Source organism: Planctomycetota bacterium, assembly GCA_016872555.1.
Taxonomy (GTDB): Bacteria; Planctomycetota; Planctomycetia; order Pirellulales; family UBA1268; genus F1-20-MAGs016.
Genome location: VGZO01000036.1, coordinates 1 through 41,851, shown reverse-complemented (window position 1 = coordinate 41,851; position 41,851 = coordinate 1). Strand labels below are relative to the sequence as shown.

Below are 41,851 nucleotides of genomic sequence, written 5' to 3'. Positions count from 1 at the left end.
GCCCCGGCGGTGATCCAGGAGGGCTTCATCGGGAGCGGCTCAGGGACGGCTGTTCCCGAGGAGCTTGTCCTCCTCCTCTTCCTGGATGATGATCCGCGGCGTCACCATCAGCATCAGGCTGTCGGTCGTGCGGCCGAGGCCGACGTTGCGGAACAACCGGTTGATGTAGGGGATCTTCGAGAGGATCGGCACGCCGTACTCGTTGCGCCCCTCGCGCTGCCGCTTGATGCCGCCGAGGAGCACCGTGCCGCCGTCGGGCACGCTGACCGTGGTGGTCACGGTGGTGAACAGGAACTCCGGCAGCTGGATCGTGGTGCCGCTGGAGCGGAGCGTCTGCTCACGGTCGCTCTTGGCCTGGACGCCGAGGGCGGCGCCGAGCGGCGGAACCCCCTCGAGGCCCGCCGCGCCGTCGAGCCCGGTCTTCTCGTCGCTGCTCTTGGTGCTCGTCGAACGCGAGCCCTCGAACTGGAACTCCTCGACCTTGCCGATCGTCGAGAAGAAGGGGACGAGCGTGAGGCGGACGAAGCGCCGATCGCTGGAGACGACCGCCTGGACGTTGACCGCCGTCCCCTCGGAGAGGACGGTGATCACCGGCTGCTGGGCGGCGGCGAAGTCGCCGACGACGGGCACCACGCTGGTCACGAACGGCCGCTGGCGGGTGTCGGAGACGCTCGCCGTCTGGCCGTTGAACAGCGTCACCTTCGGAGCCTGCATGACGTTGGAGCGGGTGTTGCCCTGGGCGGCCTGGATGAGGAAGTAGGCCTCGATGTCGGAGAGGATCGCGAACCCGAAGTTCGCCGCCGACGAAGCCGGGTCGGGGAGGCCGGGGAGTTGCGGCACGCTGCCGGGGCCGAAGCTGTTCTGCCGGAACGGGATCGAGAAGAAGTTCTGCTGGCCGAACCCCGGATTGGGCGCCAGTGCCACGCCGGGATTCCCGGTCGGGTCGAGGCCGATCGTCTGCGACGGGCCACCGGGACCCGGGATGAGGCCCAGCGAGTAGGGCGACGTCGACGAATTGCTTGCCGTCGGCAGGGCCGTCATGTTGAGCGGCTCACGGACGTTCGACTGGATGTTGAAGTCGAAGTCGACGCCGATCCGCTCGAAGAACGTGTCGTTGAGCGAGATGAAGCGGACCTCGATCGTCACCTGGAGATCCTGGAGACGGCGGAGCTGCTCGAGGAGGTCGGCGATCTGCTCGTGGACCTCCTGCGTCTGGCTGACGACGATGCTGAGGTTGGTGGGAAACTGCTGGATCGCCCCCGGGCCGCCGGTGTTGATCCAGCTCTGCGGGGCGACGGTCTGCTGGATGAGGTCGATCAGCGACTCAAAGTCGGCCATGTTGCCGCCTGGCACTCCCTGCGGGCCGAAGGGGATCGACGGTGTCGACCCGGTCGCCGGGGGAATGACCGGCCCCTGCATCTGCGCCAGCGACATCGGATCGACGGCGCCGGCCGGCCCGCGGGCGGCGGCGGCATTGATCCCCGCCGGAGGTGGGCCGGTCTGGACGACCGGGGCTTCCTGCGTGGCGATGCGCGCGTAGCCGTCGCGGAGGGCCGCCGAGATCCCCAGGCCGTCGGTCGAGAAGCTCGGCACCGGGATCACGAGGTCGGCGACCTGGTAGGAGACGCTGTACACGTCCCCCTTGAGGAGGCGTGGGCTGGTGATCTTCAGCACCTCGTCCTTGATCACGTAGTCGAGATGGAGCGGCTCGAGGAGCAGCTTGAGGGCGCTCTTCAGGGAGATCTTCTGGTCCAGCGCGATCGTCACCGGCGTGTCGCTGAGGACCTGCTCCCCCTCGAGGCCGACCATGTCGAGGTGGATCGGCACGTCCGCCTGCCGGGCCAGCGAGTCGAGGACGACGGCGAGCGGCTCGTTGCGGTGGGAGGCGAGGACGGGGGTCGAGAGCTTGCGCTGGATCTGCACCTCGGCAGGGTTGAGACGCCCCTTGCCGTCGGCCTCGCGGCGCGTGCGGTTCTTGGTGAGCGTTTCCCATTCCTTGGTCGCGGGGAACTCGATCGGGCCGAGGAACGGCGTCGTCGAGCGCTCGACGTCCTCGGCGACGTCGAGGACCGCCGCCTGCTTGTCCGACTCGATCGACTTCTGCGCGTCGATCCGCCGGATCATCCGGCTCTGTGAGAGGAGCTGCCGGACGACGGGATTCTCGGGGGCCAGCTGGCCGGCCTTCTTGGCCAACGCCTCGGCCTCGGCGTAGCGGCGGTCGTCGATCAGGGCGTTGTATTCCTCGACGAGCATCGCCAGGCGCTGATCGACCTCGACGCGCTGGGCGCGCTCGCGCTGGACCTCGGCCTCGACGCGGGCCGTCTTCCGCTCCATCTCCAGCTCGGAACGGCGCTTCCCGGTGGCTTCCTCGATCTCGCGGCGCGAGCGGTCGATCCGCCGCTGGAGCTGCTCACGCGTCTCGGGGGGGATGTCGCGGGCGCCGATGTCGGCGGTGACGGCATCGAGCAGTTCGAGAGCCTCGATCGGCGCGGTCGTCGCCAGCCGGCGGGCCTCGAGCTGCCGGGCGGCGACCTCGGCCGACGCCTTGGCGATCGCCAGGTCGCGGGGGAGCCGTTCGGTGCCCGGTGCGCCCCCTGCCGCCTGCGGTGCGGCCGTCGGCTGCCGCGGGGGACCGACGGGCGCGCCCGCTTCGGCGCCCGCCAGCGCCCGGCGTGCGGCGGCGGCGTCATCGGCCGGCGCGGGGAGCGGCTCGGCAGCCGGCAAGGCGCCCAGTGGCCCGGCGAGAGCCAGCGAGAGCGCGGCTGCAGTGAGCCGCAGGCCGGCGAACGGTCCGGCATCGGTCTGGCGAACCGAGCGTCGCGCGGCGGAATCGTGGAGGCATGCCATGGGCCGGATCCCTGTGGTCTGGGGACAGCAAGGGCGGGATAGGTAGCGGCCCGCCGGGGAACGGGTCAAGGCCAGCCACCGTTGGGTGAGCGTGCCTGGAAAACAGGGAAGAAGGCGTCCGATCCCGGGCCAGCGGGTCGGGGGCGACGCTCGACTGGGCAACCTGGGGCGAACTCGCTGCGAGGTCGCCCCGGTGGCGATGCCACTTCCGCAGGGGGCGGGTGTCGTGGCCGGCTGATCGGTCAGTCGGCGAGCGCCCGCTCGATCGTGTCGAGCAGCTGATCGACACGGAACGGCTTGAAGAGCTGGAGACGGCTGCCGGCCTGCCGCGCCTTGACGATCGAGTGGCCGGGGTCCCAGCCGAATTCCTGCATCAGGATGAACCGTCCCGGAGACATCCCCTCGAGCAGCCTGACGAGCAGCTCGTAGCCGGTCATGTCGGGGAGGCGGATGTCGGAAAGCACGATGTCGTAGCTGTCGCGGGCGTTGCGGACCATCGAGATCGCCTCGCCGCCGTCGCGTGCCGTCTCGACGATGCAGCCGCAGCGCTCGAGGTGCGAGTGGGCTGCCGCCCGGACCTGCTCGTCGGCGTCGACGACGAGGATCCGCCGGCGCACGAGCCGCGGCCGCTGGGGCTGGCGCGACTGGGTGTGGGCCGAGCTCGGGGTCATCGTCTCGCCGACCTTCTGGATCACGAGCTTGATGTCGCGCGCATTGCGGAGGATCTTCTGGAGGCGCTCGACCACGTCGGCATCGTGGCCGATGTAGCGCTCCATGACGTTGACGGCCTCGTTGAGGATGTCGTCGACGGGCAGGGCGACTGCCCCGTGGATCGCCTCGATGCTCGCCGCCGCCGTCGTCGCCTTCTCCGCGACGAGCAGCTCGAGCGTGTTGATGGCGACGGCGACGTCGCGGGCGAAGATCTCGAGGAACTGCAGGTCGGTCGGGGAAAAGCCGCCCGGCTCGGGGCTCTCGACGTTGAACGTGCCGATCACCCGGTCGTGGTAGGTCAGCGGCACGGTGAGCGACGTCTTCGCCCCCTTGCAGCCCTCGAGGTAGTGGGGGTCGTGCGTCGTGTCGGTGCAGTGGTAGCTCCGGCCCGTGGCGGCGACGAAGCCGGTGACGCCGTTGTTCTCGGTGCGGGCGAACAGCACCCGGGCCTCGGCCTCGGGCTCCATCCCCTCGGCCAGCAGCGGCTCGAGCCGACCGGTGCGCGCGTCGAGGAGGCGGATCTCGATGACGTCGAACTGCAGCAGATCGCGCGAGTAATGGAGGATGTTGCTCTTGAGGAGGTCGATGCGCTCCGTGACGCTCATGCTCGCCAGCTCGGCCGGGGTGAGGTCGGCGAGCTGCTGGCCGGCGTGGTGGATGGCGGCGCGTTTCTGTTGCTCGAGGATCGTGTGGGTCACCTCGCGGACACTGACGACGGCGGCGGCCGCCCCGGGGGCGGTGGTGTCGGTGAACGGGGCGGCGCGGAGGTGGAAGTAGCGGTTGTCGGCCGTGCGCACGGTGGCCGCGGCGGCCGTCGCTCCCGCGACCACGGCCGCCACCGGATCCCCCTCGTCGCCGACGATCTCCGGGGCGTTGAGGGCGTCGCCGATGCGGCGATCGGCCACCGACTCACAGCCACACCACTCTCGGAACCGGGCGTTGCCCCAGAGGATCGTGCCGCCGGCGGAGACGACGGCAACGCCGTCGGGAAGGTCGGCGAGTACGCGGCTGTCGCGTTCGAGCGCACGCAGCTCGCCGACCGCGCCGCGGCCGACGAGGACGGCCGCAGCCGTGCTGCCGTCGGTGGCGACGCGCTCGGCAGCGTCGCGGACGTCGCTGCAGGGAATGACGTGCGACGAGCCCGAAACACCGGTGTCGACGGTGAGCCTGCCGTCGTCGATCGACACCGCAGGGCGGATCGAGGGCTCCGATACGACCAGCACGTTCCGGACTTCCGACACCCTGCTATCCCTCCGTGCCGGACCGGGCGACACCGCACGGAGTATAAAAAAGAGGGAACGAAGCCGCCAATTCACGCCACCGGCGTTGCCCGGGCGTGACGCGGTCCTATACTCCCCGTGGTCGTGATGCGGGATCGCGAGCGGTCCGCTGCCGTGTCGGGGCAGGGTCGGGACCGGCGCGGTTAATGCCCGGGGCCGAGGCCTGCGGAGGGCCTGGCAGGCACAGGCGACGAGGAGCGGACCGTGAAGCCGGTCCGGGCGTCGTTGCCACGGCCGCGTCGGTCCGCGTGTATCGCATGACGACGGGCCGAGATTCCGGTCCAACGCGGTGCCGGCCGGCACGCTCGGCCGGGCAGGTCAACAACGAGCAGGTTCATCGTGACGCGCGACGATACCGCCGCAGACTCGTTCTTCACCCGCCACCAGTTTCTCATCTACAGGCTGTTCTCGCTGGCGGGTCTGCTGCCGGTGGGGGCCTTTCTGGTGGTCCACCTGCTGACCAACTCGTCGATCCTCGGCGGGGCGGAGAGCTTCCAGGACCGTGTCGACACGATCCACGGCCTCGGTCCCCTGCTGGTGCCGGTGGAGATCGCCTTCATCTTCCTGCCGATCCTGTTCCACGCGGTGGTGGGATTCGTGATCATCGCCGGCGGGATGCCGAACGTCGGTTCCTATCCCTACTCGGGCAACATCCGCTACACGTTGCAACGGGCCACGGGGATGATCGCTTTCGCGTTCATCGTCTGGCACCTTGTCCATCTCCACTGGCTCGGGGCGCCGTTCCGCGGCACGGCCCTGCCGGGATTCGATCCGCACCATGCCTCGAGCACCCTCGCGGTGGCGATGGCCTCCCTGGGGATGAATCTGCTGTATGCCATCGGGATGCTGGCCGCGGTCTACCATTTCGCAAACGGCCTGTGGTCGTTGGGAATCACCTGGGGTGTGTGGACGAGCCCCGCGGCGATGCGGCGGGCGAATTGGGTGAGCGTCGGCGTCGGCGCTGTGTTGGCGTTTGCAGGTCTGGGGTCGCTGGTCGGCATCCGGAGGATCGACGTCGACTCGGCACGGGCCCTCGAGGAGCGGCGCGGCGAGGCGCGGCGGATGCTCGAAGGGGGACTGCCGGCGAGCCCGGCTGCCGCCTCCGCGGACGTGGGAACCTGAGTGCCGGGTACGGAAGCCGGCCCGAGACGACTTTTCACCGGGGATCGACCCGCACGCACCCCGGACGGGACTTTCCCGGCCTCGGCGTGCGGGAGCGAAGGGGTTGATCCATGGCACAGCCGAGGGTGTTGGTCGTCGGTGGCGGGCTGGCAGGGCTGTCGGCGACGATGCGGCTGGCCGAACTGGGCGTCGCCGTCGACCTGATCAGCCTCGTGCCGGTGAAACGGTCGCACAGTGTCTGTGCCCAGGGGGGCATCAACAGCGTCAACGCGCTGACGCGCCAGCAGGGGGACTCGGAGTGGAAGCACTTCGACGACACCGTCTACGGCGGCGACTTCCTCCAGCACCAACCGCCGGTCAAGGAAATGGCCGACTGGGGGCCACGGATCATCGACCTGATGGACCGCCTCGGCGTCCCCTTCAACCGCACCCCTGAGGGGTTCCGCGACCAGCGCCGCTTCGGTGGCACGCTCTACAAGCGGACGGCCTTCGCCGGGGCGACGACCGGTCAGCAATTGCTCTACGCGCTTGACGAGCAGGTGCGCCGGCATGAGGTCGCCGGGCGGGTGAAGAAGTGGGAGTTCTGGGACTTCCTCGCCCCCGTCCTCGACGGCCACGGCCGTTGCCGCGGCGCGATCTGCCAGGATCTGGTGTCGATGCAGTTCCGGTCGTTCGCCGCCGACGCGGTGATCCTCGCCTCGGGGGGATGCGGTCTCGTCTTCGGCCGTTCGACGATGTCGATGGCCTGCACGGGCAGCGCCATCAGCCGTGCCTACCAGCACGGCGCCGCCTACGGCAACGGCGAGTTCATCCAGGTTCACCCGACGGCGATCCCGGGCGCCGACAAGCTGCGGCTGATGAGCGAAAGCGCCCGCGGTGAAGGGGGCCGCGTCTGGGTGCCGCGCACTCCGCAGGATCCACGCGACCCGACGACGATCCCCGAGTCGGAACGCTTCTACTTCCTCGAGGATCGCTATCCCAAATACAAGAATCTCGTGCCGCGCGACATCGCCACGCGGGAGATCTTCGACATCTGCGTCAACGAGGGCTTGTCGGTCGAGCGCGACCGGCCGTGCGTGTACCTCGACCTGACCCACATCCCCCGCCAGGAACTCGACCGCAAGCTCCACGGGATCCTGGAGATCTACGAGAAGTTCCAGGGGGTCGACCCGAGGTCGGCGCCGATGAAGATCTTCCCCGCCGTCCATTACTCGATGGGCGGGCTGTGGGTCGACTACCGGCGCAGTGCCGGCGGCGGGATGGAGGAGGGGTCGCCGCGCAACCACCAGACCACGATCCCCGGCCTGTACGCGATCGGCGAATGCGACTACCAGTACCACGGTGCCAACCGGCTCGGCGCCAATTCGCTGCTGTCGTGCATCTTCAGCGGGCTGTTCTGCGCCAGTGGGGTGATCGCCGGGGGTGAAGGCGCGTCGCGGACGGCCGCCGAGGAGCCGGCCCGGCTGTTCGATTCCGCCCTGCGGCGCGAGCAGGATCGCCACGAGGCGCTGCTCGGCCGGCGCGGCGGCGGCGACAACCCCTACGCCATCCACCAGGATCTCGGGGCGCTGATGACGCGCGTGGCGACCGTCGTGCGGCGCAACGACCAGCTCGCCGCCGCTTACGACGAGGTCTGCACGCTCGAGGAGCGGTGGACCCGCAGCGCCGTCAGCGACACCGGCAACTGGACCAACCAAAACGTCACGTTCACCAAGTCGCTCGGCGACATGTTTCCGCTGGCGAAGATCATCCTCAAGGGGGCGCTGCTCCGCGACGAGTGCCGCGGGGCCCACTTCAAGCCGGCGTTTTCCGTGCCCGGCCTGTCCGCGACCGATCCGGTAGGCCGGCGCCGCGAGGCGGAGGCGTGGTGCGATCGGTTTGCCGCCAACACCGAGCGGTGGCTGAAGAGCACGGTCGCCCGCCCCGGTGCCGACGGCCATCCCCAGATCACCTTCGAGGACATCGACACTTCGTTGATCCCGCCGCGCCCCCGGTTGTACGGCCTGGTCGGCGCCGACCTGATCGAGGAGGTGTGGCGCGAACGCCAGGCGACGGTCGCGGAGGGTGCCTCCCGGCCGACGGTCGCGGCGGCCGCCACCTGAAGGCCGACGTCCGTTCCCCAGCCATCCTGTCCCACCGTCCGACACGCCGCCGTGGAGATCTCCCGATGATCGCCCCCGCCCATTCTTCGGACCCCTCGTCGTCCGGCTCGGCAGAAGAGCAACGCGCGATCCGCGTCCGCATTCTCCGCCAGGACGCTCCCGCGCAGGAGAGCTACTGGGAGCGGCACGTGGTTCCCTACGAGCCGAACATGAACGTGATCAGCGTCCTCCAGCGGATCGCGGCCGGCGCGCGGGCCGCCGATGGACGGCCCGTGGCCCCGGTGGCATGGGATTGCAACTGCCTCGAGGAGGTGTGCGGATCCTGCACGATGCTGATCAACGGTGCGACGCGGATGGCCTGCTCGGCGCTCGTCGACCGCCTGCTCGAGGACGGCGACGAGATCGAGCTGCGTCCGATGTCGAAGTTTCCCGTCGTCCGCGACCTCGTCGTCGATCGCCGACGGTTGTTCCGGGGTCTCGAGAAGGTCAAGGCCTGGGTGCCCGTCGACGATTCCTACGACCACGGCGCCGGGCCGCGGATCTCCCCCGAGGAGCAGGAAGACGCCTACCCGCTCTCGACCTGCATGAGCTGCGGGTGCTGTCTCGAGGCGTGCCCGCAGTACGTCAAGATCGAGCCGGTTCGCCGTGACGGCGAGACACCCGAGGCGTTCGCGGAGCGCCGCCAGGGAGCCTTCGACCGGGGCTTCGTCGGGGCCCACGCGATCAGCCAGGCGATGCTGTTCAACTCGCATCCGACCGGAAAGATGATCGCCGACGAGCGTTTGGAGACGCTGACCGCCCCCGGCGGGATCCAGATGTGCGGAAACGCGCAGAATTGCGTCGCCGTCTGCCCGAAGGGCATCCCGCTCACCAGATCGATCGCCCGCGCAGGACGGTCCGCCACCCTGTGGGCGATCAAGCGTCTCTTCGACCGCTGAGGTCCCTGAACCGCCTTCGTCGTCGCCAGGTGGACCAGACCGCCGGGGAGATCCATACCCGCGCCTCGCCTCCGGATTGCCCCCGACCCGTTCACCGTGGTACCCTGCCGGGTGAACGGATCAACACGCGGCGGGGTACGCCGCGCGTCCGCGGACCAACGGTGACTGTGAAGGACACGTGACAGGCGACAAGAGGGCTGGTGGCGGGGGATCGGACCGGGGCGGCCGGGGACGCGGAGGCCGACGCCGGGGGCCTCCCGGTGGTGGACGGCGCGACGATCCGCGGCCGCGCGGGCGGCGCGAAGACGCCGATGCGTGGCTGTCGAGCGGTGCCGACCGTCGGATCGCGACCGTGGCAGCGGTGCCCGCCGTCGAGGGCGAGGTGGCCAAACGGTTCGCCGACCTCGGGCTCTCGGCAGCTTCGTTGGCTGCCGTTGAGCAGGCCGGCTACACGACCCCGACTCCCGTCCAGGCGGGGTTCATTCCCCGGGCCCTGACTGGCAGCGACGTGATGGGGCAGGCCCGGACCGGCACGGGGAAGACGGCGGCATTCGTGCTGCCGATCCTCGAGGCGATGGCCCGGCCGGGGCGCGGAGCGGGCCCCCGGGCGATCGTGCTGGTGCCGACGCGCGAGTTGGCCGTGCAGGTGCGCGACGAGTTCGAGAAACTCGCCGCCGGCACCAAGATCCACTGCGTCGCCGTCTATGGCGGCAAGCCGATCCGCGGGCAGATCGACAAGCTGGCCCGCCATCCGGCCGTCGTCGTCGGCACACCGGGACGGGTCCTCGACCACCTCAGCCGGGGCACGATCTCGCTGGCCGACGTCGAGATCGTGACCCTCGACGAGGCCGATCGGATGCTCGACATCGGCTTCCGTCCCGACATCGAGAAGATCTTCCGGCGCTGTCCCGACAGCCGGCAGACGTTGCTGTTGTCGGCGACGGTGCCGCCGCCGGTGGCGCGGCTCGCGTCGCGTTACATGCGCGATCCCGAGATCCTCGACTTCTCGACGCGCGACATCGCCGTCGAGACGATCGAGCAGTACTACTTCACGGTCGATCCGACGAGGAAGTTCGATCTGCTCGACAAGCTTCTCGAGCGCGAGCAACCCCGGCAGGCGATCGTCTTCTGCCGGACGAAGCGTGGCACCGACAAGGTGTTTGAAAAACTCGCGCGGCGCCGTGGCGGAGACGAGGCGGAAGTCGCCTGCATCCACGGCGACCTGGCGCAGAACGTGCGCGACCGGGTGATGCGGCAGTTCCGCGAGGGGAGCGTGCGGGTCCTCGTCGCCACCGACGTCGTCGGGCGCGGGATCGACGTCTCGGGCGTGTCCCATATCGTCAACTACGACGTCCCGGAGTTCTGTGACGATTACGTCCATCGCGTCGGCCGGACCGGCCGGATGGGGAGGGAGGGAGTGGCCTACACGTTCGTCGCCCCGGACGAAGGGCCGCAGCTGACCCGGATCGAGATGCGGATCGAGAAACTGCTCGAACGCGACGAGATTCCCGGTTTCCAGGCGTTCGACCGTCGAGCGGCTCCCAGCCCCGTCGTCCAGGTGCCGACCGCCTACGGCACTGCCCCGACGCCGCCGGCCCCGGCTGCGGCCGCGCGGCCGGTGCCAGCCGCTGCGGAGCCACCGCCGCCCGCAGCCCCGCCGGCCGCGACGCGGCTGGGCAAGGGGCGTGGGGCGAAGCGTTTCCGCCGCGCGTTGTGAAACCCGCCGCGTGTCGCGGCCCGGGAACCGGCCATGGACGGCAGTCGTGCAGGGGCGGGGGACGATGGGCAGGCACGCCGCCGGCGGGCTCTCGGCCAGCGTCTCGAGAGCCTCGCCGCCGCCGGGGTCGAAGCGCTGCCGAAGCGGCGGGTTAGTCGGGAGCCGACGGTGGTTCCCGAGCGGGTGACCGCGGCCCTCCAGACTCAGACCGCATACGCTCCGGCCGATCGTGGATCCCGCCTGGCCGTGATCCGCGCCGAGGTCGAGGCGTGCACGCTCTGCGTGGACTTGGCCGCGGCCCGGACGCGGACGGTGTTCGGCACCGGGTCGGCGACGGCGCGGATCTGCTTTTTCGGTGAAGCGCCTGGCGCGGACGAGGATGCCAGCGGGGAGCCGTTCGTCGGCCGCGCGGGCCAACTCCTCACCCGGATCATCTCCTCGATCGGGCTGTCGCGCGACGAGGTCTATATCCTCAACGTCCTCAAGTGCCGGCCGCCGGGAAACCGGACGCCGCTACCCGACGAGGTCGCCAATTGCCGCGGCTACTTCGAGCGCCAGTTCGCGACGATCGCACCAGAATTCGTCTGCTGCCTCGGCACGTCGGCGTCCCACGCGCTGCTCCGCACCGACGAGCCGATCGGCAAGCTCCGCGGACGGTGGTTCGCGCACCGTGGTGCCCAGGTTCTCTGTACCTACCACCCTTCGTATCTTCTCCGCAATCCGAGTGCGAAGCGGCAGGTGTGGGAGGACATGCAGCTGCTTGCCGCCCGTGCCGGCCTCGAACTGCCGCCCCGCGGCGACTGAACCCGTTTGCCTCAAGCCGCCGCGGCACCACGACCGATTCCGACGACGGGTCGCGGGGAGGGACAGCCGCCGAAGAGCCACGGGCACGGGAGCCCGCGGCTACCGGGGTCACGGGGGTTGGCGATGAGCGCTGCGAACGAGGGCCCGATGATCCCGCGGGCGGCCTGGGTGATCGCGCTTGCCCTGGTGGCGACGGGCTGCACGATGTGCCCCGATCCGTTCGACTACTCGGGGCCGGTTCCCAACGGCTCGGCGCCCCAAAACGACTTCATGGCGCGGAGCAACGGTATCCTTCCGCTCCGCGCCAAGCCTGCCCCCTGGCCGCCGCTGGTCGAAGCGGAGACGGGCGCGGCCGAGACAGCCGTCGCCGCCGACTCCCCGGAGAGCGCGGCCGACGAAACGGCCGTGATCGTCACCGCCGACGCCCCGGACGCTGACGGGGACGCGACCGTGATCCGCTGACCGCGGCGCGGCCACCCCGTGGTCACGAAGCCACGACCGGCTCCGGTACCCAGCCATCGGGGATGACTGCGTCCTTCGGGACCACGGCGACACCGTCGCGGACGGTGAACCGGTCGCTGTCGGGGCTGGCATCCCAGCCGTGGTCGTTGACGATCCGCGCCCGGCGGCCGATGCGGACGTTCTTGTCGATGATCGCCCCCTCGATCACCGAGCCCTCGCCGATGCCGATCGGCGGCACGCCCTTGGTGGTGTTGGCGGCGAGATCGTCGGCGGTCTCGTAGAGGTCGTTGCCGAGGATCACCGAGTTGCGGATCACGACGTTGCGCCCGATCCGGCAGCGGAGTCCGATCACGCTGTTCTCGATCACCGCTCCCTGCTCGATCAGGCAGCCGTCGGAAACCAGGCTCGCGCGGATGCTCGCACCGTCGATCCGCGACGGCGGCAGGAACCGCCCACGGGAGTAGATCGGCGCCTCGGCACAGGCCAACTCGAACGGCGGCCGCGCGCCGGCGAGGTCGAGGTTGCACTGGTAGTAGGAGCGGATCGTGCCGATGTCCTCCCAATAGCCGTCGAACGGATGGAGATGGACGCGCTTGGCACGGATCGCCGCGGGAAACACCTCGCGGCCGAAGTCCTGGTAGTCGGTCTGACGGAGGAGATCCACGAGACAATCACGGTCGAACAGGTAGATCCCCATGCTCGCCATCAGCGACCGGCCGTGGGCGGGGATCCCCTGGCGCTCGATCCACGACGGCGAGGTGCGGACCAGCTCCAGTTCGTTGGCCGTTTGGGGCTTCTCGAGGAAACCGGCCACCCGCCCCTCGTCGTCGAACCGCATGATCCCCAGCGCGCTGGCGGCCGACTCGTGCACCGGGATCCCGGCGATCGTGACGTCGGCCCGCTGGGCGAGGTGGGTGGCCATCATGTCGGCATAGTTCATCCGGTACAGCTGGTCACCGGACAGGATCAGCACGTGTTTGATGTCGGGCTGCTGGAGGTAGCGGATGTTCTGCCGGACGGCATCGGCCGTGCCCTGGTACCAGCCGGGGTTGTCGAGCGTCTGCTGGGCGGCGAGGATCTCGACGAACCCGCCGCTGAACGGGTCGAACGTGTAGGTCCGGCGGATGTGGCGGTGGAGGCTGACGGAGTTGAACTGCGTCAGCACGTAGATCCGCTGGACGCCGCTGTTGATGCAGTTCGACAGCGGGACGTCGATGATCCGGTACTTGCCCGCCAGCGGCACCGCCGGCTTGGAGCGATCGCGGGTCAGGGGGTAGAGGCGCGTGCCCCGTCCGCCACCGAGGACCAGGGCCAGCACGCGACGCACCACGCTCATGGAAGGCTCCCCGGGATCGCGGCACAGGCGCCGATGCCGCCGCGAGGGCCCCATGCTATGCCAGTCCGCCGCGGTCCGGCAATCACAGCCGGCCCTGCCATCGCGCGACTGTCAGCGGCCGCGTCGCCGTCAGCGGACGACGAAGTTGACCATCCGACCCGGGACGGCGACGACCTTCACGACCTGCTTCCCGTCGAGCAGGTCGGCGATCCGTGGGTCGGCCTGGGCCGCGGCCTCGAGCGCCGCCGGATCGGCATCGGCGGCCACCGTGACACGCCCGCGCAGCTTGCCGTTGACCTGCACCGGGACCTCGACGGTGTCGTCGCGGAGCCAGCGCTCGACGACCGTGGGCCAGGGAGCAGTCGAGACCGGTGCCGGGCGCCCGAGCACCTCCCACAGTTCCTCGGCGAGATGGGGGGCGAACGGCGCCAGGATCGTGACGAACAGCTCGAGCACCGCGCGCGGCCGTCGGTCGAGCGGCGTGAACACGTTGACGAACTCCATCATCCGGGCGATCGCGGTATTGAACGACAGCGACTCGATGTCGGTCGTGACCTTGTGGACGGTGCGGTGGAGTTCGCGGAGCTGGTCGAGCGTCGGGGGATCGTCGACGACCTGGGCCGCGAGGGTCACGTCATCGGCACGTTCGTCGACCACCAGCCGCCAGCAGCGGTCGAGGAAGCCACGGACGCCGCTCACCCCGGTGGTGCTCCACGGCTTGGTCGCCTCGAGCGGCCCCATGAACATCTCGTAGAGACGCAGCGAATCGGCGCCGAACTCGGTGACGACCGTGTCGGGATTGACGACGTTGCCACGGGCCTTCGACATCTTGTAGGCCCGGCTCTCGACGCGGATCTTGGGAGCGTCGCGGAGGACGAAATGCTCGCCCTGCTTCTCGACCTGGTCGGCCGGGACCTTCGCCCCCACGTCCTCCGCGGAACGCTTCTCGGCCGAGACCCAGCCCCCCTTGGGGCTGCGGTATCCGGTGAACTCCATCTCGCCGAGGATCATCCCCTGGTTGACCAGCCGGTGGAACGGCTCCAGCGACGAGACGTGGCCGCGGTCGTGGAGCACCTTGTGCCAGAACCGCGCGTAGAGGAGGTGGAGGACGGCGTGCTCGGCGCCGCCGATGTAGAGATCGACCGGCATCCAGGCGCGCTCGACGTCGGGATCGACGAACCGCTCGGTGTTGTGGGGGTCGAGGAAGCGGAGGTAGTACCAACACGACCCCGCCCACTGCGGCATCGTGTTGGTCTCGCGGCGGTAGCGTTTGCCGTCGCGCTCGACGAACAGCCAGTCGGCGGGTGAGCGCGACAGGGGCGGATCGGGGGTGTTCCCCGGCTTGAAGTCGGTGAGGTGGGGGAGGTGGACCGGCAGGTCCGTCGGATCGAGGGCCCGGATCGCGCCGGTCGGTACGCCCGCGCCGTCGACCTCGTGGAGGATCGGAAACGGCTCACCCCAGAACCGCTGCCGGCTGAACAGCCAGTCGCGGAGCTTGTAATTGACCGCCGGCCGGCCGATCCCGGCGGCGCGCAGGTCGGCGCCGATCCGGGCGATGAACGCGGCCGTTTCCAGCCCCGTGTACGGCCCCGACGCCACCGCCCGCCCGGCGCCGGTGAACAGCGTGCCGTCGTGGCCATGGCCGTCGCTCGGCTCGACGACGGTGACGATCGGCAGGCCGAACGCCTTGGCGAAATCCCAGTCACGGTCGTCGTGGGCCGGGACGGCCATGATCGCGCCGGTCCCGTAGCTCGCCAGCACGTAGTCGGCCACCCACACCGGCACCGGTCGGCCGGTGAGCGGATGGACGCAGGAGGACCCGGTGAACACGCCGGTCTTCTCCTTGGCGAGATCGGTGCGATCAAGGTCGCTCTTCCGGGTCGCCGCGTCACGGTAGGCGGCGATCGCCTCGCGCTGTGCCGCGGTCGTGAGCCGCTCGACGAGCGGATGCTCGGGCGCCACGACGAGGTAGGTGACGCCGTACAACGTGTCGGGGCGCGTGGTGTAGACGCGGATCGCGTCGACGCCGGGCCCGGCGGGGAAGCCCGCCGTGGCACGGGCGCTCTGCCAGGCGGCGAAGGAGGATCCGGCGTCGCCCGGCGGGCAGACGAAGAAATCGACCTCCGCGCCGGTGCTGCGGCCGATCCAGTCGGACTGCAGCTTCTTGATGCTCGCCGGCCAGTCGAGGCCGTCGAGCTCGCGTTCGAGCCGGTCGGCGTAGGCGGTGATCCGCAGCATCCACTGGCGCAGCGGGATCCGCACCACCGGGTGGCCGCCGCGCTCGCTGACGCCGCCGATCACCTCCTCGTTGGCCAGCACCGTGCCCAGCGCCGGGCACCAATTGACCGGAGCCTCCGACTGGTAGGCGAGGCGGTGCTCGTCGCGGTAGCGGGCGACGGCCGCCGGGCCGGCCGCGGCGACGTCGTCCGGGATCGGCAGTTCCGCGATCGGCCGGCCGCGCTGGACGGTGGCGTCGAACCAGGTGTCGAAGAGGACGAGGAAGATCCACTGCGTCCAGCGGACGTACTCCGGATCGGTCGTCGCCAGGACTCGCTTCCAGTCGTAGCTGAAGCCGAGCATCTTCAGCTGCCGCGTGAAGGTGGCGATGTTGCGCTCCGTGCTCTCGCGCGGCGGAGTGCCGGTGCGGATCGCGTACTCCTCGGCGGGAAGCCCGAAGGCGTCGAACCCCATCGGGTGCATCACGGCGGTGCCGCGCATCCGCTCGAAGCGGGTGACGATGTCGGTGGCGGTGTAGCCCTCGGGATGGCCGACGTGGAGCCCTTCGCCGCTCGGGTAGGGGAACATGTCGAGCACGTACCGCTTGCGGCCGGTCGGCAGGCGCGGCGTGGCGAAGGTGTCGTGGGACTCCCACCACGACTGCCACTTGGGCTCGATCCGGGCGGGCTGGTAGCGGGGCATCCGTCGGGTCCGTGGGCCGGAGGGGGAGAAACCGTCGCGCCGGCGGCGGGGGAACCGGCAGCGGCGGGGAACCGTCCGGGGCCGCGGCTGTTCAGGTCCCGGAGGGCCGATTCTAATGTCACGACCGGGGCGGCAACGAGTCGACCGCCCCGTCGTTTCCCGGCACGCCGCCCGATGGCCGCTCCCCGCGCCGCCGCCACTCCGCTCCTCCAGCAGGCGCTGCTCCGCGCCTGCCGGTCGGCGGCAGGGCGGATGAAGATGGCCGACTCGCTCGGGACCCGTCTCACGGGACGGGAGTTACTCACCCGGATTCTCTGCGCCCGGGCGGTGCTCGAGCGCACGCTCGCGCCCGACGAGCGCCGCGTCGGCCTCCTCCTCCCGCAGACTGCCGGGGCGGCGGTCGTCAATGCCGCCCTGGCCCTGTCGGGCCGCGTGGCGGTGAACCTCAACTACACCACCAGCCAGGCGATCCTCGACCTGTGCAGCGAGCGCGCGGGGCTCCGCCACGTGATCTCGTCGCCGGCGTTCCTCGAGCGTGTCAAACTGTCGCTCGGCGACAGGTTCCTCGACGCCGGATCACTGCGCGGCAAGCTGACGCTCGCCGACAAGGTCGGAGCCTGGTGGAACGCCACCGTGACCCCGCTCCCGGCCCTCGAGCGGAAGCTGGGCCTCGACCGGATCGGCCCCGATGACGTGCTCACGATCATCTTCACGTCGGGTTCGACGGGGGACCCCAAGGGGGTCGTGCTGTCGCAGGAGAACGTCGCCAGCAACGTCCGCGCCGTCGACGCGATCCTCCATCTGTCGGGGGCCGACACGGCGATGGGCGTGCTGCCGTTCTTCCATTCCTACGGCTACATGTCGACGCTGTGGCTGCCGCTGACGCTCGACCCGGCGGTGGTCTACCATCCCAATCCGCTCGACGCGCAGGCGGTCGGCAAGATGGTCCGCCAGTACCACGCCACCGTGCTGATGGCGACGCCGACGTTCCTGCGGACCTACATCCGGCGGACGCCGGCGGAGGATTTCTCGACGCTCGAGGTGGTGTTCGCCTCGGCCGAGAAGCTGCCGCGCGAGGTCACCGACGCGTTCGAGCGGAAGTTCGGCGCCCGCCCCGTCGAGGCGTACGGGGCCACGGAGCTCTCGCCGTTGGTCGCCGTCAACGTGCCGGCGGCGCGGCAGCTGCCCGGGACGCCGGCCGCCTGCCGGGAGGGGACGGTCGGCCGGCCGATCGAGCACTGCAGGGCGCGGATCACCGACCGCGAGGGCGTGGCCGAACTGCCGCTGGGCGCGGAGGGGATGCTGTGGATCACCGGACCGAACGTGATGCAGGGCTACCTCGATCGCCCTGATCTGACGGCCAAGGTGATCCGTGACGGCTGGTACTGCACGGGCGACATCGCCCGGCTCGATGCCGACGGGTTCATCACGATCACCGGCCGCGAGAGCCGGTTCTCGAAGATCGGCGGTGAGATGGTGCCCCACCTGCCGATCGAGGCGGCCGTCAACGAGGAGCTCGGAGCCGGCGACGGCGACCTCCTCGCCGTGGTCACCGCCGTACCCGACGTCGCCAAGGGGGAGCGGTTGGTCGTCCTCCACCTTCCCACGACGCGCGATCCGCACGACGTCTGCCGAGGGCTCCAAGCGCGCGGCCTCCACAACCTCTGGATCCCCTCCCCCGACAGCTTCGCCGCGATCGACGCGATCCCGGTCCTCGGATCGGGCAAGCTCGACCTTCAGCGGCTCGCGGCGCTGGCGCTGGAGCGTTTTCCCGGGAAGAGGCCGTCGTGACCGGAGGGGGGTTCGCACCGCTGGTCCTGCTCGGCAGATGCAGCGACGAGCGTGCCGCACTGCTGGTCGTCGACCGGGGTCCGGCCGGGGCGGCTCCCGGCGTGCGGATCGAGGGACGGCTGACCGGCCCGCGCTGCGCGCGGGGGACGATGCTCCCCGTCGACGTCGTGCTCGAGCCGCTTCCCCCCGTTCCCGGTGGCGTGGCGCTGGCGCGGTGCATCCTCACCGAACCGGCCTACTGGCAGCCCGACATGCCGGCACTGTACCGCCTCGAGGCGCGGCTCATCGGCGACGGCGGCACGGCCACGGCGGCCGTCACGGTCGGGCTGCGGCGCGGCGGCGTGCGCGCCAGATCGCTGTGGCTCGAGGGGCGGCGCTACGTTCCCCGCGGGGTGTCCTGCCCGGCACTCACGGCCGCACTCGCCGACGAGCTGCGCGCGGCTGCGGCGGCGGCCTGGATCACCGACCCCGACGAGCAGTCGCTGACGCTGGCGGCCAGCGCCGGCGTGGCGGTCGTCGCCCGGCTGTCGGCTGCCGGCGGCGACGACGTGGCGGCGCGGCTCGTCGACCTCGCGACCTGCCCGGCAGTGCTGCTTGCGGTGGTCGCCGCGGGCGTTCCGGCCGCTGCCGTCGCCGCGGGGCTCGCGGGCGCGGGCAAGCGGCGCGGTTCGTTGCCGGTGGGATGGGAAGTGGATGGCACGCGACCGCCCTCGGCTGCGACACTGCCCCCGGTCGATGCCCTGGTCGCGTTGCTGCCCGGCGACGCTGACCCCGCGCCCGGCTGGCGGGAGCCGCTGCGGGTCGCGCTGGTGGCCGCGGCGACCAGGCCGGAACCGCTCGAGCCGGTCGCCGTCGCGCGCCGGGAGTGCGACCGCCTCCAGGCGCGCCTGGCGGCCTGGGGAGGCGGAGCAGGGACGGGTGCGACGGTGCCGTGGGCCGGCTATCTCGTGGGGTGATCCCGTGGTCGGTCGAGCCCGACGGCCGGCTGGTACGATCGCGGCATGGACCCTGCAGCCGACCGCCATTCCCGACAGGTCCGCTTCACGCCGCTGGGGCCGGAGGGGCAGACGCGCCTGGCGCAGGCGCGGGTCGCCGTCGTCGGCTGCGGCGCGCTGGGCAGCGCCGCGGCGATGGCGTTGGCCCGGGCCGGCGTCGGGCACCTGCGCCTCGTCGATCGCGACGTCCCGGAGCTTTCGAACCTGCCGCGGCAGGTACTGTTCGACGAGGCCGACGTCGCTGCCGGGTTGCCGAAAGTCGTGGCGGCTGCCAACCGCCTCCGCACGATCGACGGGACGCTGTCCATCGAGCCGGTCGTCGCCGACCTGGCGGCCGACAATGCCGCGCGCGTGCTCGGTGGTGTCGATCTGATCGTGGACGGCACCGACAACTTCGCGACCCGGTTCCTCGTCAACGAGTTCGCCTGCCGGGAGCGGCTCCCCTGGATCTACGGTGGTGCGATCGGCGCCGAAGGCCGGGTGCTGGCGGTCGCGCCCGGACGGACGGCCTGCCTGCGCTGCCTCGTGCCCGAGCCCCCCGACCCGGGCGCGCTGCCGACGTGCGACACGGCGGGGATCATCGGGCCGGCGGCGCTGGTCGTGGGGGCGGTCCAGGCCGCCGAGGCGATCAAGCTCCTCACCGGCGTCGCTCCCTCCGGACGGATGCTCGTGTTCGACCTCTGGGAGGGGGCGTGGAGGACGGTCGATCTGTCCGGGTTGGCCGAGCGCGGCTGCCCGACCTGCCGCGGCACGGACCACCCGTGGCTCGACGGTCGCCTCGGCGGCGGCACCGCCGTGCTCTGCGGGCGCGACGCGGTGCAGGTCGCCCCCGCCGCGGGAGCCCGGGTCGATCTCGAGGCGTTCGCGAGGCGTGCCGAGGCTCTCGGCCGGGTGACCGCCAACCCCTGGATCGTGCGCGTCGTCGTCGAGCCGGGGATCGAGTTGGCGGTGTTCGCGGACGGCCGGGCGATCGTCAGCGGGACGCGCGACGAGACGCGGGCGCGGAGCATCGTCGCCCGCAGCCTGGGCGTGTGAGGTTCAGCACGCCGTCGCCGCTTCCATGATGCGCTGTTCGGTGGCCTCGGCGCGAGACAACTCCGCCGTCAGCCTCCCCTCGGCGAGGACGATGATCCGGTCGGCGAGGGTCAGGAGCTCGGGCAGCTCGCTCGAGGTGAGGATCACGCCCAGACCCTCGCGGCACAGGCGATCGATGAGGTGGTAGAGATCCGCCTTCGCCCCGACGTCGATGCCGCGGGTCGGGTCGTCGAGGAGGAGGACGCGCGGCTGGGTGAGGAGCCAACGCGAGATGATGCATTTCTGCTGGTTGCCCCCCGACAGCCCCGTGATCGCCGCGTGCGGACCGGGGGTCTTCACGCCGGTCGAACGGATCGGGCCGGCGACGAGATCTTCCTCGCGGGACCGGTTCACGAGCCCGCCGCGGAGGGTCGCGGCGAGGCTGCAGAGGCTGATGTTGGCGGCGACGTCGAGGTCGGGAAACAGGCCGAGACGCTTGCGGTCCTCGGTGACCATCGCGATCCGGGCGGCACACGCCTCGCGCGGGTGGGAGAAGCGGACGGGCCGTCCCTCGAGCCGGATCGAGCCGGTCCAGCTCGGCGGGAGGACGCCGAAGATCGTCTCCAACAGTTCGGTGCGCCCCGCCCCCATCAACCCGGCCACGCCGAGGATCTCGCCGGCGTGGAGGTCGAGCGACACGTCGCGCAGCCGGTAGCCACGCGGGTGCTCGGGCCAGGGCACGGTGAGATCGCGGATCTCGAGGAGCCGTGCGCCGCGCTGCCGCGAACCGTGGAAATCGTGGTCGGCGATCTCGCGCCCCACCATCCACCCGGTCACCTCGCGCGGGGTGGTGGCGGCCCGGTCGACAGAACGGACGTGGCGGCCGTCGCGGAGGACGGTGATCCGGTCGGCGAGCCGGAACACCTCGTCCATTTTGTGGGAGATGGAGAGGATCGACGTCCCCTGGGCGCGAAGACGGGCGATGACCCGCTCGAGCCGCGCCACCTCGGCCTCGGTGAGGGCGCTGGTCGGCTCGTCCATGATGAGGATATCGGTCCGCAGGGACAGCGCCTTGGCGATCTCGACGAGCTGCTGGTCGCCGACGCGGAGCGTGCCGGCCGCGACCCGTGGGTCGATCGGGCACTCGAGCCCGGCCAGCAGCTCGCCCGCCTCGCGGATCATCGCGGCGTCGTCGAGCAACCCGAGGGGCGTGCGCCGCTCACGGCCGAGGAAGATGTTGGCGGCGGCGGAGAGCTGCTCGACGAGGTTCAGCTCCTGGTGGATGATCGCGATCCCGGCGCGCTCGGCGTCGCGCGTCCCGGTGAAGCGCACCGGTGTGCCGCGGACCCTGATCTCCCCCTCGTAGTCGGTGATCACCCCGGAGAGGATCTTCATCAGGGTGCTCTTGCCGGCACCGTTCTCACCGCAGATCGCGTGGCATTCGCCGGGCGCGAGGTCGAAGCTGACGTCGGCGAGGGCGACGACCCCCGGAAAGCGCTTGGTGACGGCCTCGAAGGCGACGATCGGCGTCATGGGCTGCGCCGCCCCTCCATCCAGCGCACCGCCCCGAGCAGGCCGAGCACGGCGATCCCGACCGCCAGGCCGAGCAGACCGGTGCGGCCGGCGAGTCCCTCGACGTTCGCCGCCCCCATCGTCGCCAGCAGGGCGGCGAACGTGGCGATGGTGGGGATCGCCGCCAGGCCGCGTGTTCCGGGAAACAGCGCCCGCCCCGTCCGGGCGAGCTGCCCGAACTGCGTGAGCGTCACCGCCAGGGCCACGATGATCCCGACGATCATCCCCTCGTAGACGTCGGCGCTGGCCTTGATGAGCTTCGAGACGGCGTCGATGACGACGCGGAGGAACAGCGCCCCGAGGACCGTGCCACTCACCGTGCCCACGCCCCCCTGGAGGCTGCAGCCGCCGACGACGGCGGCCGCGATGGCGTTGAGCTCGTAGCCGCGGGCCAGCTGGCCCGGCTGGGCGACGCTGCTGTCGGCCATCAGGAAGATCCCGGCCAGGGCCGCGGTCAGGCTGCTGAAGCAGTAGGCGAACCACTTGACGTTCTCGGTGCGGATTCCGCTCAGCCGGGCCGCCTGCTCGTTGCCGCCGAGTGCGTACAGGTGCCGGCCGAGGACGGTTCGGGAGAGGACGATCCAGGTGACCACCGCGAGGCCGAGGAAGGTCGCGGTGGTGATCCAGACGTTGTGCTCCTTGAGCCAGGCGAAGAACGGCGTGTTGACGTTGATCTGCTGCGACTCGCTCCCCCAGCGCGTGCGGGTGACGTACAGGCACATCGCCCGTGCGAAACTGCGCAGGCCGACGAGCGTGGCGAGCGTGGCGACGAACGGGGGAAGGCGGATCGAGGTGATCAGCCAGGTGTGGAGCGTGCCGACGAGGAGCCCCGACAGCATCGCGCCGCCGACCGCCAGTGCGATTCCCACCGGGCCGACGGTCACGAGGCGCCGGTCGTCGGCGTCGGCGCAGAGCGTGAGGATCAGCGCGCAGGTGGTGGCGCTGAACGCCACCATCGACCCCGCCGACAGGTCGATGCCGCCGGCGATGATCACGACCGCGGCCCCGAGGGCGATGATGCCCAGCAGCGCCGTGTTGCGGAGGATGATGTCGCGGCTCTCGGCCCAGGAAGTGAAGTAGGTGCCGTTGGGGTCGAGCCAGCCGGTGCCGACGAAGACGACGACGATCGCCGCCAGCAGGGCGAGCTCGGTGCGCGGCGGCAGCCAGCCGCCCGCCGCGGGGCCGGAGGGTGTCATGTCAGGAACTGGTCAGGTTGTACTGCTTCAGCCAGGCCTGGAACTCCGGCAGCGTCATGAACTCGACGACCTTCGGGTCGAACAGGCCGGGCTTCACCGGGGAGGCCGCGTCGGGGACGACGACCCGCAGACCGGTCGTGAAGATGTCGCCGTCGGGGCTGCCGGCCCGTGGGAACATCTCCCCGAGCACCGCCTTGTCGCTCTCGACCATCGCCTTGAGGAGGCGAACCGTCTGGACCCCCATCTCGAACGGGTTTTGGACCACCATCACGTCGATGTTCCCCTTCCCCATGTGGCCGATCGCCAGATCCTGGGCGTCGAACGTGCCGACCACGTAGCGGTCGCGCGATCCGCTCTCTGAGACCACGTCGGCGATCGCCGGGGCGTTGTAGGCCCAGATCCCCACCAGGGCGACGAGGTCCTTGTGGTTCTGGGTGGCGTTGCGGACGTTGTCGCGGGCCCGGGGTAGATCCATCTCGTCAGCCATCCGGTCGCGCTCCGCGAACGCCGGGCCGATCGCCTCCTTGACGCCGTTCATCCGGCTGCGGGCATTGTCGTTGTCGGTGAAGCCGGCGAACTGGACGTAGCCCCCGTCCTTCGCACCCTTGGCCTCGAGGAGTGCCTTCGTCGCGGTCCCCAGCACACGGCCGCCGACGATGTTGTCGGTGCCGATGTAGTAGGGGCGCGCGTCACGGAACGTGTCGCGGTTGACGTCGCCGTCGACGGTGATGACCTTGACTCCCTTGGCTTGGAGCTTGCGCATCTCCTCGACGATCGACTGGTTGTCGGCCTGGATGACGCTGATCGCGATCCCGGCGATGTCGTCCTGGGTGGCGTACTGCCTGAGACGCTCGATCTGCCCCTCGGCCGACGCGTTGTTGACGTCGCGCGACACCGTCAATCCGGCAGCGGCGCAGCCGAACCGTTTCTCACCTTCCTTCAGCCCGCTGAGGAGCGCGTCCCAGAACGGATCGTCGCCGTTGGTGATGAACACCAGCCGCTTGGCACCGGCCGACGGGCCGGGAGCGCCGGGCTGCGCGGTGCCAGGGCGCACCTCGGCGGGCTTGTTCGCCCGGCTGCAGCCCGCGACGAGCACGGCCGAGAGGGCGAGGCCGACGACGAGACGACGAGGGATCATGCGTGTACTCCCCACGGCGAATGGCGATCGGGTGGCACCACCCCGGGGTGCGGGAGGGCCCGATCGCGAGCTTCAGTAACGTAGCCCATGCCGTCGGAGGTGCACCAGTGGCTGTCCGGTGCCTGCCGAGGCCCCCGCGAGGATCCGGGCAATGACGACGGCATGGTCGCCGCTCTCGGCGCGGGCCACGCCGCGGCAGTGGAGCCAGCCGACCGCGTCGACCAGCGCGGCGATCCCGGCGACGCGCTCCACGGCGAGCCCGGCGAACGGCTCCTCGCCGGCCGCAGCGGGGCGCGAGAACCTCCCGGCGAGCGGCTTGTGCGCCTCGCCGACGATGTTGAGCACGAAGTCGGTTCCCGAGGAGACCGCGGCGAGCAGATCGCGCGACGAGGCGATCGCGACCGAGATCATCGGGGGCGTGAATGCCGCCTGCATCACCCAGCTGGCGAGCATCGCCCGATCGCCGCACCCGTCGCGCCAGGCGATCACGAACAGTCCGCTGGGGATCCTTCCGAGCGCCGCCGCCAACGGCTCGATGGTCTCGGCCGGCGCCGGCGCTTGCGGTGGGGCTGGGGCCGGGTCACGTGACGGAGGAGGGGACATCGGGTGGATCCCGAAACCTGGTGAAGTGGGGACGCGGGGACGGCGAGGGGCGGCAGCGATCCTGGGAAAGTGTCCTGGTTGCCCAAACTGCCGGCGGTGGGGGGAAGACGCCCGCCGGCGCCGCGACCGGTCAGCGATCGTGAAATCAGCGTGCGCCGCGCGGGGGTCGATCGCCGATCTCTCTTCAGCCGATCCCCGACCGGCCCCTAGAGTGTCGCACCCGGTTCGGGCCCACGCAATTCGCACCCACCCCCGTGGCTGACCAGCGGCGGCCGCCGCCGCCGGGCCCACCCCGCCGTCCGTCACCGCACCGATGCCAGTCGAACCGCTCCTGCACCCGCCTCCGGCCGTCGACGACGCCATCCGCGTCGCGGCGGCGCCACGCCATGCAGCCGTCGCTCGGATGGTGCGAACGCTCGGCTGCCTGGCGTGGTTCGGGATCTGCCTGCTCGCGTCGCCCACGCCGGCGCCGGGCGAGCCCCTCCCTGGACCGGCACTCTCGGTGCCGGAGCCGCGTGCCCAGTCGGCCGTCGTGCCATTGCCGGCGGATCCGGGATCGGGCCCGGTCGTCCTCGACCTCCCCTACGAGGGTTTTGGCGCCGACGATTTCGATGGTGCAGTGGCCCCCGGCGGATCACCGTCCTGCGGTCCCGACTGCATCGTCCCAGGGAGCGGTTTTCCCGACTGCTTTGACGACCTCTGGGCGGCCCGCCCGTGGTGCTGGCAGTTGATGCCCAACAATCTGATTTACACCAGTTACCTCGCCGGACCGAAGGAACCGCGGATCGGCTCCTCGGTCTACGACGACACCGAGCCGGCGCTCGTCGGCGGTGGTCGCGAAGGATGGCTGTGGGACACGACCCTCGGTGGCCGCGCGTCGATCCTCCGCTACGGCTCCGACACGGTCGTCCACCCGCAGGGCTTCGAGGTCCAGATCGAGGGAGCGGCGTTCGTGCGCCTCGATCCCGAGGACGAGCGCGACCTGCGCAGCGCCGACTACCGGTTCGGCGTGCCGCTGGTCTACGGCGTCGGGCGCTGGCAGACGAAGTTCGCCTATTACCACAACAGCGCGCACCTCGGCGACGAGTTCATGCTCAAGCACCCGACCTACCCGCGGATCAACTACGTCCGCGACTGCCTGGTGTGGGGCAATTCCTGGTACCCGCTCGACTGGCTGCGGCTCTACGGTGAGGTCGGCTGGGCGTTTTACAACGCCGGGGGATCGGAGCCCTGGGAGCTGCAGGGGGGCTGCGAGCTGATCCAGGCCCGGCCCACCGGCGGCCGCGGATCGCCGTTCCTCGCGGTCAACGGCATGTCGCGCCAGGAGCTCGACTGGGGAGGCAACGTCTGCGTGCAGGCCGGCTGGGCGTGGCGCGGGCGGCGCAGCGAGAAGCTGTACCGCGTCGGGTTCGAGTATCTGTACGGGTCCGACCCGCAATACGAGTTCGTGTACAACAACCAGAACCGCTGCGGGTTCGGGATGTGGTACGACTTCTGATCGCGGCGGCCGCCCGACGGATCCTGCGCGCGTGCCGCTCCTGGCGATCGAGACGACCTGCGACGAGACCGCTGCCGCGGTGATCACGCGGCAGCGCACCGTGCTCGGCTCGGTCGTCGCCAGCCAGGAAGCGCTCCACGCCCGGTGGCGCGGCGTGGTGCCCGAGGTCGCCGCCCGGGCGCATGTCGAGCGGATCCTGCCGGTGATCGCCGAGGCCGTCGACCGGTCGGGTGTGCACCGGTCGGAGCTCGAGGTCGTGGCGGTGGCCGTCCGCCCGGGGCTCGTCGGCTCGCTGTTGGTCGGGCTCGCCGCCGCCAAGGGGATCGCCCTCGGGTTCGGCCTGCCGCTGGTCGGCTACGACCACCTCGCCGCTCACCTCTACGCCTGCCGTCTTGTGCATGGATCCCGCGTGCGCTACCCGGCCCTCGGCCTGGTCGTCAGCGGCGGCCACACGGCTCTCTACAGGGTCGGCACGCCGACCGACCTGGAACGCCTCGGCGGCACGATCGACGACGCCGTGGGCGAGGCCTTCGACAAGGCGGCGGCGCTGCTCGGCCTCGGCTATCCCGGCGGCCCGTGGATCGAGCGGACGGCGCGCGACGGCAATCCGCGGAGCGTGCGCCTGCCGCGGCCCCTGGCGGCAGACCGCGACCGGATCGACATGAGCTTCAGCGGCCTGAAGACGGCGCTGCGGGTGCGGGTGCGCCCCCCGGGGACACCGGCCGATCAGCCGCCACCGACCGGTCAGGCCCGCGCCGACCTGGCGGCGGCGTTCGAACAGGCGGCGGTCGATACGGTCGTCGCCAAAGTCGAAGTGGCGCTCGAGCGCACCGGCCTGCGCCAGGTGCTCGTCGGCGGTGGAGTCGCGGCCAACTCGCGCCTCCGCGCCGCGCTGACTCTAGCCGGTGGCCGCCACGGCGCGGAAGTGCTCGTGCCGCCGCCGTCGCTGTGCACCGACAATGCGGCGATGGGGGCGATCGCCTGGGAGCACGTCGAACGCGGCGACGTGGGCGGGGCTCTGCTCGATGTCGCTCCGGGAACCGACCGCTCCGCCGCCCGTCGCGCCCGCTGACGGCAGCCGTGCTCCGCCTCAGGGGGAGAAGCTCTCGAACTCGCTGTGCGGGCGGTGCTCCTGATTGACGAACCGGGTGAAGTCGTGCTGCCAGAGCAGCTTGACGTCGCCGATCGGACCGTTTCGCTGCTTGGCGATGATGATCTCGGCCTGTCCCTTGACCCGTTCCCGGTCCTCGTCGTTCGTCTGGTAGTACTCCTCACGGTGCACGAACATCACCACGTCGGCATCCTGCTCGATGGCCCCGGACTCACGGAGATGGTGGAGCCGCGGCTTGTTGTCGCGCGACACCTCCGCCTGGCGGTTGAGCTGGGCAAGGCACAGCAACGGGGCCTCGAGTTGCCGGGCAAGCGTCTTGAGGCGGCGGGCGATGCGGGCGACCTGCTCCTGGCGGGGGTCGCGCGGGTTGTCGGGCTCGATCAGCTGGAGGTAGTCGATCGCGACCAGCGCGAGGCCATGCTTCCGCTTGATCCGCCGGGCGACCGCGCCGATCTCGGCCAGCGTCCGCGCCGGGGAGTCGTCGATGAACAGCGGCGCGGCGCTGATCTCGCTGGCCTTCTGCACAAGCCGGCGCCGGTCCTCCTGCGAGATCGTGCCGTTGCGGAGACGGTGGCCGTTGACGCGCGCGGAGGAACAGAGCAACCGGTCGGTGAGCTCGAGCGCCGCCATCTCGAGGCTCACGAACAGCACCGGCCGCCGATTGTGGATCGCGACGTGCTCGGCGATGTTCATCGCCAGCGCCGTCTTTCCCATGCTGGGCCGGGCGGCGAGGATGATCAGCTCCTGGTTGTGGAGGCCCCCGCAGAGGGTGTCGAGCTCGGTAAACCCGGTTTCGACGCCGCCGAGCGGCTGATCGTGCTTCATCCGGGCGTCCATCCGGTGGAGCACGTCCTTGAGGACGTCGTTGATCGGTCGCGCCTCGGTCCCGGCCCGCTGCTCCGAGATGCCGAAGATCTTCGTCTCGGCGTCGCCGAGCTGTTTCCGCGCCTCGACCGGGGAGTCGTAGGCGTCGCTGAGGATCGCGGTGGAGGTGTCGATCAGCGCGCGGAGGAGGCTCTTCTCCCGGACGATCTCGGCGTAATGCACCGCATGCGCGGCGTGGGGGACGGCCTGGAGGAATTCGGCGATCACCGCCGCGCCGCCGACGCGCTCCAATTCGCCGGCCGTGCGCAGCGCCTCGACGAGGATCCGGACGTCGACCTTCCGCGCCGACTCGTGGATCTCACGGATCCGCTCGAAGATCAGTCGGCAGGCGTCGTCGTCGAAATCGGCGGGGGACAACACCAGCGTCACGTCGTCGCAGACATCGGGCTTGAGGAGCACGCTGCCGATCACGGCACGCTCCGATTCATAGCTGGTGGGCCGTTCGCGCCCCGGCAGCCGGGCTCCGCTGCCCGCTGCGGGGGCGGTGGGGCGCGGCTTACCGCCGCCGTCACGCCGCCGGCGGGAGGACGCGCCGTTTCCGGAGGCATCGTGGTTGCCCGCTGAACCCGCCGCCGCGTCGCTCATCCGGTCACCTCGGTGGGCAGGGGGTGGGCTCGGACCCGGGAAGCCATGAGCTGCCGACCGACAAGACCATCACCCCGCGGTCGCGGCGAGCGGTTCTCGGCCAACGGCAAGAGCCGGCCGCGATCCCCGCGCCCGAAAGGCCACGGGCAGTTGACTTGGCGAGGCATCCACGGCCGGCAGGCAGCCGCGGCGGACGCTACTTGGCTCCGCCGTCTCCGCTCGAGGGCACCACCCACACCTTCAGGTCGCCTTCCACCTCGGCAGCGAGCCGCACCTTGACCGTGTACAGCCCGACCTCTTTGAGGGGGCCCTGGAGGATGATCGAGTCGGCAGCGACGATCAGGTCTTGCTGCTTCAGCGACCGGGAGATCTCCGCCGCGCCGACGGAGCCGTAGAGATGCCCCTCGTCGTTGGCATTGGCCTCGATCGTGACGCTCGTCCGCACCAGCTCGTCGAGCAGGCTGCGGAGGCCCGCCAACCGCTGCCGGGCGATCTCGTCGAGCTTCGCCTTGTGCTTCTCGATCATCCGCTTGTGGTGGTCGGTGGCGATCGTCGCCATGCCCTGGGGCAGCAGATAGTTGGCCGCGTACCCCCGCTTCACCTCGACCACCTCGCCCACCTTGCCGAGGTGCTCGACCGACTGGATGAGGAGCAGTTCGATGCCCCCCTTCTTCCCCTTCGGTAGCCGGTTGGCGGCGGCCATTGTCGGGGCCGAGCGTTGCCGTTTGGCGCGGCTGACCGCATTCTTTGCCGGCGCCGCGGACGATTCGCGAGCGGGAGCGGAAGACGCGTTGGAGTCAGACTGAGCGGCCATCGTGAAACCTTTCCAGCACGGAAAATCCGGGACAGAAAACCTCGTCACCCACACCGAACGCCACGGACCGACGTGAACACTCCACCGGCGGGCCCGGGGCCGATCGGCGGCACTGACGAGTCACCCGCGGCCGTGGCGAACCACGGCCGCGACGTCATCGGCCAGCGCCCGCGTCATTCGGCCTACGGGCAGGGCAGCCGCCGTAGGCCAGCCCCCTCAAAACGGGATGTCGTCGTCGCCGCCACCGGCCGATGGCACTTCTCCATCGTACCCGCCCGAGGGGCCGTCGGTCGACGGGGCATCGGCATCGGCGTGCCGGCCTCCGGAACCGGCCCGAACCGGTCGCCCCGACCGACCACCCCCTTCGCCACGGCCCCCCTCTCCCGACCGGCCGCCAAGAAGGACGAGACGGTCGCCGATGACTTTCAGCTTCGAGTTTTTCTTGCCGTCTTTCTCCCACGTCTCGAGCTTGAGCCGACCTTCGATGAGGACCGGCGACCCTTTGGTGACGTATTCCCCCGCGACCTCGGCATTGCGATCCCACAGCGTGATGTCGACGAAGGTCGTCTCCTCGCCCCATTCGCCGCTGGGAAGTTTGCGCCGCTCGTTGACTGCCAGACCCAGGTCGGTCACCGCCTTGCCGCTGGGGATGTACCGCAGTTCCGGGTCGCGGGTGACGTTACCCATCAGAACCACACGGTTGAAACTGGCCATCGGATGCTCCTCGACCTACGTGATTGACCGCCGGCTCCACTGGCCGGCGAGTTGCCCCGATCGAACCCCGCCTGCGCCGCTCGGCCGCGTCTTCCCCGCCGCCGCGGCCATCGCCCCCCGCGGGCCTTCTCGGCCCCCGGGGGCTCGCCCGGCCGCTGTCGGCGAGGCGAATGTGATCATCTGTTCAGTATAGGGTGCCTGTCGGCGAGTTGGCAAGACCGCGGTTTCGGTCAGGGCACGCCGGGGCGGGGGTCAGGTTCCCGCCGGGCTCGAGGTGCCCGTGCGCCGCTGCGTGCTATCGCCGGCCAACGCGTGCTGCACGAGGACATCGGCGAGCCGCGGATCGACGCGGAGGATCAACTTGCGGATCACCAGGTCGGTGATCGCCGCCTGCCGCTCGAGGGGGGCGATGTTGCCGCCGGGCATCTTGAAGTAGCTGAGCCAGTAGACCCCCTTCTTGTGTCCGTTGATGGGGTAGGCGAGTTTTCGCTCGTCCCACAGCCGTGCGGCGAGCACGGTGCCGCCGTGCGCGGCGATCAGGTCGTCGACCTGCTTGGCAGCCGCGGACGGATCGCGCGAGAACTTCGTGGGATCAAGAATGAACATGCCTTCGTAAACGACCATCGAGGGTTCCTCGGGAGCGGTGGCTGGAAATCATTGAAACTAGTTGTGTCGGTTCATCGCCGCGTCGATGCCGAGGGCGATCCAATCCTCGGCTGCTTCCGCGGCCCGCTGCACGGCGGCGTCGACCTGCGTTCGCTCCGCCGCGGTGAAGCGGCCGAGCACCCAATCGGCTGGATCACGGCCGCGAGGCACCGGTCCGATGCCCACCCGAAGTCGCGGCACGGTCTGGGTGCCGAGGCGCAGGAGGACGTTGGCGAGGCCATTTTGGCCCCCCGCCGAACCGCCCTTCCGGAGCCGGATGACGTCCGCGGGGAGATTGAAGTCGTCGCAAATCACCAATATATCCGAGTCGTCGAGCTTGTAGAAATCGCGCGCTGCAAGCACGGCCGAGCCGGAGAGGTTCATCCACGTCAGCGGCCAGAGGAGCAGGACCTGGCTGCCCCGGACCGTCGCCGGGGCGGTGTCGCCCTGGAAACGCTGACGCCGCGGCGGGCTTCCCGCCCGCTCCGACAGGATGTCGAGAACCTCGAAGCCGACGTTGTGCCGCGAGCCATCGTAGGAGCGGCCGGGGTTGCCGAGGCCGACGACGAGTTTCACTCACTCCCCCTCGGCGGCAGTCCCCTCCTCCGCCGGCTTGCGGCCGATCACCTCCGGCTCGGCGGCGGCGACCGCCTCCTCGGCCTTGTGCGTCGGGAGGTTGCAGGACACGACGTTCTCTTCCCGGTCGGCAAGGACGCGAGCCCCCTTCGGCAGCTCCAGATCCTGGACCTTGATGACGCCGCCGATCATCAGCCGGCCCACCTGGGCGTGGATCCTCTCCGGGATCGCGTCAGCCGTGCACTCGAGATCGACTTCGTGGAGCAGGAGCGTGACCACGCCCCCTTCACGTTGCCCGGGGCATTCGCCACGCAGGTCGACCGGGACGCGCACCTTGACCCGCTCGCTGGCGCTGACGCGAATCAGATCGACGTGGAGCGGTTCGGTGCCGAACGTGTCCCACTGCAGGTCTCGGAGCAGGGCGCTGGTCTTCACCGCTCCCTGCAACTCCACGACACGGCTGCCGTGGCGGATCACCGCCTCGACCGCATCGCGGTGGGCGGCCAGATCGACACATTTCTCGCCATGGCCGTAGAGAACCAGGGGAACGAGCCCCTGGCGGCGGAGGCGGCGGCAGGCATGGGAGCCGACGGCGGTGCGGGCGACGACTTCGAGCGACTCGCTCACGGGATCGATTCCTCGCGGGGGGCTTTCGCGCGTGCGGCGCCGCGGCGCGGGGGCCGGGCGCGGGCCCGCGCGACACCGTCGGCAGGCTCACGGAAAGCCCACTATCATGCCAGCGCCGCCGGGGACCGCAAGGCCGGTCTGCCGGCTCACTGGAACATCATGCTCACCGACTCGTTGCGGTGGATCCGTTTGATCGCCTGCCCGAGCAGCGCAGCGACCGAAAGCACCGTCACGGAGGGAAGGAGCTTATCCTCCGAAAGGGGGATCGAGTCGGTGATGATCACTCCTTTGAAGGGCGCCGCCCGGAGCCGCTCGACCGCCGGGCCGACGAGCAGGCCGTGGGTCGCGGCGGCGTAGATCGCCTTGGCGCCGTGGCGGTGGATCACCTCGGCGGCCGAGCAGATCGAACCGGCGGTGCTGATCATGTCGTCGAACATCAGCGCCGTTTTTCCCTCCACCGACGCCCCGATGAGGTTTGCAGGCTTGGTGGTGTCGGCCGACAAACGCCGCTTGTCGATGATCGCCAGCGGGGCTCCGAACCGGGTGGCGTGGCCGACGGCGCGCTTGATTCCCCCCTCGTCGGCGCTGACGACGACGATCTCGTCGCGCGGCACGTCGAGCGACGCGAAGTGGTTGTGGAGCACCGGGGCGGCGTAGAGGTGGTCGACGGGGACGTCGAAGAAGCCCTGGATCTGGGCGGCGTGGAGGTCCATCGCCAGCACGCGGTCGGCGCCCGCGCGGGTGATCAGATTGGCCACGAGCTTGGCCGTGATCGGCACCCGCCCGGCGTCTTTTCGGTCCTGCCGGGCGTACCCGAAGTAGGGAATCACCGCCGTCAGCCGGAACGAACTGGCGCGCTTGAAGCTGTCGATCATCACGAGCAGCTCCATGAGGTGCTCGTTGACCGGCGGGCAGGTGGGCTGGACGATGAACACGTCGCGGCCGCGGACGTCTTCGTCGATCTTGCACGAGATCTCGCCGTCCGGAAACCGCCCGAGGGTGATCTTCCCCATCGGCAGGTTGAGGTAGCGGCAGATGTCCTGGGCCAGCGCCGTGTTGGCGGGCCCACTGAAGATCTTCAGATCGTTCATCCGGCGTGCCTCGCTGGTCCCTGCTCGTCGCCCGTCGGCCGCGCCGCCAGGGCCGCGGCCACCGCGGCGAGCTGTGCGGGGGTGTTCACGGAGAGCGACTCGCTCTCGTCGAGGCAGGCGACGGCATCGACCACCAGGCCGTCGGACGCCAGCAACCGGGGGCAGTCGGTGAGGTAATACTCCCCGGCGGCGTTGCCGTTGTCGAGGCGCCCGACGGCGTCGACGAGCGCCCCTGCCGCGAACACGTACGTGCTCATGTTGACCTCGCGGATCAGGCGCTGCTGCGGCGTCGCGTCGCGTTCCTCGACGATCGCCTCGAACCGGCCGGAGTCGTCGCGCACGATCCGCCCCAGGCCGGTCGGGTCGGCGGCGATCGTCGTGCCCAGCAGGCAGGCGGCCGACCGGGCGGCGAACTCGCCGAGGAGGCGGGCGATGCTCGCCGGCCGGAGCATCGGCGAATCGCCGCAGACGATCACCACCGGCCGCGCCGGGCCTCCTCCGGCGCGGCGCAGGTGCGGGACCGCCGCGGCCACCGCGTCGCCGGTTCCGCGGAGCGCGGTCTGGAGCGCGAAGAAGACCCCGGTCACACCGGCCAGCGCGCGCTCGACGTCGGCGGCCCGGTGGCCGACGACCACGATCCGCTCCTCGATCCCAGCCGCCGCCAAGGCCTCGAGCACCCAGGTGACAAGCGGCTTCCCTGCCGCCTCGCAGAGCACCTTGGGCAGGTCGGTGCCCATCCGTGTGCCGCGGCCAGCGGCGAGGACGATCGCGATCGGCGGCGTCGGCGACATGGGAACCACGGGGTGGCTTCCGAAGCTCTGGTGGAGGTGCGGTCGTCGGCAGGCCGCCAGTGTAGTGATCCCGCCGACGCCGTTGGCCCGGTCGCGACCGCTCCCCGTCCGGAGGCCTGGGACGACACCCGCCGCCGTGCTGCGGCCGGCTGCGGCGCGGCGGGCCGTCGCGGTACACTCCCCCCCATGACACGCCAATCCCACCCTGTCGTGAGCCGCGGGCGCGGAGACACCGCCTCCACCGCCAACGATGCGCTCGATATCACTCTCGGCCGGTTGCGGGTCCGCACCGGCCGGATCCGCGGCGGCCGCGGCGACGGGATGCTCGTCGTCGAGCTCGCCGCCGGCGCCACCAGCGCGATCGTCCTCCCGGACCGGGGCCTGGGAATCTGGAAGGCCTGGAGCGGGCCGACCGAGCTGGGCTGGCAGTCGCCGGTCGCCGGCCCGGTGCACCCGCGCGGCGTGCCGCTGATGGAGCCCTCCGGGCTCGGCTGGCTCGACGGGTTCGACGAACTGGTCGCCCGCTGCGGCCTGGTCTCCAACGGCGCCCCCGATTTCGACGCCGCCGGCCGGCTGCTGCATCCGCTGCACGGCCGGATCGCCAATCTCCCCGCCCATGCCGTCGAGGTGGTGATCGACGACAAGGCCGGCACGGTCGAACTGGCCGGCGCCGTCGACGAGACGCGGTTCCACTTCCATGCCCTGCGTATGTCGACCCGGATCGTCGTCCACGCCGACCGGCCGCTGGTCACCTGGACCGACGAAGTGACAAACCTCTCCGACCGCCCGACGACGATGCAGATGCTCTACCACGTCAATCTCGGGCCACCGCTGCTCGGGGCCGGGGCCGAGCTCCTCGCGGCCGTCGACGAGGTGGCGCCGCGCGACACCGCGGCGATGCCCGACGGCCCGACCTGGAGGAGCTTCGAAGCGCCCCGGGCAGGGCGCCCCGAGGAGGCGCATTTCGCGCGGATCCGTCCCGACGACCAGGGGACCGCCGAGGCGGTCCTCCTCGCCCCCGGCGGGCGCGAGGGGGCGCGGCTGGCCTGGTTTGCCGAGTCGCTCCCCTGCTTCACGCTCTGGAAAAACCAGACTGGGAATGCCGATGGCTACGTCACCGGACTCGAGCCGGGCACCAATTTCCCCAACCCGCGGTCGTTCGAGGAGTCGCAGGGGCGCGTGGTCACGCTGGCGCCGCGGGCGGCGGTCCAATTCGATCTGGCGCTCGAGCACGTTTCCGGCGCCCGGCTCGACGAGGTCCGCACCCGGATCGCCGCCCTCGCCGCGCGGCGGCCGACGACGATCCATCCCGCCCCACGCTCGGGCTGGAGCCGGCTGGCGGCGTGGCTCGTCGCGCTCTCGGCCCTCGGCCTGTCGGCCGGGGCCGACGCCGTCGCCGACCAGACCGGCCCGCCGCGCCGCGTGCTCGCGGCCGACGATTCGACGCGGACGCTGGCGCTGGTCGGAGCCGACGGGAGCATCGCCTGGCGGCGCCCCGTCGCGCAGATCCACGACCTCCACCTCCTCCCTGACGGCCACCTGCTCTCCCAGGAGGGGTGGACGCGGGTCGTGGAGACCGACCGCGACGGGAAGGTGGTCTGGTCCTACGACGGGCGGAAGGAGCATGGCGACCGCCCGGTCGAGATCCACGCCTTCGAGCGGCTCCCCGACGGGGCGACGATGATCGCCGAGTCGGGGCCGGCGCGGATCGTGGAGGTCGATGGCGAGGGGAAGATCCGCCACGTGATCCCGCTCACGGTCGATCGGCCGGCTGTCCACTCCGACACCCGCAACGTGCGCCGCACGCCGGCGGGCACGTATCTGGTCGCCCACGAGCGCGACGGCGTGGTCCGCGAATACGACACCGCGGGCAGGGTCGTGTGGGAGTTCGACGTGCCGCTGTTCGGCCGCGAGCCGAAGGGGGGCCACGGGCCCGAGGCATTCGGCGACCAGGTCTATTCGGCCGTCCGCCTCGCCAATGGCAACACGCTCATCGGCACCGGCAACGGCCATGCCGTGCTCGAGGTCACGCCCGCCAAGGAGATCGTCTGGCACCTGGCCCAGCATGACCTGCCGGGGATCACGCTGGCGTGGGTCACGCAGGTGCGCCGGCTCGCCAACGGCAACACGCAACTGGTGAATTGCCACGCCGGCCCCGACAACCCGCAGATCATCGAAGTCACACCCGACAAGAGGGTGGCGTGGACGTTTCGCGACTTCGTCACGTTCGGCAACTCCCTGCCGGTGGCGGTCGTGTTCGACCCCTGACGGCCGTTGACAACACCGGCATGATCTTTTCCCATACCCTGTGGTCCCCGTCCGGGGGGTTTCTGGCGAGGGGGCCAATCGCCTGACGCGATCGGGATCAAAGGAGGGGGCATCGGACGGCAGCGACAGCGGCAGCGGTGTGGCCAACGCCGGGGGCACCGCAACGCGTGCAGCCCGGGCTGCGGACCGCGCGGGTGCGGTGAGAAGCCGACACTGGCGGTGATGTTCGAGCAGCTCGAACAGCGGCTGCTGCTGGTCCGACCGATCGAGTTCTATCAGCTCACCCGTGGGCTTGAGGTCGGCCCAGGGATTCCTCAATACGAAGACTGCGGCGAGTTGATGATCGCCAGCGCTGGCGATGGCGCAGGAGGGGGCGGCGTCCATCTGGCCAGCGGCCTCGCGTCTCTTCCGGTCGGTAACCTTACGCCGCGTGTTTCCGACGGGGCGTCGGCCGGACCCGCCCACGCCTGGACGAGCAACGCCGTGCGCAACGGCGACGAGAGCTACGGCAACGGGCGGATCTCGACGACGATGCCGTCGATCCACGTGCTCCGGTCCGACGCGCAGGGTCCCACGGCGTTGCAGTTCAGCTTCACCGGCACCGATGTCAGGGGTTTCCTCCGCAAGCAGGGATCGACGACGTCGTTCGTGCCGCTCGCGGCCAATTCCGACTCGCTGACCTGGTCGGGAGGCCGGTTCGTCTACCAGACGGCGGCCGGCGGGGCGATCGAGTTCAATGACTTTTCGGGTAATGCCCCCGAGGAACATGGCCGCTTCGTGAGCCGCAGCGATGCCTTCGGCAATCGGGCGACCGTCACGCAGCGCGACATCTTCGGTCAGCCGACGCGCGTCGAGACGCTGTCGCTATCGTCGGTCGCGCCGGCGTCGGGCACCTCGCCGCGACAGTCGTGGACCTATACCTACATCACGGTTGGCGGTAGAGACCGGGTTGCCACGGCGACGCTGGCGCGGAGCAACGGATCGGTGATCCGGGTGCTCACCTACGGCTATTACGCCGGCGGGAGTCCGAACGGCACCGACGGCGATCTGGAGTCGATCGAGGTCCGCGACGGTACCGGAGCACTGATCGATTCGACCTACTACCGCTACTACACGTTCGGCCAGCCCGACAGCGACAAGGGGTTCTTCGGGGCACTGAAGTATTCGTTCGATGCCGCGAGCCAGAAGCGCCTCGCGGCTGCGGTGCCGGGATTCCGGACGGCGTCCGACGCGGCGATCGCACCGTATGCCTCCGACTACTACGAATACGATTCCCAGCGGCGCGTCGTCCGGCACGACCGGCAGGGCGTGGGGTGCTCCGCCTGCACCGGAGGGATCGGGACCTACACGTTCTCCTACGCGACCAATCCAGTGGCGGCGACCGACGACTTCAACGCCTGGCGGTCGCGGACCACGGTCACCCGCCCGGACGGCACCGAGGTGGTGAGCTATACCAACCTGTTCGGCCAGACGATGCTCGACGTGACGCGTGCCCTCGATGGCGGCGCGACACGGCAGTGGGGGCGCTTCCTCCGCTACGACGAATTGGGGCGGCCGATGTGGAGCGCCTCGCCCGAAGCCCTCGATCTCCCCGCCAATCTGGCGGACGTCGAGGCGCATGCCGACCTGATGGGGTCGCAGGCGGGCAACTACCTTTACCTCCGCGACGCCGCCGGGTTGATCGAGGTCCGGTCGTACGGCGTGACGTCGACGGCGACGGAGACGGTGCCGGGCGACGTCGTGGGACTGGTGTCGTCAACGGCGGTGCAGCGCGGCGAGACGGGGACCGCGATCCCGCAGACGGCGATGACGTACGTGACGCGCTCGGCCGGCGGGCGGACGGCGTCGTTCGTCGCCGTGGCGACGGCATTCGCCCCGGCAGCCCAGACGACGACCTATTCCTACTCGTTCCGCACCGACACCACCCAGGTCGAGTCGGTGGCGGTCACGCTGCCGGTCGTGAGCGCGGCGCAGAACGGTCCCGGCACTGCCGACGTGCAGATGCGGGTGTTCGATCCCAACGGTCGGGAGATCTGGTCGCGCGACGCCGACGGCTTCCTCCGTTTCACGGCCTACGATCCGGTCAGCGGCGCGGTCGTGAAGCAGATCGTGGATGTCGATACGACGCGGACCGGCGACTTTTCCGCGCTGCCGTCCGGCTGGGCGACGCCCGCGGGGGGCGGCCTGCATCTGGTCACGGCGACCGAGGTCGACGGGCTCGGCCGCGGGGTCAAGGTCACCGACCCGCGCGGGAATGTCACCTACCGGGTATTCGACGACGTCGCGCATGCGGTCCGCACCTACGTCGGTTGGAACGCCGCGACACTGTCGCCGACCGGTCCGATCTTCCTGTCGCGCCAGGACGTGAGCGGGACCTACTCCGAAACGCTGTCTTTCGCCGCCGTGCCGGCGGTCGATGCCGCGGGCCGGCCGACCGGCGCCGAGGCGATCACGAACGTCCAGTCGCTGTCGCGCTCGCTGGTCAACGCGGCGGGGCAGATGGTCGCCTCCGACCGCTACACCACGCTCGCCGGCGTGAGCTATTCGACCGAGGCCACGCTGGGAAGTGCGGGAAACAACTACCTGCGGACGACGACGGCGTATGGCAAGCAGGGGAAGGTCGAGCGCGTCGAAACCCCGTCGGGGACGATCACGCACCATGTCTACGACGGCCTGGCGCGGCTGTCGTCGAGCTGGATCGGCACCGACGATTCGACGACCAACGGCTTCAAGTGGTCGCCGACCAATGGCTCGCCGGCGTCGAACATGACGCGCGTCGCGGCCTACGAATATGACAACGGTTCTGTCGGCAATGGCAACCGGACGCGCTCGATCAGATACCCTGGAGGTGGCGACGCGCCGCGCGTCGTCTCCACGGCATACGACTGGCGCAACCGGCCGGTGGTGACCAAGGCGGGGGCCACCGACGACCCGGCCACGGAGGCGAGCGATCTCGATCGGCCGCTGACCCATGTCAGCTACGACAATCTCGGCCGGGTGACGGTGCGGCAGGTCTACGACGGCGACGGGGTCGTCGTGGTCGACGCCGATGGCGACGGCACGCCCGACAGGCCCGCTGTCGGGTTGCTCCGGGGCGCGGAGGAAGCGTCGTACGACGCGCGCAACCGGGTGTTCCGCACCGAGACGCTGTTCGTCGATCAGGCGACGGGGGCGGTCGGGCCGCGACGGCTGTCGACCGACTCGTTTTACGATCGCCGTGGCAATCTCGCGCTCGAGGCGGCCCCCGGTCAGGCGATGGTGCAATACCGCTACGACGGTGCGGGGCGGACGGCGAGCGTGCTTGTCCTGGGCAATGCCAAGGCGCTCGGCTGGAGCGATGCGGTCTCGACGGCCGCGTCGGTCGTCCTCGAGCAGCGTGACACCGCCCACGACGCGGCGGGCAACGTGATCCTGGAGACGACCCGCCAACGGTTCCACGACGCCTCGCCGACGGCCCTCGGCGGTCTCGGGTCGCCGACGACGGGGATCGGGGCACGCGTCTCGTTTGCCGCGCGGTATTACGACGCCGCGAACCGGCTGACGGCGACCGTCGACGTCGGCACCAACGGCGGCGTGAGCTACGGGCGCCCGGCGACGGCGCCGGCGCGGTCCGACACGGCGCTGGTGACGAGCTTCACGTACGACGCGGCGGGGCGGGTGCAAGACACGACCGACCCGCGCGGGATCGCGACCCGCGCGTCGTACGACATGCTCGGCCGCACGACCTCGTCGATCGTGAATGTCACCGGCGGCGCACCAGGGGCGACCAGCGACGTGACAACCCTCTTCGCCTACGACCAGGCGGGCCGGCTGGCGTCGCGGACGGCGGTGCAGCCGGTGGGCACGCCGGCGCAGGTGACCGGCTACGTGTATGGCGTGTCGCCGGCGACGGGAAGCGCGCTGGTCTCCAATGACATCCTTGCCGAGATGCGCCATCCCGACCCGGCCACCGGCCTGCCGTCGGCCATGGAACGGGATGTCTACACGGTCAACTCGCTCGGCGAGCGGACGACGATTACCGACCGGGCGGGGACGGTCCACACGTATCTTCGCGATACCGTCGGGAGGCAGACGGCCGACGTGGTGACGGCGCTGGGGAAGGACGTGGATGGCACGGTCCGCCGGATCGAGTCGGCCTACGACGTGCTCGGCCGGCCGGTGCGCGTGACGTCGTGGACAGACGGCGGTGAGATCGTCAATCAGGTCGCCTCCGCCTACAACGGCTTCGGTCAATTGACGACCCAGTGGCAATCTCACCGGAAGAAGGTCGATCCCGACGAAACGCCGGCGGTGCGGACGGCGTATTCCGAAGCCGTGGGGGGCAACCACAGCCGGCCGATCCAGCTCACCTATCCCGACGGCTATGCGGTGAGTTTCAACTACTCAGGGATCGACGCGGCCGTGAGCCGACCGACGAGCCTGTCGGGACCGCGGTCGGGGCAGTGGTCGGTCGGCCCGATGCCGGCTGACGTCGGGCCGCGCCCGGCCGGCTCCCCGCAGCGCGACGTGTCGCCGCGCAAGGGGATCATCGAGGCGTTCCGCTATCTGGGAACAGCCACCGTGATCGAGCGGTCGCGTCCCGAGGTCAACGTGACCTTGACGATGGAGAGTGCGACCGGGGGGACGGGGGATGCGGGAGACCGCTACACCGGCCTCGACCGGTTCGGCCGCGTGGTCGACCAGCGCTGGGTGGCGGGAATGACGGCCGCCGCTCCGGCGCTCGAGCGGACGACGGCCACGTTCGACCGCGGTGGCAACCGGCTCTCACGCGGCGTGCCGTTGGCACCCGCCTTCGACGAAACCTACACCTACGACGCGCTCGGCCAACTCGATTCGTTCCGCCGCGGGCCGGCGGCCGCGCCGGCGACGACGCAGCAGTGGCAGTTCGACGCCCTGGGCAACTGGAACACGTTCACGACCGACGCCACCGTCCAGCCGCGGACGCACAACGCGCAAAACGAGCTCACCCAAGTCGGCACGCAGAAGCTCTCCTATTCGGCCACCGGCAATCTCACGGCCGACGCCCAGGGGCGCTCGCTCGCGTTTGACGCCTGGAATCGGCTGGTGAGCGTGCGCGACTCGGCTGGCCGGATCGTCGCCCGGTATGAGTACGACGGTCTCAACCGCCGCGTCGTCGAGCAGGTGGGGCCCGTCGCGGCGACGGCGCCGATCCGCGATATCTACTATTCAGCGCAGTGGCAGGTGCTCGAGGAGCGGCTCCGCACCACGTCGGGCGACATCGGCCGGACGGCCGAGGCCCGCTATGTCTGGAGCCCGGTGTATGTCGATGCCCTGGTGATGCGCGACCGCGACGCCGACGGTTTGGCGGCGACCGGCACCGGCGGCCTCGAGGAACGCCTGTACGCGATCCAGGATGCCAACTGGAACACGACCGCCGTGGTCGCCGCCGCGGGCGTCCGCGGTGTCCTCGGCGGGGCGGTGATCGCCCGGTTCGTGTACACGCCGTACGGCGAGTCGCAGGCGCTGACGGCGTCATGGGCACCGGCCAAGCCGGCCGCAGTCGCGGCGATCTCGTGGCAGCACCTGTTCCAGGGGCTCGAGTTCACCGAGATCACGGGCCTGGCGTATGTGAGGAATCGCGACTACTCGGCATCGCTCGGGAGATTCATCGAACGCGACCCGATCGGATTCAAGGCGGGGGATAATAACTGGTATCGGTTCGTGGGGAATCGACCGAC

Annotated in this window: 29 protein-coding genes; 13 read left to right on the top strand and 16 right to left on the bottom strand. The window is 70.5% G+C overall.

Translation table 11 applies throughout. The features are described from left to right. Positions 1-39: 39 nt before the first annotated feature. Both FJ309_12365 and FJ309_12360 read right to left on the bottom strand, forming a co-directional pair. A complete protein-coding gene (locus tag FJ309_12365) occupies positions 40-2,847 on the bottom strand; it encodes a general secretion pathway protein GspD (protein MBM3955391.1) in 2,808 nt (935 codons plus the stop codon). Between the two features lie 242 nt (positions 2,848-3,089). After that, a complete protein-coding gene (locus FJ309_12360) occupies positions 3,090-4,781 on the bottom strand; it encodes a response regulator (protein MBM3955390.1) in 1,692 nt (563 codons plus the stop codon). A gap of 396 nt (positions 4,782-5,177) precedes the next feature. On the opposite strand from FJ309_12360, the gene FJ309_12355 reads away from it, so the two are divergent. The 6 genes from FJ309_12355 (at position 5,178) to FJ309_12330 (ending at position 11,983) form a co-directional block, all read left to right on the top strand. Further along, positions 5,178-5,960, top strand: a complete 783-nt coding sequence (locus tag FJ309_12355; protein ID MBM3955389.1) for a succinate dehydrogenase — start codon at positions 5,178-5,180, stop codon at positions 5,958-5,960. Positions 5,961-6,070: 110 nt separating this feature from the next. After that, positions 6,071-8,062, top strand: coding sequence for a succinate dehydrogenase flavoprotein subunit (gene sdhA / locus FJ309_12350; protein ID MBM3955388.1), 1,992 nt, complete (start codon positions 6,071-6,073; stop codon positions 8,060-8,062). Between the two features lie 65 nt (positions 8,063-8,127). After that, entirely contained in the window at positions 8,128-9,000 is an 873-nt protein-coding gene (gene sdhB, locus FJ309_12345) for a succinate dehydrogenase iron-sulfur subunit (GenBank protein MBM3955387.1), read from the top strand. 361 nt (positions 9,001-9,361) lie between these two features. Further along, positions 9,362-10,717: a DEAD/DEAH box helicase gene (locus FJ309_12340; GenBank protein ID MBM3955386.1), complete on the top strand. Its 1,356-nt coding sequence runs from the start codon at positions 9,362-9,364 to the stop codon at positions 10,715-10,717. A gap of 33 nt (positions 10,718-10,750) precedes the next feature. Next, a complete protein-coding gene (locus FJ309_12335; GenBank protein MBM3955385.1) occupies positions 10,751-11,521 on the top strand; it encodes a uracil-DNA glycosylase in 771 nt (256 codons plus the stop codon). 123 nt (positions 11,522-11,644) lie between these two features. Next, on the top strand, positions 11,645-11,983 hold the full coding sequence (locus FJ309_12330) for a hypothetical protein (protein MBM3955384.1): 339 nt from the start codon (positions 11,645-11,647) through the stop codon (positions 11,981-11,983). Positions 11,984-12,005: 22 nt separating this feature from the next. On the opposite strand, the gene FJ309_12325 is transcribed toward FJ309_12330, so the two are convergent. Continuing rightward, the gene (locus tag FJ309_12325) at positions 12,006-13,319 is read right to left on the bottom strand and encodes a glucose-1-phosphate adenylyltransferase (protein ID MBM3955383.1); all 1,314 of its coding nucleotides are present in this window, start codon (positions 13,317-13,319) and stop codon (positions 12,006-12,008) included. A 129-nt stretch (positions 13,320-13,448) separates the two neighbouring features. Further along, on the bottom strand, positions 13,449-16,238 hold the full coding sequence (locus FJ309_12320; protein MBM3955382.1) for a leucine--tRNA ligase: 2,790 nt from the start codon (positions 16,236-16,238) through the stop codon (positions 13,449-13,451). Positions 16,239-16,412: 174 nt separating this feature from the next. On the opposite strand from FJ309_12320, the gene FJ309_12315 reads away from it, so the two are divergent. Genes FJ309_12315 through FJ309_12305 form a run of 3 tightly spaced genes read left to right on the top strand, consistent with a single transcriptional unit; the run spans position 16,413 to position 20,059 of the window. Continuing rightward, on the top strand, positions 16,413-18,029 hold the full coding sequence (locus tag FJ309_12315; protein MBM3955381.1) for an AMP-binding protein: 1,617 nt from the start codon (positions 16,413-16,415) through the stop codon (positions 18,027-18,029). Then, complete coding sequence (locus FJ309_12310; GenBank protein ID MBM3955380.1) at positions 18,026-18,985, top strand: hypothetical protein; 960 nt, start codon at positions 18,026-18,028, stop codon at positions 18,983-18,985. Before FJ309_12315 ends, FJ309_12310 begins: the two co-directional genes overlap by 4 nt. 45 nt (positions 18,986-19,030) lie before the next feature. Then, entirely contained in the window at positions 19,031-20,059 is a 1,029-nt protein-coding gene (locus tag FJ309_12305) for a thiazole biosynthesis adenylyltransferase ThiF (protein MBM3955379.1), read from the top strand. Positions 20,060-20,062: 3 nt separating this feature from the next. Here the strand turns inward: FJ309_12305 and FJ309_12300 are convergent, their stop codons facing one another. The 4 genes from FJ309_12300 to FJ309_12285 all read right to left on the bottom strand — a co-directional run bounded on the left by FJ309_12300 (position 20,063) and on the right by FJ309_12285 (position 24,910). Then, the gene (locus FJ309_12300; protein MBM3955378.1) at positions 20,063-21,571 is read right to left on the bottom strand and encodes a sugar ABC transporter ATP-binding protein; all 1,509 of its coding nucleotides are present in this window, start codon (positions 21,569-21,571) and stop codon (positions 20,063-20,065) included. After that, the gene (locus FJ309_12295; GenBank protein ID MBM3955377.1) at positions 21,568-22,806 is read right to left on the bottom strand and encodes an ABC transporter permease; all 1,239 of its coding nucleotides are present in this window, start codon (positions 22,804-22,806) and stop codon (positions 21,568-21,570) included. Before FJ309_12295 ends, FJ309_12300 begins: the two co-directional genes overlap by 4 nt. A 1-nt stretch (position 22,807) precedes the next feature. Further along, positions 22,808-23,944, bottom strand: coding sequence for a substrate-binding domain-containing protein (locus FJ309_12290; protein ID MBM3955376.1), 1,137 nt, complete (start codon positions 23,942-23,944; stop codon positions 22,808-22,810). Between the two features lie 72 nt (positions 23,945-24,016). Further along, positions 24,017-24,910, bottom strand: coding sequence for a flavin reductase family protein (locus FJ309_12285; GenBank protein ID MBM3955375.1), 894 nt, complete (start codon positions 24,908-24,910; stop codon positions 24,017-24,019). On the opposite strand from FJ309_12285, the gene FJ309_12280 reads away from it, so the two are divergent. Further along, positions 24,861-26,045, top strand: a complete 1,185-nt coding sequence (locus tag FJ309_12280) for a DUF1207 domain-containing protein (protein MBM3955374.1) — start codon at positions 24,861-24,863, stop codon at positions 26,043-26,045. The genes FJ309_12285 and FJ309_12280 overlap by 50 nt on opposite strands. Positions 26,046-26,076: 31 nt before the next feature. Continuing rightward, positions 26,077-27,117, top strand: coding sequence for a tRNA (adenosine(37)-N6)-threonylcarbamoyltransferase complex transferase subunit TsaD (tsaD, locus tag FJ309_12275; GenBank protein ID MBM3955373.1), 1,041 nt, complete (start codon positions 26,077-26,079; stop codon positions 27,115-27,117). Positions 27,118-27,135: 18 nt separating this feature from the next. On the opposite strand, the gene dnaB is transcribed toward tsaD, so the two are convergent. From dnaB to FJ309_12235, 8 genes are all read right to left on the bottom strand, one after another. Then, complete coding sequence (gene dnaB / locus FJ309_12270) at positions 27,136-28,626, bottom strand: replicative DNA helicase (protein ID MBM3955372.1); 1,491 nt, start codon at positions 28,624-28,626, stop codon at positions 27,136-27,138. A gap of 196 nt (positions 28,627-28,822) precedes the next feature. Further along, positions 28,823-29,329, bottom strand: coding sequence for a 50S ribosomal protein L9 (gene rplI / locus FJ309_12265; GenBank protein ID MBM3955371.1), 507 nt, complete (start codon positions 29,327-29,329; stop codon positions 28,823-28,825). A 327-nt stretch (positions 29,330-29,656) separates the two neighbouring features. After that, a complete protein-coding gene (ssb, locus tag FJ309_12260) occupies positions 29,657-30,154 on the bottom strand; it encodes a single-stranded DNA-binding protein (GenBank protein MBM3955370.1) in 498 nt (165 codons plus the stop codon). Between the two features lie 252 nt (positions 30,155-30,406). Next, positions 30,407-30,778, bottom strand: coding sequence for a 30S ribosomal protein S6 (rpsF, locus tag FJ309_12255; protein ID MBM3955369.1), 372 nt, complete (start codon positions 30,776-30,778; stop codon positions 30,407-30,409). 39 nt (positions 30,779-30,817) lie between these two features. Beyond that, positions 30,818-31,375, bottom strand: coding sequence for an aminoacyl-tRNA hydrolase (locus tag FJ309_12250; protein ID MBM3955368.1), 558 nt, complete (start codon positions 31,373-31,375; stop codon positions 30,818-30,820). Then, positions 31,376-32,011: a 50S ribosomal protein L25 gene (locus FJ309_12245; protein ID MBM3955367.1), complete on the bottom strand. Its 636-nt coding sequence runs from the start codon at positions 32,009-32,011 to the stop codon at positions 31,376-31,378. Positions 32,012-32,148: 137 nt separating this feature from the next. Next, a complete protein-coding gene (locus FJ309_12240; protein MBM3955366.1) occupies positions 32,149-33,093 on the bottom strand; it encodes a ribose-phosphate pyrophosphokinase in 945 nt (314 codons plus the stop codon). Beyond that, a complete protein-coding gene (locus FJ309_12235) occupies positions 33,090-33,884 on the bottom strand; it encodes a glycosyl transferase family 2 (GenBank protein ID MBM3955365.1) in 795 nt (264 codons plus the stop codon). Before FJ309_12235 ends, FJ309_12240 begins: the two co-directional genes overlap by 4 nt. A gap of 186 nt (positions 33,885-34,070) precedes the next feature. Here FJ309_12235 and FJ309_12230 point away from each other — a divergent pair, with 186 nt between their 5' ends. Beyond that, positions 34,071-36,152: a DUF4432 family protein gene (locus tag FJ309_12230; protein ID MBM3955364.1), complete on the top strand. Its 2,082-nt coding sequence runs from the start codon at positions 34,071-34,073 to the stop codon at positions 36,150-36,152. A 222-nt stretch (positions 36,153-36,374) separates the two neighbouring features. Next, positions 36,375-41,851: hypothetical protein (locus FJ309_12225; protein ID MBM3955363.1), on the top strand; the 5,477-nt coding region annotated here is incomplete at its 3' end.

Bases quoted from the DNA above. Each gene is read 5' to 3' on its own strand.
- FJ309_12365 (MBM3955391.1), bottom strand. From the start codon at position 2,847: ATGGCATGCCTCCACGATTCCGCCGCGCGACGCTCGGTTCGCCAGACC.
- sdhA (MBM3955388.1), top strand. From the start codon at position 6,071: ATGGCACAGCCGAGGGTGTTGGTCGTCGGTGGCGGGCTGGCAGGGCTG.
- sdhB (MBM3955387.1), top strand. From the start codon at position 8,128: ATGATCGCCCCCGCCCATTCTTCGGACCCCTCGTCGTCCGGCTCGGCA.
- FJ309_12335 (MBM3955385.1), top strand. From the start codon at position 10,751: ATGGACGGCAGTCGTGCAGGGGCGGGGGACGATGGGCAGGCACGCCGC.
- FJ309_12330 (MBM3955384.1), top strand. From the start codon at position 11,645: ATGAGCGCTGCGAACGAGGGCCCGATGATCCCGCGGGCGGCCTGGGTG.
- FJ309_12325 (MBM3955383.1), bottom strand. From the start codon at position 13,319: ATGAGCGTGGTGCGTCGCGTGCTGGCCCTGGTCCTCGGTGGCGGACGG.
- FJ309_12320 (MBM3955382.1), bottom strand. From the start codon at position 16,238: ATGCCCCGCTACCAGCCCGCCCGGATCGAGCCCAAGTGGCAGTCGTGG.
- FJ309_12315 (MBM3955381.1), top strand. From the start codon at position 16,413: ATGGCCGCTCCCCGCGCCGCCGCCACTCCGCTCCTCCAGCAGGCGCTG.
- FJ309_12305 (MBM3955379.1), top strand. From the start codon at position 19,031: ATGGACCCTGCAGCCGACCGCCATTCCCGACAGGTCCGCTTCACGCCG.
- FJ309_12300 (MBM3955378.1), bottom strand. From the start codon at position 21,571: ATGACGCCGATCGTCGCCTTCGAGGCCGTCACCAAGCGCTTTCCGGGG.
- FJ309_12295 (MBM3955377.1), bottom strand. From the start codon at position 22,806: ATGACACCCTCCGGCCCCGCGGCGGGCGGCTGGCTGCCGCCGCGCACC.
- FJ309_12290 (MBM3955376.1), bottom strand. From the start codon at position 23,944: ATGATCCCTCGTCGTCTCGTCGTCGGCCTCGCCCTCTCGGCCGTGCTC.
- FJ309_12280 (MBM3955374.1), top strand. From the start codon at position 24,861: ATGCCAGTCGAACCGCTCCTGCACCCGCCTCCGGCCGTCGACGACGCC.
- FJ309_12285 (MBM3955375.1), bottom strand. From the start codon at position 24,910: ATGGCGTCGTCGACGGCCGGAGGCGGGTGCAGGAGCGGTTCGACTGGC.
- dnaB (MBM3955372.1), bottom strand. From the start codon at position 28,626: ATGAGCGACGCGGCGGCGGGTTCAGCGGGCAACCACGATGCCTCCGGA.
- rplI (MBM3955371.1), bottom strand. From the start codon at position 29,329: ATGGCCGCCGCCAACCGGCTACCGAAGGGGAAGAAGGGGGGCATCGAA.
- ssb (MBM3955370.1), bottom strand. From the start codon at position 30,154: ATGGCCAGTTTCAACCGTGTGGTTCTGATGGGTAACGTCACCCGCGAC.
- rpsF (MBM3955369.1), bottom strand. From the start codon at position 30,778: ATGGTCGTTTACGAAGGCATGTTCATTCTTGATCCCACGAAGTTCTCG.
- FJ309_12240 (MBM3955366.1), bottom strand. From the start codon at position 33,093: ATGAACGATCTGAAGATCTTCAGTGGGCCCGCCAACACGGCGCTGGCC.
- FJ309_12235 (MBM3955365.1), bottom strand. From the start codon at position 33,884: ATGTCGCCGACGCCGCCGATCGCGATCGTCCTCGCCGCTGGCCGCGGC.
- FJ309_12230 (MBM3955364.1), top strand. From the start codon at position 34,071: ATGACACGCCAATCCCACCCTGTCGTGAGCCGCGGGCGCGGAGACACC.